The organism is Parasphingorhabdus sp., assembly GCF_048269915.1.
Lineage (GTDB): Bacteria > Pseudomonadota > Alphaproteobacteria > Sphingomonadales > Sphingomonadaceae > Parasphingorhabdus.
Genome location: NZ_JBLWTY010000008.1, coordinates 1 through 56,448 on the forward strand (window position 1 = coordinate 1; position 56,448 = coordinate 56,448).

Consider the following 56,448-nt stretch of genomic DNA (forward strand, 5'->3'; position numbering starts at 1 on the left):
CGCGTCGTCAAAGGCACCGTAACCGGCATCGAAAATGACATGGCTGTCATCGATGTGGGATTGAAATCAGAAGGCCGCGTGGCGCTGCGCGAATTCGCCGCTCCCGGTCAAAAAGCCGACATTTCCATTGGTGACGAAGTCGAAGTCTATGTCGACCGCATCGAAAATGTAAATGGCGAAGCCATGCTGTCCCGCGACCGCGCCCGCCGCGAAGCAAGCTGGGACAAGCTCGAAAAAGAATATGACGAAGGCAATCGCGTCGAAGGCGTTATCTTCGGCCGCGTCAAGGGCGGCTTTACGGTCGATCTTGATGGCGCTGTCGCTTTCCTGCCCGGTAGTCAGGTCGATGTCCGGCCCGTCCGCGACGTTACTCCGCTGATGGACATTCCGCAGCCCTTCCAGATTCTCAAGATGGATCGCAAGCGCGGCAATATCGTGGTCTCGCGTCGCGCCATCCTCGAAGAAACCCGCGCCGAACAGCGCAGCGGTCTCATTGAATCGCTGGCCGAGGGTCAGATTACCGAAGGCGTGGTCAAGAACATCACCGATTATGGTGCTTTCGTGGATCTCGGCGGTATTGACGGTCTGCTTCATGTTACCGACCTCAGCTACAAGCGGGTCAATCACCCGAACGAGATGATCAACATCGGCGACACGCTGAAAGTCCAGATCATCAAGATCAACAAGGATACGCAGCGGATCTCGCTTGGCATGAAGCAGCTCGAGAGCGATCCGTGGGACAGCGCAACCGAAAAATATGCGGTTGGCACGAAGCTCAACGGTTCGGTTACCAACATCACCGAATATGGTGCATTTGTCGAACTGGAACCGGGCATCGAAGGCCTTGTTCACGTATCGGAAATGAGCTGGACCAAGAAGAACGTCCACCCGGGCAAGATCGTTTCCACCTCGCAGGAAGTGGAAGTCATCGTTCTCGAAGTCGACACCGAGAAGCGCCGTATTTCGCTTGGCCTCAAACAGGCTCAATCCAACCCATGGACCGACTTTGCCGACGCGCATCCGGTCGGCAGCACGGTTGAAGGCGAAGTCAAGAATGCAACCGAATTCGGTCTGTTCATCGGCCTTGAAGGCGACGTCGACGGCATGGTGCACATGTCCGACATCGCATGGGGAATTTCCGGCGAAGACGCGCTCAACCTCCACCACAAGGGTGAACAGGTGAAAGCCATCGTTCTTGATATCGACGTCGAGAAAGAACGCATCTCGCTCGGCATGAAGCAGCTTGAAAAGGGTGCACCTGCCATGGGCGGCGCTGATACCGGCGGTCTCAAGAAGGGTTCGGTCGCAACCGTTACCGTTCTCGAAGTGCGCGACGGCGGCCTCGAAGTCCAGATGGGCGACGATGGCGCAACCGGCTTCATCAAGCGCAGCGATCTGGGCCGCGACCGCGACGAACAGCGTCCGGACCGTTTCCAGGTCGGTCAGAAGCTCGATGCGATGATCATCGGTTTCGACCGTTCGAAGAAACCGAATTTCTCGATCAAAGCGCATCAGCTGGCAGAAGAGAAGCAGGCTGTGGAACAATTTGGTTCAACCGATTCCGGAGCGAGCCTGGGTGATATTCTCGGTGAAGCGCTCAAGAAGAAAGAAGAATAGCCCTTCCACCACGGAAACAACTTGCGAAAAAAGCCCGCCCCTTCAACAGGGTGGGCTTTTTCTTTGCGATGTCCCATTTCACTCCAGTTTTTCGCACATCTGCTAAGACCATTGAAAACAGGCAGAATTTCTGTCATCTATGGAACATAAAAAATAAAAGACTCCAAGATCCACACGGTGTCTGCACAATGAGTCCGCTGGATCACCCGAGAATCGGAAAGGCACACCGATGATACGTTCTGAACTGCTCGAGAAACTTGCTGAAGATAATCCAGAACTAAAACCGGACGAGATTGAAAAAATCGTCGACCTGTTTTTTAATCAGATTAGCCAGAAACTGGCCGAAGGTGGCCGCGTGGAACTGCGCGGATTTGGCGCTTTCTCGACACGCCAGAGAAAACCACGCATTGGTCGCAACCCGCGAACAGGGGAATCTGTGGAGGTTCCGGCCAAACGAGTGCCGTATTTCAAGCCCGGAAAAGAAATTCGCGAGCGGTTGAATAAAGACTGACCTCCAAAGTTTTCTGATATTATTCGTCTATGCACTTGACCGGGCCCGCGCAATAATGCTTGTCGCTGGAGTCCGACGAAAGTTGGATCTACCGGTGCGGACGTGGCGAAATGGTAGACGCAGCAGACTTAAAATCTGCTATCCGAAATGGGTGTGCGGGTTCGAGTCCCGCCGTCCGCACCAGTTTAAGAAAACAAGATTGTCTGCATCAAGAAAATGAGCAAGATAGTTGAACGACAGCGACCGGCTATTCCACCCCAAAACATCATTGAGATCGATCCATGCTCACCCCTATCATCATCGCCGCAACGCTCTGGGCGATCATCCTTGCGGGTGCAGGCGGCATACTAACCGATATTGGCCCCTGGTATCGCGAGCTCAAAAAACCTTCATGGCAGCCGCCCGACTGGTTGTTCGGGCCCGCGTGGATGATCATTCTCGGGCTGGCGGCCTGGGCAGCCATCCTGTCATGGGATCAGGCCAGCAGCCCATCAGAACAAGCCATGCTGATCGCCATCTATGGCACCAACTTTCTGTTCCACCTGCTGTGGTCGCCATTATTCTTCAAATATCAGCGTCCTGATTGGGCTCTGGTCGAAGTCGTATTTCTGTGGCTGTCCGTCACCGCCATGCTGGCCATCACGTGGAGCCTCTCCCCGCAAGCCGGCATGATGACCCTGCCCTATTTCCTTTGGGTCTCGTTCGCCGCTCTGCTCAATGCGAAAATCGTGCAATTAAACCGCCCATTTGGCTGATCACTAGAGCATCGCCATATCCACCGGTTGATCCAATAATATCCGTCCCGCCAGTTCGAACACTGCCGGTGCGGTGGCGATGTGCTGTGTAGCCACGTGGGCGTCACGGAAACGGCGTTGCAGACTATGGTTCGAATAAACCGCCGCACCGCCGCCCAGCGTATAAGCCGTCTTGCATATTTCTGCGGAAACCTCGGTAGCATGGGCGCAGGCAAGGCGCAGATTGGCACGGCCTTTTGCCGAAATTTCGGCACCCTCTTGCGCCTCTGCCCAACATTCGCTGATCGCGTTTTCCAGATAGGAGAAGGCACCGCACAGCTGGGCCGTTGCCCGCGCCAGGTCGACCTGCACAGTCGCTCGTTGTGCCATGGAACGACCACCGCCTGGCGTCTTCTTGTGGATCGCTATATCCTGGATTTCTGCCAAGGCCGCCCGGGCATTGCCAAGCGCCACCGAGGACACGCCCAGAGCAAGCAGGCCAAATAACGGGAACTTGTACAATGCCCCGGTATCGCGAGGCGTGTCACCAACGAAGGACACGCTGCGTTCCTTGGGCACCTTCAACCGTTCAACAGAGAAGTCGCCAGACCCCGTGCCTTTAAGACCCGCGACATGCCAGCTGTCGACAAAGGAAACCTCTGCCGCCGGGAAAAACAGCATTCGGTGATATGGCGCGCCATTGTCGAATTTCTGCAACTCGCCATCCTTGAAGATCATCGCCCCGCCGCCAAGCCAGGCACAATTGGCAGAGCCCGACCCCCATTGCCACTGCCCGCTGAGCAGATAATGATCGCCCTTGTCCTCGGCCCTGCCCATGGGCGCAAAAACGCCACCGGTGATGACATCGTCCCGACCAAATATTTCACGCGCCACAGGTTCCGCCATATAGGCTGCACCCAGGGTGGAGGTGACTGCGATCATCACGCACCAGCCGGTGCTGGCATCCGCCTCCGAGACCGTCGCGACAATCTTCATAAAGTCGAGCGGTGCAAGCTCCAACCCGCCGAGTACAGCTGGCTTCGACAGATTAAAAGCACCGGCCCGAGCCAGTTTCGCAGCCAGATCGGCCGGCAATTGGCGCGCCTGCTCGATATCTTCCGCGCGAGCCGCAATTTCAGGAAGCAAGGTCAGAATATCGGGACCGACGCTGCCAATACCGGAAATATCATAGTGCAAACCAGTCATGCGACCATTCTCCTCTCCACGCTTTGGAGCACAAGAGTTCCGCTTTGTCGATTCAGCAAAAACTTCTAGACAAAGGACATGCGCTATATCGCCCTGCTCTGCACACTCCTGTGCCTGATATCCTGCAACCGCAGTCCAGAGCCCGACATCACGCCGGGTCCGGCACGGATAGTCCGCTTGTCCGATTCGGAAATCAAGGGGCTCGACCCGCAAAAAATCTCTGACCTGTCATCACTCCGTGTTGCTGCCGACCAGTTTGAGGGTTTGACCCGGCTGAATGCAAATGGCGAAGCGGAACCGGGACTGGCCAAAGATTGGACAATATCGTCAGACGGGCTGAGCTGGACATTCCGGTTGCGAGAGAATTTACGGTTTTCCGATGGCACAAGCTTTGATGCGCTGCTTTTTCCAGCCTTGCTGAAACGCCTTCGGGCAGAAAAAACCGCTGCAGCGGCAAAGGCACTTTTCGGCAATATTCTCTCGGTGCGTTCAGACAGAGCGAATGTCGTAACCGTCACTCTGGCGTCTCCCGACCCCGCCCTGCCTGCCCTGCTGGCGCATCCCGCAATGTCAGCGATTCCGCTTCACCGAATTCGTAAAACCGGAGACAAATGGACATCCGATCGACCGATGGTCACGAGCGGCCCCTATCGCCTGACCGGATGGAAACTGAACGACCACGCCCGTCTGGAACGCAATCCCGAATGGCATGACGCAGCGGCACCCACTGCTACCATCATCTGGAAACCGATGGATGACAGCCTTTCGGCGATGCGCCTGTTTCTTTCCGGCGGCGCAGACATTGCCGCAGATTATCCGGCTAGTCGTCATCAATGGCTGAAAGACAATCATCCCGCCATCGCCCACAGCATGCCCTATCTCGGCAGCTATTATTTCGCATTCAACACCCGCAACCCGCCTTTTGATGACCACCGGGTCCGGACGGCGCTTTCGATGGCGGTCGAACGCGAATGGATTGCAGACAAGGTGATAGGCATCGGCAATATCCCGGCTTGGGGATTGCTTCCACCAGGACTGATCGGCAATGCCCCTGTAAAGCCCGAATGGGCGGATTGGCCGCGCGAACAGCGTGTACAAAAGGCACGCACTTTACTCGCCGCAGCGGGATATGGTCCAAACAATCCCCTTCGCTTTGAAATACGGTTCAACAGCTCCGCCGAACATCGTCGGGTGTCGGTAGCGATGGCAGCAATGTGGCAACCGCTGGGAGTTGAGGCCAGCTTGTTCAACAGCGAGGCTGCTTTGCACTTTGCCGCACTCCGTCGCCACGAATTTGCGCTCTCCCGGTCGGGATGGATCGCTGACCTGCCAACGCCGGAAAATTTCCTGCTGGTCCACCAGAACGCCAATGGTGCGGGCAATTATTCCGGCTATGACAACACCGATTATAATCGAATTCTGGCGATGGCGATTGCCGAACCGGACCCTCGTAAACGCCAGCACCTGATGCGCCAGGCGGAAGCACAACTTATCGCCGACATGCCGGTCCTGCCGCTCTATTTTTACGTGACGCGCAGTCTGGTTGCAAAGCGTATAGCGGGATGGAAAGATAATATTTCCAATGTGCATCCAAGCCGTACTCTGCGTATAAGGCTCCAATGATTTCCCGTTCCACATTCTGGCTGCAATGGTTCTCGATTGGCCTTCTGGCCATACTGCTGGGCGCCTGCAGCTTTGCGGGCGATGAGGATCAGGTTAGAGTCACCGTGGTGGAGGATGGCGAGGCGCGCATCAACCCGATTGGCACCCGACTCAATTTCACCTCTTCGACCATGCGGGCAGCGATAGCCAAAGGGCTCGTCGGACTGGATGAAGAAGGACGGGTGGTACCAGCTCTGGCCGCCCGCTGGATCGTAACCGATGACGGGCTCAGCTATATTTTCCGACTGTTCGATGCCAAATGGGACGACGGTCGGCAGATCACCGCCGAACGGGTCGCCCGCCTGCTTCGCGAACGTTTTACGGAATTACGCAAGAGCCGCCTGCGATATGACATCACCGTGGTTGATGAAGTGGTTTCGATGACCGGACGGGTCATTGAAATCAGGCTGGATTCTCCCCACCCCAATTTTCTTCAGCTGCTTGCCCAGCCGGAACTGGGTCTGTTTCGTGCCGGCCATGGGGCCGGGCCAATGCGCGTGCTGGACGAAGACAATGGCATCAAATTGAAACAGTTTGATGAACCATCTGAGGAGGAAGGTGAAGCAACGGAAGAGGACGACCGCTGGGTCTCCCTGCGCAGCGAACCCGCCGCCAACGCGATCGCCCGCTATCAGGCAGGCGGCGTGCAGGTCGTATTGAACGGAAAATATCATCATCTGCCCCTGGTTGATGCCGCTGGGGTCAGCAGCAACGATCTGCGCCTGGACCCGGTTGCCGGGCTTTTCGGATTGCGATTCATCCGCGCCAATGGCTTCTGGGCCGTGCCCGACAACCGGGAAATACTGTCGATGGCGATCAATCGTCCTGCACTGCTCACGTCCTTCCCCGGGGTCAGCGCCTGGCAGAGCCGGCTCAAGATCATCCCCGAAGCGCTCGATGTCGAAGGACTCAACACCTATCCGGACTGGGCCAGCATGACGATGGAAGCGCGGATTGCCTTTGCCAGAAATCATGTCCGCCAATGGAAGGCGTCCGAAGGGCCAATCATACCACTCACCATCGCACTGCCGGATGCGGCGGGTGCTGATATTCTGTTCAAGCGCATCCAGTCGGATCTGCGCCGCGTAGGCCTGGACGCCAGAAAAGTCAGCCTGACCGAAGACGCCGACGTCCGGTTGATGGACGAGATTGCGCCCTATGACAGCGCGCAATGGTTCCTGAAGCAGTTTACCTGCGTCAAAACCCCCATTTGTTTGAACGATGCCGATACAAAAATCGAGGAAGCGGATGCCGCGACCAATCTGGAAATCAAAGCCCGGCTATATGCCGAAGTGGAAGACATGCTGGTCGATCATTATAATTTCATTCCGATCGCCGTTCCCATCCGCTGGTCAATCGCCCGGCAGGCGCAGCGCGGCTTTGCGGTCAATCCGCGCGGTTGGCACCCATTGAATACGCTGGTCGGCATACCCATATCCTGACTGTATGAGTAGTCTAAGACAGGGAGGTCCCATGGCCATTTCCGAAGAACAGTTAAAGCGTCTGGCCGAACAATTGCCCGACGTCAGTCGCGATCCGCAGGCGGTCCGGAACCGCGTGGAAGCGATGGAGAAAATACTCGAACGGGCCTTTGTGATACCCGGCATCAACCGGCCCATCGGCCTGGATTCCCTTGTCGGCCTGATCCCCGTTGTCGGCGATATCGCGACTGCGCTCATGGGCGCCTATATCGTTTGGGAAGCGCGCAATCTGGGCATGTCCAAGCTGCAGCTGACCCGCATGGCGGCCAATGTCGGCATCGATACCGCGCTCGGCGCCATCCCGCTGGCCGGCGACCTGTTCGACTTTATCTGGCGCTCGAACAGCAAGAATCTGAAGATCATCCGCAAGCATCTCGACAAGCATCATCCGGGCACGCGGACGCTGGAAGGTTAAACTTATACCCCGGCGCAGGCAGGGGCACTAACCGCCCCGCCAGATTTTCAACGGCACATCCGCCTTCGTCGCCCGCCGGAACACCGGACAGCGACGCGGCCGAAAATTCTGCCCCAGGCACAGCCGCACCTCCTGCAGCCAGCCACGCGGATTGATCTTGAGCCGGATCATGTCGGGCATCACGCCATCATTGACCGCCGCGAACGCATTGCGGAACTGCCCAGCCGTTAGCGGCTGGCGCGACAAGCGGTCCATGTCGGGGAAGCGCACCGCATCGAACATGATCCGCGAGACCTTGAAATAAGTCTCCGGACGCTGGGTCATGCAACTGCCATGCTTCGCCCATTGCCGCGCCATCAGCCGGGCCGTCGGCATCATGCAGAAATTGCGCTTTACCTCGGCGGGCGGCAACGGCCGGGTCACCGCGCACCATTGCGGATAGGCCGGGCCACGCGTTTCCGGCCACAAACCATGCAGAATGAACCCGAAACTGCCGTCATCACCCCTGCACTGCGTCTTGTCACGGCGGCTGTTCTTGCGGGTCCGGCAAAATTCCGGCGACCAGCTGAGCGCCAGACTATAGCCGGTTACGGGTTTGATGCGGCGCGGTTCGGAGGCCGGCTTGCGTTCGGCGGGGGCGCTGAGGCCAGATGGGGGGCTGCATTGGTAGGATTGGGCGTGGGCGGATGTTGCAGCCATAGCCAATAATAGGAATAGCGCCACTGGTCGCCCCAGCGAAGGCTGGGGCCGAACCCACATGTCACGTGCTTCAGACGATAGGTCTGGATCCCGGCCTGCACCGGGACGACGGATGCTAAACCTGCTCAAAATCCAGCCCGATATCTGCAGCAGGTGCACTCTGCGTGAGCCTCCCCACGGAAATAAAGTCCACCCCGGTCTCCGCCTTGTCGCGGATCGTCTCCAGCGTCACACCGCCGCTCGCTTCGGTCGCAACCCGGCCGCCGATCAAAGTCACCGCGCCGCGCAGGGTCGCCGGTTCCATATTGTCGAGCAGCAGGTGCGTCGCCCCTGCCGCCAGCGCCGGTTCGATCTGGTCGACCCGGTCGACTTCGCAGATGATATTTTCGACGCCCGCTTCCTTCGCGCGCCGGACCGCCTCGCCGACAGAACCGGCCACCGCCACATGATTATCCTTGATCATCGCCGCGTCCCACAGGCCCATGCGGTGATTCTGCGCCCCGCCCATCCGCGTTGCATATTTTTCCAGCACCCGCAGCCCCGGTATCGTCTTGCGCGTGTCGAGCAAGGTACAGCCGGTCCCGGCGATCCGCCGGACATATGCATTGGTCATGGTGGCGATGCCGGTCAGATGCTGCACCGTGTTGAGCGCGCTGCGCTCGGCGGTCAGCATCGCGCGGCCCTTGCCTTTCAGCCGCATGATATCGGTGCCAGCCGCCACCGCCTCGCCTTCCGCGACCAGTATTTCAATCTCCACATCCGGATCGAGATAGCGGAAAAAAGCCTCGGCAATCGGCAGTCCCGCGATCACCGCATCATGGCGGCTGTCCATGGCGCCGGAGAATATCGCATCGGCGGGAATGACCGCTTCGGACGTAACATCGCGACCCCCTGCCCCATAAGGCGCACCGAGGTCTTCGGTGAGGGTGGCAGCGACGAAAGCGTCGAGATCGAAACGGTCGAGGGTGAAGGTCATGAATATTATCTAGCGGCAAGTAGTGACGTTCGAAAGTGGATAATCAACGAACAAGAGAGAACATGGCCGCAACTGTCATATCTCACCGTCCATTTGTCATTCCCGCGAAGGCGGGAACCCAGTTTGCACAATTTATGGTCGCCGGGCTGCTCGTTCCGAAGCTAGTGGTAAGGAAACCGCGAAAACATCTTCCGTGGCCCCATTGATCCGCTGAATCGCGACCTTGAATTTTATCCCCTACCCCTCATGCGCCAGATCGGTCGGCCCCAGGTCCCCCTGCCCGACCGTGGCACTGGCCATTTCCAGCATCCGGTCGAGCGACTTTTTCGCCGCCAGACGCAGTTCCTCGTCCATCTCGATGCGCGGCTCAAGGTCACGCAGAGCCACATAGAGCTTCTCCATCGTGTTGAGCGCCATATAGGGGCAGATATTGCAATTGCAGTTCCCGTCCGCGCCAGGCGCGCCGATGAAATTCTTCTCGGGCACCGCCTTTTCCATCTGGTGGATGATATGGGGTTCGGTGGCGATGATGATCGTGTCGCCGTCAAACTCCTTGGCATATTTCAGGATCGCACTGGTCGAGCCGACCATGTCCGCATGATCGACAATATAGGACGGGCATTCGGGATGGGCGGCGACGGGCGCATTGGGATGCTGCGCCTTGAGCTTGAGCAGCTCGGTCTCGCTAAACGCCTCGTGGACGATGCAGACACCGGGCCATAGCAACATGTCGCGGCCGGTTTGCCGCGCGATATAGCCGCCGAGATGCTTGTCGGGACCGAATATGACTTTCTGATCCATCGGAATTTGCTTGAGAATATGCTCCGCCGATGAGCTGGTGACGATGATGTCGCTGAGCGCCTTCACCTCGGCCGAGCAGTTGATATAGGTTAGCGCGATATGATCGGGATGTTCCTCGCGAAACGCCTTGAACTTGTCGGGCGGACAGCTGTCTTCCAGTGAACAACCCGCATCAAGATCAGGTAACACAACGATCTTTTCGGGCGACAGGATTTTTGCCGTCTCGGCCATGAACTTCACGCCGCAAAAGGCAATGACATCAGCATCGGTTTCCGCAGCTTTCCGCGACAACTCAAGGCTATCACCGACGAAATCGGCAATATCCTGAATTTCCGGCTTCTGGTAATAATGGGCCAGGATGATCGCATTGCGCTCCTTGCGCAGCTTGTTGATTTCCTCAACAATATCCACTCCGGCCAGGCTGCCGCCAATTCCACCACGTGCGTCCATTTTTTATTCCTTTTGAAAAACTTGGCTCCACTATGCCACTGGAATGCGGGTTAGATCAATTGCTGATACGGAATTTGACAATCCGGTCCGTCACATTCTGGTTTTCATCCATGCCGCCCAAGATATAATATTCTCGCCCCGCCTTCGCGAGGCCGCGGTGATCCATGCTCGGTTCTGCCAGCCGCCCGAACTCCTGCCACTGGTCCGTTTTCAGATCATAGGCGAAAAAGCCGCCCGACGGTTTGGCGGGTACGCCATCATAGCCAATGCCATCATAATTATAAGGATTGTCACCACCACCGGCGAAAATAATCCGCTGACCTGCCTCGTCGCCGATGGCCGCCATCCGGTAGCGGGCGGGACCGGCATGGGCATCGACCCCGCGCCAGGTGATCTGCGTCGGATTTTTCGGGTCTATATCGCCGCGCCAGGTCAGCTTCGCCGCCACAAATTTCCGTTTGCGATCGGCGAATATGACCGCAACGCCGTCAGTAACGATGATGCTGTTGCCCGCTATCCCGCCCGCATGGCCGAACACGGGCGTACCGGGAAATTCGGTCGCCTCGGTCCAGGTTCCGGTCTGGGTATCGAACATCTGGACACTGCTGACATTGCCTTCGTCATGCCAGCCGGAGATCAGATAGATGAAGCGGTCCTGATAGGGCACAGCCAGCATGTCATCGACCGGTGTCGGCATATCGGCTTGTTGCTCATAGCGGCCGGTGCCGGGATCAAAGGCAAAGACGTCCGGGGTCGAAACCTCGTCACCATTGGCCGCGACAGTATAGCCGCCGAAAATATAGATTTTGCCAGCCACGGTCACCGCAGCGCTGGCCAGTCGCCCTTCCGGCACGGGAACCGGTGCAATGGACTTGCAGCTTTCCGTCGCGATCACGCAGGCATAGGCGGCGTTGCTGGTATCTTTCCAGCTTTTACCGGCTTTCAGTCCGTTGAAACTGTACAGGGTCGGCCCCTCCGGACCATCGGCAACGGCGACTGCATTATTGGCAATCGCTTCGGGCAGGGCAAATGCGGCCGTCTGCGATACCGGTTCCGGTTCGGCACGCTGCTCGCATCCCGCCAGAGTCAATCCGGCCAGAAGCATGGCCATCGCAGCATTGACCGCATGTTTCACTGCGCTTGCTCCCGCTTCTGCTGCTGCTCGGCCAAGACTTCCCTGATCGGCCGGGAATAGTCCCAGCGCTCCTGGTAGCGGCTCTGTTCATAGGGGAAAAAGGCATCAATCTTTGCCTCGACGCCCGCGGCTTGCAGCGGAATGGCGAAATTATGCCGCACTGCCCGCCGCGCGGCTTCGCGCGCCAGCCGCATCTGCACCGGGTTTTGCGCCTGCTTGGTCAGTTGCTCGACCGCCTTCTTCCGGTTGGCCTGATCGAGAATCATTTCGGCATCGGTCAATGCCATCAGAAGCCCGCCGTCGTCATAAGTCTGTATCTGCTCGACATGCACTTCGGGCCGGGCGGTTTCGATAGCCGGCATCTCTACATAGAATATATTGTCGCGCGCGTCCCAGCGGACATCGTCGGCCTCGAGCTTGGCCATATCCAGCTCGTAGCGCACCGTGCCGGGCATGATCAGGGTCTTGCGCGCCGAAAGGCCCAGCTTGTTGAGCGTCGTGGTAACGGTGGCATTATAGCTCGCCGAAAATACCGTCAGACGGTTTTGCTCCTGCAAATTGGTCAGACTGGCATTGGCGATCGATACCGGGTCGGGACTGATGCTCTTTTCAACCCGCGAGAAGAGCAACCAGGCAAGCGCGCCAAGCAGGATCAATATGACGCCGCTGACGGCAAAAGGAACCCACAGGCGCCGAGATGATGGACGATTCATCCGGCCATGGCCCAGAGGTCACCCGATTGCGTGACGATGCCCCGCTTCTGCAAGTCGATCAGATGCGCCCGTACCGATTGGCCGGCAGCGCCGGTCAGACGGGGATCAAGCCCCTTGTACATTTGCGTCACCAGATCGGGGATCACCGCCTCGCCCTGCTCGAGATTTTTCAATATCTGCCGCTCGCGCTGCTTGCGGTGCCCCATCATGCCCCGCACCAGCTGGCGCGGATTGGACACTTTTTTTCCATGAGCAGGGTAATAGACCTTGTCCTCACGCTCGTAGAGCTTCTGCAGGCTCGCCATATAGTCCGCCATGTCGCCGTCGGGCGGGACGATGACGCTGGTCGACCAGGCCATGACATGATCGCCGGTAAACAGCGCGCCCGATTCCCGGACCGCAAGACACAGATGGTTGGACGTGTGCCCGGGCGTGGCCACCGCTTCGATCGTCCAGCCGTCGCCCGACACTGTTTCACCATCGGCGAGCACCCGGTCGGGCTTGTAATCCTTGTCAAAGCTCTCGTCGGCCCGCGGTCCGTCGTCGTCGAGCACCAGCGGTGCGCAGCCGATGATCGGTGCGCCGGTGCGTTCGGCCAGCGGCGCGGCAGCGGGGCTGTGATCGCGGTGGGTATGGGTGCACATGATGGCGCTGATCCTGGCATCACCGACCGCAGCGATGATCGCGTCGATATGCTCGTCAATCGCCGGCCCCGGATCGATCACCGCGCGATCCGACTTGTTGCCGACAATATAAGTCTGGGTCCCGGTATAGGTATAGGGGCTCGGGTTGCCCGCCAATACTCGCGCAACAAGAGGTTCCATCTGTTCGCACAGGCCGGTGGGATATTGCGAGGGATCAAATTCCATGGTCCTGATGTGACATATTCCGCCCATAAAACAACCACGAAAAAGGGCGATCCGCAGAACGAACCGCCCCCATGCCCCATTATTAAAGGAGATCGCGGGATCAGGTCATCGACAGTTGTGCTTTCACAGTGTCGATAGAAAGATCGAATTGCCGGATCTTTCTAGCGCTATCCGCCGTACCATCCTTGCATTTTACCGCTTCTGCACGGCCTTTTTCAAGCCCGGCCAGCGCTGCCTTCAGCGCAGCCACCTTATCGACCTTGACTTTAAATCCCCCACACCCGGCTACTACCGCCCAGGCCTGTCCAACCAGGCCGTTATCACCTGCCATAGCAATCTGGCGGTTCATCGCCACGCAATCCGGGCCGGAAACCTTGTCATGGGTAGAATAGAATATGGAGGATATGTGGGCAGCAGCCTCGGCTTCGGCTTGGGCCTCGCGCTCAGCCTGCCAGGCTTCTTGCCGGGCTTGCTGGGCCTCTGCCATGGCTTCACGCTGGGCTTGACGGGCGTCGCGCAGCGCTTCCCTGACTTGCTGATCAGCCTCCCGTAATTCCCGTTCCATTTCACGTCTCGCCGCAGCCAGTTCCCGCTCGACCTCACGCATGGTTGTGCGCATTTCCTTGCTGTCGAAATTGCTTTTGCGCAGCGCCCGATCTGCCTCAACGCGGGATTTTTCGGCTTCAGCGACCAGTTTGCGAATTTCCTTTTCGCTCAGCTCCTTGTTCGTGCGCAGTACCACTGTTCTGCCATTATGCTGGATCTTGTGGACATAGTCATTTGTCAGGTCGGCATTTTTGCGACCATTCAGCATCGTGATATGAGTCTCATCGCCCCCGATAGCCGGTGCAGAAGGGGCCAGCGGTGCTTGCGGGGCTGCCGGCGCTATGGCAGCTGTGGGCTCAACCGGTGCGGAAGGAGCCAGAGGTGCAAGCGGTGCTTGCGGCACCGAGAGGTCTATCTGATCAACCGCCTCGGCATAGGTGACCGTAGCGGTGAGCGGTAAAGCGACGACCGTACCGACGGCAACCAGGCCAGCACCCATTCGGCGACGGAGAGTAGATTTTTCCGATCGCCCGAGCATTTTGAGACGACCCTTGATCTTGTCTTTCTGGTTCAGCGGGCTTGCAAGTCCCAGCCGGTGACCGGAGGCAGATTTGGCTATGGTCCGGCCATATACCGCGCGCACTTCACGACCACTTTGCGCCAGTATCCGCGCGTCGCAAGCGGTTTCCTGATCCTGCCGAAACGCAATCCAAGAGAACCAGGCCACGGGATTGAACCAGTGAAGCGACAATATAGTTAGCCCGACGAAATTGGCCGCCAGATCCCCCGATTCATGGTGGGCAATTTCATGCTCCAGTGCCAGTTCCCGTTCACGCGGCGCATAGTCGCGGAAGAAATTGGTTGGCACGGCGATATATTTTTCGAACAATCCAAAAGCCAATGGGCCCCCAACGGCGGCCGTTTCGAGAATTTTAATATTCCCGTGACGACCGATCAACTGGCCATCTGCGACAATATCTTCCCGGAATTGCAGATAGGAGGCAAGTTTGCTTATGAACAGCAGACCCGCTCCGCCAAGCCATAGAATCAACCCTATCATCATCCAGTCAAGCGAAGCCAGCGCGCTGAATGTGGTTGATTGGTCGGGCGCAACGGCGACAAAGTCCGATCCCATGACTGCTGGCACCAAAGTGGCGACGGGCTCTACTTCGGCCGGGGCTTCGAGGGTGAGCGTAGGCATGAACAGACGTGCCAACGGTACAATCCACAACAGATAGGCAATGCGCGCTCCAAAGAAATGACTCACCGGTTTGCGGATCAATAACACCAAGAGCATCAACAGGGTCATCGACAGCATGGTATCCCAGATCCATTGATTCAATTCGCCGGTCATTTTTTCAACTCCCTCAAAAGCTCTTCGATTTCCCGGATGTCATCGGCGCTCAATTCATCGGCTTCCGCCAGATGAGCGACCAATGGCGTGACTTTCCCCCCGAAAAGTCGATCCACAAAATTGCGCGACGCACCGGTGAGATAGGTATCCCGTTCCACCAGCGGAGAATAAAGAAAACGACGACCGTCGCGCTCTGTACCGACAATCGCTTTTGCGGCCAGCCGGGACAACAGGGTTTTGACGGTCTGAAGCGACCAGTCCTTTTGCTGTACGACCTGATCCGCTACTTCGGTGGCGGTCAACGGAGCACGTTTCCAGAGGACTTCCATGACGACATGTTCGGCATCACTGATGCGTTCGGTCATGTGACAGGTTCCTTCATCAAGAGTCGCTAATGACTACATCTGTAGTTTCATTATTTGCAAATGTAAACTCTCATTCAGGCCGGCGATGTTGTTGGTGGATGACAAAATGCCGTTCGTCGAAAAATGCCCGCTGGAGTTGGCCCTTGTCGAAATTTCTTACACAGCCGTAGATATTAACGGCGCTGAAACCATTCAGGTATTTGTAATATAGTGTTATTTCTAAACTGGCACGACCGATGCAAGGCTGTGAGCGACTTTCAAGGTTCACCCAAATCCTCCTTTCAGGCGGTACCGAATGAGAGGGAAAACAGACTGGTCTCCGTTCTCCCTTACCACTTTAGTTCGACGAACCTTACCCAAAGAAAAACGGCTCGGTCCTCCTAGACCGAGCCGTTTTTTAATTCTATTTTCGGTGGCGGAGACCGAGGAATATCAGGCCTGTGCCGGAGCGACCTTTTTCTCGGCCATCAATTCACCGAGCTCACCGGCCTCATACATTTCCATCATGATGTCGCTACCGCCAACGAATTCGCCTTTGACATATAGCTGCGGAATGGTTGGCCAATCGGAAAATTCCTTGATGCCCTGTCGCACGTCCATGTCCTGCAGCACGTCGAAGGATTCAAATCCGACCCCCAGATGTTCCAAAATGGCAACCGCACGGCTCGAGAAGCCGCACTGTGGAAAAAGTGGGGTACCCTTCATGAACAGCACCACATCATTGCTGTTTACGACATTTTCGATTTTTGCGTTTACATCGCTCATATATATTCTCCTATTCGGGAGCCGCCGTGGTGAGTTGCAGAGCGTGCAGTTCACCGCCCATTTTTCCCTTCAGCGCAGCATAGACTGCCTGATGTTGTTTGACCCGGTTCATCCCCGCAAAGGCTGCAGAAATTACTTTCGCGGCATAATGATCGCCGTCGCCGGCGAGATCGGTAATCTCGACCGATGCATCCGGAAAGGCGGCCAGAAGCATAGCCTCGATATCTGCACTCGCCATTGGCATCTGGTTTAGCTGGCCTCTTCGATAAACTGACGGCGGGCTTCCACCATCTTTTCGGTGAGTGCCGTGCGGATGCCCGAATCGTCCATCTCGACGCCCGCCGAGGTCAGGTCGCCGAGAAGCTTGCGAATGACATCTTCGTCACCCGCCTCTTCAAAATCAGCCGCCACAACTTCTTTCGCATAAGCGTCGGTTTCTTCAGGGGTCAGTCCCATTTTTTCGGCAGCCCATTGGCCTACCAGGCGATTGCGCCGCGCGGTGACCCTGAACTGCATTTCTTCGTCGCGCGCAAACTTCGTTTCAAATGCGCGTTCGCGATCTTTAAAATCTGTCATGATCTTCCCTTGATATATATTGATATGGAAATAGGCATCCGAGGCGTCTCCCGCAAGTGGGGCCAGACAATCAATCGGCGACCTTGACGACCAATTTGCCGATTGCGCCACGGTCCGCCATTTTCTGAATGGCTTGACCCGCATCGGCAAAGGCAAAAACCTCGGATACACGTGGCTGGATTAGTCCCTGCTCCCACAGCTGGAACAACCGGTTGATATGGGCACGATTGCCTTTTGGATCGCGCATTGCATAAGCACCCCAGAAGACACCGCAAACATCACAAGATTTGAGCAGCGTCAGATTGAGCGGCAACTTGGCAATGCCGGCCGGGAAACCGACCACCAGAAAGCGGCCTTCCCAGGCAATCGAGCGTACCGCCGGTTCGCTATAGTCGCCACCAACCGCATCATAGATAATATCGGCACCGTTCGGACCAACGGCTGCCTTGAACTGCGCCGCCAATGCCTTGGACTGATCCTTGTCAAAGGGGGCACGGTCATAGACCACGGTTTCATCGGCACCCGCGGCTTTTGCAAATGCGGCCTTTTCTTCGGAAGAAACCGCCGCAACCACACGGGCACCAAAGGCCTTGCCCAGTTCGACAGCTGCAATACCCACGCCACCGGAAGCGCCCAGTACCAGCAGAGTTTCCCCTTGCTTGATATGGCCGCGATCGACCAGCGCATGGATTGACGTGCCATAGGTCAGCAGCAGCGCCGATGCGTCTTCAAAGCTCACACTATCGGGAATTTTGAAAACGCTATTCTGATCAACAGCGATTTTCTCAACCAGACCCCCATGGCCGGTGGTGGACGCGACCCGGTCACCGACCTTCAGGTCGGTCACACCGTCGCCGACCGCTGCGATGACGCCGGAAACTTCTCCGCCCGGCGCAAATGGCCGCGGTGGCTTGAACTGGTACATGTCCTGGATAATCAAGACATCAGGATAGTTGATCGAACAGGCTTTGACATTGATAACAACCTGCCCCTTGCCCGCAACCGGCTCATCTACTTCGAGCATCTCCAGCGTGTCCGGTCCGCCTATTTTGGTTGACATCAAAGCCTTCATATCATTGCCTTCCCTGCAATATTTTCCAGATATTATGCCGCAACCGGCTTGAGCCAGGGCCGCGAAGAATCGTTATTTTTCTCGTGCCGTTCTATGGCATCCGACTGCGCCATTGTCAGGTCTATTTCGTCGAGCCCCTGGATCAGACACTGATGCCGGAACGGGTCCATCTCGAAGGGAAATCGGTCCTGAAAGGGCGTTGTCACGCTCATGCTTTCCATGTCGATCGTGATCGGGTCGGTTTTGGCAACCTCCATCAACCGGTCAATCGCTTCCTGCGGCACGGCGATGGCAAGCAATCCGTTTTTAAACGCATTGCCGGAAAAAATATCCGAAAAACTCGGGGCAATAACGGCGGTGATACCCAAATCGGCCAGCGCCCAGGCAGCATGTTCGCGGCTCGACCCGCAGCCGAAATTGTCGCCGGCGATAAGGATATTCGCCCCGGCATATTCCGGATCATCGAAAACATTGCCCTCTTGCGCGCGGATCGTTTCAAAAGCGCCCTCGCCCAGCCCTTCGCGCGAAATGGTTTTCAGCCATTTCGCCGGGATGATGACGTCGGTGTCGACATTTTTCTGGCCAAAGGGAATGGCGCGCCCTTCAACGCGATTGACGGGTTTCATCTCTATTCTTCTTCATTATTGTCGAAAGGATCATCGCCATCATCGTCGCCGTCATCATAATCCGGTTCATTTTCATATTTCGGCAATGGCTTGTTCTTGATCGCCTTGAAATCATCATGCTTTTTCATCTGATGCCGCCCGGCATAGATCAGCGCCGCAGCGACTGCAGCTGATCCTACAGCGGCACCGACCTTGGCCCCGGTCGACCATTTTCCGGATGGCTTTGCTGCGGGAGTATCGGCCGTGCCGGTCTGTTCACCGGATCGTTTGTCATTTTTCCTGTCGTCGCTCATTTCAGTTCCTCATCCTGTCAGCTCACGCACGTCGGTGAGCCTGCCTGTTACCGCTGCCGCCGCAGCCATGGCCGGTGACATCAGATGCGTTCTAGCACCCGGTCCCTGCCGTCCAACAAAATTGCGATTGGAAGTGGATGCGCAGCGTTCACCCGCTGGCACCTTGTCCGGATTCATGCCGAGGCAGGCCGAACAGCCCGGCTCGCGCCATTCAAATCCGGCATCGGTAAAAATCCGGTCGAGCCCCTCGGCTTCGGCCTGCGCCTTGACCAGCCCCGAGCCCGGAACGACAATCGCCCATTTGACATTATCGGCTTTCTTGCGCCCGGACAGTATCGCTGCCGCTGCCCGCAGATCCTCGATCCGGCTGTTGGTGCAGCTGCCGATAAAAATATTCTCGACCGACACATCGCGCAAGGCCTGTCCGCTTTCCAGCCCCATATAATCCAGCGACTTGCGCGCGGCATCCTGCTTCGACGGATCGGCAAAACTTTCCGGTGCCGGCACCACGCCATTGACGGCGACAACATCCTCGGGACTGGTCCCCCAGGTTACGGTCGGCGCAACATCGGCGGCGTTGATCGTTACGCTCTTGTCGAATTTTGCGCCTTCGTCGGTCGGCAGCGTCTTCCAATAGGCCACCGCCGCATCCCAGTCGGCCCCCTTCGGCGCCATCGGACGGCCCTTCAGATAGGCAAATGTCTTTTCATCCGGCGCGATCAGGCCCGCGCGCGCGCCGCCCTCGATCGACATGTTGGAAACGGTCAGGCGTCCCTCGATCGACATTTCCTCAAACACCTTGCCGCGATATTCGATGACGTGGCCGGTGCCGCCCGCCGTGCCGATCACGCCGATGATATGGAGGATCAGGTCTTTCGGGCTGATGCCGGGACCAAGATCGCCCTCGACCCGGATTTCCATCGATTTCGAACGGGTCAGCTGCAGCGTCTGCGTCGCCAGCACATGCTCGACTTCGCTGGTGCCGATGCCAAAGGCCAGCGCCCCCAGAGCGCCATGCGCCGCAGTATGACTGTCGCCGCAGACCAATGTCGTGCCCGGCAGGGTAAAGCCCTGCTCAGGCCCGATGACATGGACAATGCCCTGATTGATATCGCTGGCACCGATATATTTGATGCCGAAAGCCGGCGCATTGGCTTCCAGCGCTTCCAGCTGCGCCGCGCTCTGCGGGTCGGCGATCGGGATCTTGTTGCCCTGCGCATCGAGCCGCGCCGTGGTCGGCAGATTGTGATCGGGAACCGCCAAGGTCAGATCGGGGCGTCGCACCTTGCGGCCCGCATTGCGCAGCCCTTCAAAGGCTTGCGGGCTGGTCACTTCATGCACCAGATGCCGGTCGATATAGATCAGCGCCGTGCCGTCGTCGCGCTGATCGACGACATGCGCGTCCCAGATTTTCTCGTAGAGGGTTCTTGCTGTGGTCATAAGTTCCTGTTTCCCCGATATGGGGTTTCGTTTAACCAGATCAATTGTCGGCGCAAGTCAGAACTGGCTTCAAAAGCCCGTCGATAACGCCTATCTTCGCACTATGAGCATATTTGCGATCCTGGCCACTATCATTGCATCCGTCATCGCGATGGAATTCATCGCCTGGGCGAGCCACAAATATATCATGCACGGCTTTGGCTGGGGCTGGCACCGCGACCATCACGAGCCGCATGACAAGGCTCTGGAGAAAAACGATCTTTTCGGGATCGTCGGCGCAGCGATGAGCATTTCGATGTTCGCCATCGGCAGCCCGCTGATCATGGGCAGTGCGGCGTGGAAGCCGGGCACATGGATCGGTCTCGGCATCCTGCTTTACGGCATCATCTACACCCTGATCCACGACGGCCTGGTGCACCAGCGCTACTTCAAATATGTCCCCAGGGGCGGCTATGCCAAACGGCTGGTGCAGGCGCACAAGCTCCACCATGCGACGATCGGCAAGAAAGGCGGGGTGAGCTTCGGCTTCGTCTTTGCGCGCGATCCGGCGAAGCTGAAGGCGGAATTGAAGGGGCAGCGGGAGGCCGGGGCTGCGGTTGTGCGGGATGCGGTCGGTTAAGTTTTATCAGTCTATCGAAAGCGGCCTGAAGTTATCTTTATCCAAACGATCCCAAAAATCGATAACTTCAAACCACCACTTTTTGGACTGAGGCCCCAACCATTGTAAAAAACGCTCCGGTTTGGCCTTTTTGTAGCGATGTTCCGCAGTTAAATCTTCAACTAACCCAACCACAGCCGCTTCGCTCTCATAATGGTTGCCATTCACGACCCACTCTTCAACTACTTGAAAAACAGATTGAAAATTATCCGTATCATTGTTCTCCAATCGCGCGATCAGATGGTCGGCCAATTCACTAAATGCCAAATAGAGTGGCAAGCCGCCCTCATCTTTCGTACCAGATTCCTCTAGATTGTCCTTCCAGTCCTCTAGAAACAAATCCCAATCAGCTTGGAATGATGGACATGCGGCGAGCATTGGTGCCATCAATCGCTTGTCGTCTTCGAGCGTTCTTGCGGACATTGTCAGAATTAGTTAGCTCGGCCGCGGCATCAACACCGGCCCGCCCAGTTCCACCGTCTTCTTGTACCCCGGTCGCGCGACCAGCGCCTCGAAATAGCGTTTGCAATTGGGGCGGTCGTCGAGCTGGCCCAGCGCCGCGCGCCCTTCGAGCATATAATGCAGATTGATATCCGCGCCGGTAAATTTGTCGGCGACGAGGAAATCCTTGCCCTCCAGCTCGATCTCCAGATGGTCGAGCAGCTTGGCCACTTCGGCGTTCAGAAATCCGGCCATGATGTCGGGCAGCCCGCCGAGCATCGGCGCGATGCCGGTGATGATGAAGCTCATCCCCATCGTGCCCTCGGCGAAATGCAGCCATTCGAGATATTTGGCCCGCTCCGGATGATCGACCGCCACGCCAAGCGCACCATCGCTGTGCCGCTCGACCAGATATTCGATGATCGCGGAGGATTCGACCATCACATGGCCATCCACCTCGACCGTCGGCGCCTTGGCCAGACGGTGCGCTTCGCCCAGTTCCGGCGGCGACCGTCTGGTCACCGGATCGCGGTCATATTGCACCATGTCATATTCGATCCCGCCCTCTTCGCAGAGCCAGATGATGCGCGACGAACGGGAAAATTTGAGATGATGCAGCTTGATCATGGGGGCGCTCCTTTATGTTTGGTCCAGATGTGCGGCAAAGGCGGCATGCCGTCAACTGGACAATGTGCTCCGCACCTGTTCCCCGGCGGAGGCCGGGGTCCATCTCCAGAAGTTGCCGCATGCGGACTGGCTAGTTTGCGCCCAGACCCGAGTTTAGCGTTCCATAATCCCCTGCCCTCTGACCGCAATAGCAGAGATGGGCCCCTGCCTGCGCAGGGGCACAATGCACTAATGCCCGACGACGCCCAGGCTCTCGAACGGCCGGTCATTCTCGCTATATTTCTCGACAATCGTCGCGCTGGCTTCGTTGAGGCCGATCAGCTCGACCTGCTTGCCCTCATTCTTCAGCCGCTCGACAATCTTGTCGAGCATGCCGGTCGCGCTGATGTCCCAGAAATGGGCGTCATGAACGTCGATGATCACCTTGTCGATGCCATCCTCGTTAAACTCCATCGCCTCGTAGAGCAGGTCGACCGAGCCGAAGAAAATCTGGCCGGCGAAGACATAGCGGTGGGTGGTAACCTCGACAAAATCCTGGATGGTGACCAGTTGCCGAACTTTCCACGCGAAGAAAATGCCGGACAGCAATACGCCGGTCAGCACGCCGATCGACAGATCATGGGTGGCGACAACCATCACCACGGTGGCGATCATCACGACATTGGACGGCCACGGATGGTGGGTGATTTCAGTGAAGCTTTTCCAGCGGAAGGTGCTGATCGAGACAAAGATCATCACCGCGACCAGTGCCGGCATCGGAATCTGCGCGACCCACTGGCCAAGCCCGACGATCAGGATCAGCAACATCACACCGGCGACAAAAGTCGACAGCCGCCGCCGGCCGCCGGACTTGATATTGATTACCGACTGGCCGATCATCGCGCAGCCGCCCATGCCGCCGATCCAGCCGGTGACAAAATTGGCAAGGCCCTGGCCATAGGTCTCGCGCTTCTTGTCGCTGCGGGTCTCCGTCATGTCGTCAACGATAGACGCTGTCAGGAGAGACTCCAGCAAGCCCACGGCGGCCATCGCCAGCGAATAAGGCGCGATGATCTGCAAGGTTTCCCAGGTGATCGGAACTTGCGGAATATGCAGCCACGGCAGGCTGTCGGGCAATTCACCCATGTCGCCGACGGTGAACACGTCGGCGCGGAAATACATGCTGATCCCGGCCAGCACAATGATTGCCGCGAGCGGCGACGGCACCAGGGTGGTGATCTTCGGAAGTCCGTAGATAATCGCCAGTCCGGCCGCGATCATCGCATAGGTCTGCCAGGTGAAGGCTTCGCCGGTCATCTGCGGAATCTGCGCCATGAAGATCAGGATCGCCAGCGCGTTGACAAAGCCGGTGATCACCGAGCGCGAGACAAAGCGCATCAGCATGTCCAGCCGCAGCAGCGCCGCTATCCCCTGGAAAATTCCCATCAGGATCGTCGCGGCAAACAGATATTCGACGCCATGGTCGCGCACCAGCGGCACCACCAGTACCGCCACGGCAGCAGTCGCCGCGCTGATCATCCCCGGTCGGCCACCGACCATCGAGATGATCACGGCGATCGAAAAACTGGCATAAAGCCCGACCCGCGGATCGACCCCGGCGATGATCGCGAAACCAATGGCTTCCGGAATCAGCGCCAGCGCGACCACCAGACCGGCGAGAAATTCGGCTTTGGGATTGGACAACCAGTCGCGCTGAAAATCGCTGTGAATCGCCATGAAAAATCCTTTGTCCGAATCTGAAAATCTCTCGATGCTGCGATGCAGCAAGACGGTCGGGCCAATGGACTATTGACTTGGGGCAGTCAAGCATGGCCCCACTCGCGAGCTGCTAGCCGGTAAACCGGTAATCCTCCGTTACCGTCGCCACTGCGGCAATCTCTTCTTCATGATTAATATCCCGCTGCGGTTCGGCAAGCGCCTGACGTTCCCAGTCCTGCATGGCCGGATGGGCGATGATATGATCCACCCACGCTTGGCCAACTGCTCCGATATCAAGATCAAAACTGCGCACCCGATAGGCAACCGGCGCATAAAAGGCGTCGACAATCGTGAACCGGTCGCCGGCCAGCCATGGCCCGCCGAAATCATCCAGCCCCTGCGCAAACAGTTCGCCGATCCGGTCAATATTCCGCTGCAAACCGGGCTCGACCGCGTGCAATGTCGCCCGCACGCCGACATTCATCGGACAGATATTCCGCAGCGGCGCAAACCCGCCATGCATCTCCGCCGCCGCGCAGCGCGCCCATGTCCGCGCCTTTTCGTCGTCCGGCCAGCATCCCGGATGCCGCTCGGCCAGATATTCCATGATAGCCAGCGAATCCCAGATGGTTCGGCCATCATCCTTCAGACAGGGCACCTGCCCGTTGGGCGCGAACGCGCGAAACCGCTCATAATTATCTTCTTCGAAATAGATAATCTCGTCGGCAAACGGGATGTCCAGCGCCTTCATCAATATCCACGGGCGCAGCGACCAGCTGGAATAGTTGCGATTGGCGGTAATCAATGTGTAGGTCATAAAACTCTATCCGTTAGTTTCGTGTGCATGCCCTTTCCCACCGCTGCGAGACAAGCATATTTGTCTAACTGGTGCGGCCGTTGGTCGAATATCGCTTTCTCTCCGTGCGCCTGTCATTTTCTGGTAGTGAAGCAGAGCTATCCGGTTTTTTTGGGGAGACTATATCAATGTCGCTAACTCGCAGAGAATTTGTTCGCAACGCCCAGATCGCCGGGCTGTTCTATGCTTCTTTCGCCTTCACCGGATGCGCCGAAGCCCGCAGCGCCAACAAGCGCATGCCGCTGGTCACCGATCCGGATCAGCGCCTCGATTTGCCCGCAGGATTTACCTATAGTTTGATCAGCGAAACCGGAGGAACCATGGCGGACGGTTTTTTCCGTCCCGGCCGGCCCGATGGCATGGCCTGCTTCCCGCACCCGGATAGCGTCGACAAGTGCATATTGATGCGCAACCATGAAAACTGGCTGGATTCCCCTACCGGCAGCCCGTTCGGCAAGGGCAACGAGCTGCTCGACCGGGTGAGCGAAAGCCAGCTTTACGACCGCAAGGGTGACGGTTCACCCTTTTTTGGCGGCGTCACCAGGGTCGTCTATGATCTGAAAAACAAGCGCCTCGAAAGCGATCATCTGGTGCTGACCGGGACCGCGGCCAATTGCGCTGGCGGCAAAACCCCATGGGGCAGCTGGCTGAGCTGCGAGGAACAGATGCTGAAGCCGGAAGAAGGGCCGGGCAAATATCATGGTTTCGTGTTCGAGACACCGGCCGACGCGACCGGGCTGATTGATGCCGTGCCGCTGAAGGCCATGGGCCGCTTCGCGCATGAGGCCGCCGCCGTCGATCCGGCCACCGGCATTGTCTACATGACCGAAGATGACCGCAGTGCCCTGTTCTACCGCTTCATCCCCAATGTGCCGGGCGATCTGGCCAGGGGCGGAAAGCTGCAGGCACTGGCGATCAGGGGCTGGAAATCGGCGGTCACCACCAACTGGCCGGAGGACTGGGGCGGCGGTGGCGCCGGACGGGTCAAGCCGGGGCAGGAATTTGCCATCGAATGGATTGATCTCGACGATGTGGAATCCCCCGAAGCCGATCTCGCCGAACGCGGCCACGCAGCAGGCGCCGCCTATTTCTGTCGCGGTGAGGGCATGGACTACGGCATTCGCCCCGGAAGCGACGTTGGCGAGATATTCTTCAACTGCACCCAGGGCGGCACACAGCGCGCCGGTCAGGTCTGGCGCTATACGCCGGAAGGTCCGGCAGGCGAAAGCGGCAAGCTGACCATGCTCTATGAATCACCCGGTGCCGACACCATGGACATGTGCGACAATCTGGCGCTGGCGCCCTGGGGGGACCTGATCCTGTGCGAGGATGGGATGGGCGACCAATATCTGCGCGGCCTGACCCCCGATGGCCAGATCTACGACCTCGCCCGCAACGCCCACAAGGACCGCAGCGAATTTTGCGGCGCCTGCTTCTCGCCCGATGGCCAGACCTTGTTCGTCAATGTGCAGGAACCGGGATTTACTTATGCGATCACCGGCCCTTGGGAGACTTTGCGGGCCTAGCTATATTTAGACTTGCTGATTTCCACGCAGATATTTGCAATCGGACGACTAAGGTTAGGGTTCATTGGAGCATTCCACCTTCTTCTGATTCCTTCATTCGAGCCAAGTCTTCGAGGCTTCGGGCTTCGAAAGCTCCGGCAAATTCCTCATCGCTCCATTCTCCCTCTCCATAGTCAGGATAGTCAATAACCTTCCAACCATTATCTCCATACGCCATGCTAAAATGCGGGCCAACAAAAGGGCAATTGGGCAAATAATACGTTTGAACAAACGGATTTTCTTCATAATCCCTTGCAATAAAGAGATGGCCTTTGGTGCCTTTAAGGAACCAAGGCTGGGGACCGTGTGATCCAAATTGCTTCTCGATAACGGCCCGCATGCACAAGATCGCTGCCAACGCATCATCTTTGAGGCTTTGATAAGTGCTCATATTAAAATGGATCGAACGGTGCCTAATATTTTTCAGCGCGAGAAACTCTTCAACAACCTCCGGAAGCAAGACGCCCCAAGCATCAAGGGTATTGATCGGTAAATCCCAATTTGCGAAGGAATCTTTGCGATAAATTTTTTTGTATTCCGGGCTGGTTTTATAGAATTTTCGGAGATCGATTATCAGGTGATTGAGTATTCTTTCGCCTAACGCGCAGGCCGCGACAAGTGCAGGATAATAAGCGCCTATAACATAGGACTGGCGAACTTGATGAAACATTCTGTTGTGATAGCCGAGCGTGGAAAAAGGCTTTGTATCTATTGCAATGAAATTCTCTATCTTACCGTCAATTCCCAACTCTCCAAATTCAGCGACTAATCCTTCACGCGCCTTAATCTTGTTGTTCTGATGTAATTCTTTGACCCGGTCTTCCCAATGATCGGCAATTTCTTGGTCGAGCGTCAAGCTCCGTGTGTCAAAATCCATTCCCCAACTCAAATGCCGCCGCCTACCGCGGTCCGGAATTTCCGACTTTTGCGCGTTAATCTGCTCCCCTTTCGAGACTAGCGTCTCATTGGACCGGTCATCACCGCCCCGTTGCTCATTCATCAAGCCGCCCCGATCAGTTCCCGCCCGATCAGCATCCGGCGGATTTCGTTGGTGCCCGCGCCAATATCGAGCAGCTTGCTGTCCCGCCAATAGCGTTCGACCGGCCAGTCGGTGGTATAGCCGGCGCCGCCGAGCGCCTGCACCGATTCCTCGGCCACTCGGACGCTGCTTTCTGAAGCGTACATGACCGCGCCCGCCGCATCGAAGCGGGTCGTCTGCCCGGCGTCGCAGGCCTTGTTGACATTATAGACATAGCTGCGCGCACTGTTGAGGCGGACATACATGTCGGCGATCTTGCCCTGCATCAGCTGGAACGTGCCGATCGGCTTGCCGAACTGCTTGCGCTCACGGACATAGGGAATGACCGTGTCGAGACAGGCCTGCATCAGGCCGAGCGGGATCGCGGCGAGCACCGCGCGTTCGTAATCGAGGCCAGACATCAATACGCCAACGCCGCCATTCAGCGGGCCCATCACATTTTCCTCCGGCACTTCGCAGTCATCAAACACCAGTTCCGCCGTCGGGCTGCCTTTCATGCCGACCTTCTCGATCTTCTGGCCGATGGAGAAGCCCTTCATGCCCTTTTCGATCAGAAAAGCGGTGATCCCGCCCGACCCCGCGTCAGGACGAGTCTTCGCATAAACGACCAGCGTGTCGGCGTCGGTTGAATTGGTAATCCAGAATTTGGTGCCATTGAGCACATAGCCGCCCTGCACTGCTTCGGCCTTGAGCTTCATCGACACTACGTCAGACCCGGCCCCGGCTTCGGACATCGCTAGCGCACCGACATGTTCGCCGGAGATCAGCTTGGGCAGATATTTGGCTTTCTGTTCCGGACTGGCCCAGCGGCGGATCTGGTTGACGCACAGGTTGCTGTGCGCGCCATAGCTGAGGCCGAGCGCCGCGCTGCCACGGCTAACTTCCTCGACCGCAATCGCATGTTCCAGATAGCCGAGGCCAAGGCCACCATCCGCTTCCTCGACGGTAATACCGTGCAGGCCGAGATCGCCCATCTGCTCCCAAAGCTCGCGCGGGAACCAGTCTTCGCGGTCCATTTTCTGGGCCAGCGGCATGATCTTCTCTTCGGCAAAGCGCCGGGTGGTGTCGCGAATCTGGTCCGCCATTTCACCGAGCTGGAAATCAAATTGTGGAGTAGCAATCATGGTTATGTTCCTCGAAATTTTTTCTCTCCTCTAGCAGATTGGAAAGTGGTTTCCAGTGCGGAGGACCATTGCGCACAACAATCGCCGATGCCATAGGCCCAGCGATGCTCTACCAACTCGCCAAACCCCTGATCTTCGCGCTGGAAGCGGAACGCGCCCATGGCCTGACCATCGCCGGCCTGAAAGCCCTTCCGCTGGGTCCCGCACCCAAATCCGATCCGGTGCTCGCGACCCATGTCGCCGGTCTCGACTTCGTCAATCCGATCGGCATGGCCCCGGGCTTCGACAAAAATGGCGAGGTTCCCGATGCCCTGATCCGCATGGGATTCGGCTTTGCCGAGGTCGGCACACTGACGCCGCTGCCGCAACCGGGCAACCCCAGGCCCCGCATATTCCGGCTCGTCGAGGACAAGGCGGTAATCAACCGCCTGGGCTTCAACAATCAGGGCCAGGAAAAAGCCATCCCGCGCCTGAAACGCATGCGCGGGCGGATGGGCAAGGGCGTGCTTGGCATCAATATCGGTGCCAACAAGGACAGCGATGACCGGATCGCCGACTATGTCACCGGCGCGCAAAATATGGCACCGCTGGCGGACTATCTCACCGTCAACATCAGTTCGCCCAACACCCCCGGCCTGCGCGCCCTGCAAGATAAGGGTGCGCTGGCGGAACTGCTGGCCGCTGTCATGGACGCCTTGGGGAAATCCGGAACTCCGGTCTTCCTGAAAGTGGCACCCGATCTGGAACCGGCAGATATTGACGATATTGTCGCCGTCGCGACGGACCGGAAAATCGCGGCGCTGATCATTTCCAACACCACGATCACCCGCCCCTCCTTGCGTTCCGCCAATCAATCGGAAACGGGTGGTCTGTCCGGAGCGCCCCTGAAAGAACTTGCGCTCCAGCGGCTGAAGGATTTTCGCAAAGCGAGTGGAGGGACAATCCCGCTGATCGGGGTCGGCGGCATTGCCAATGCAGAAGATGCCTATGAACGTATCTGCGCCGGTGCTTCGCTGGTCCAGCTTTACACAGCGATGATCTATGAGGGACCGACCATCGCCGCCGCAATGAATTGCCGACTGGCAAAATTGCTGAAAGCAGATGGCTTTTCATCGGTGAGCGAGGCCGTGGGATCTTCGGCTGACAAATGATTTGCCAAAATCGGGGGTCATCCATAAAACCCGGTGGATGAAAAAAATCCATAGCATTTTCGCCTTGTTCCTTTGTGTTGCCCTGACCTTTCCGGTCCAGGCCAAACATCCTCAAAACACAAATATAGGCACTGCCGCCTCTGCCCATCCCGAAGCCACCAAGGCGGGCTTCGAGATGTTACAGGCTGGCGGCTCCGCGACCGATGCAGCCATGGCGATGATGCTCGCCCTGACCGTCGTAGAACCGCAATCCAGCGGCATCGGCGGCGGCGGATTTTTTCTGCACCATGATGCGAAACAGGGTTGGATGCAGACAATCGACGGCCGCGAAATGGCGCCAGCTGCAGCAAAGGCAACGCGTTTTCTTGGCGAGGATGGCAAGCCGCTTCCCTTCGGTCAGGCGATGCCCGGCGGAAAATCCGTCGGCGTCCCCGGTAATATGCGGCTGATGGAAATGGCCCATAAAAAATGGGGAAAACTGCCCTGGGCAAAGATTTTTGAACCGGCGATCCGGCTGGCGGAAACTGGCTATGCGGTCAGCGCGCCGCAAGCGGACTGGCTCCGGCGCCTGGCCCCTCTCTGGGCCGATTTTCCCGAAGCGCGGGCAATCTACTGGAAAGACGGAGCCCCTGCCAAGGCAGGTACGATTATCAAGAACCCTGAGCTGGGTGCATTGCTCCGGGAATTGCAGGCGGGCGGTGCCGATGCCTTTTACACCGGCCAAACCGTGACCGCGATTTCCAATGCTGTAGCCAATACATCGCGCAATCCGACCGAAATCACACCGGAAGATTTTGCCAATTATCGCGCGATTTTGAGGCAACCGGTGTGCACCAGCTACCGGGTGTACAAGATTTGCGGCATGGGCCCGCCATCATCCGGCGCGACCACCGTGCTCGGCATATTGGGCACGATCGAGCGGTTCGATATGGCCAAGATTCACGAGCAGCAGCCCGCACAAGCATGGCATTTGATCGCCGAAGCAATGCGACTGGCTTATGCGGATCGTGAAAAATATCTCGGCGACAGGGATTTTGTAGCGGTCCCGGTCGATGGCCTGATCGACAAGGATTATCTTGCCAGCCGGTCACAGATGATCGCTTTGCAACGCGCACGACCAGACATGCCGGGTGTTGAAACCTATCCCGCCGGCAATCCACCGGGAAGCGTTGCCCGTACCGAAGCAATGTCTTCCGAAGTCGCCGGAACAACCCATTTTACCGCCGTCGACAGCCAAGGCAATATTGCGAACATGACCTCCACCGTGGAAGGGCCCTTCGGCAGCCAGCTCATCGCCCGCGGGATGGTGCTCAACAATCAACTGACCGATTTTACCTTCGCGCCGGAAAAAGACGGTGCGCCGGTGGCCAATCGTGTCGAAGCTGGCAAGCGCCCTCTGTCATCCATGTCGCCGACAATCGTCTATGACGCCGACGGCAAGCCGATATTGGCGCTGGGATCCGCTGGTGGCAAAAGGATAATCATGCATGTCACGAAAACCTTGATCGGCGTGCTTGATTATGGACTGTCGCTGGAACAGGCGATGGCCCTCCCCAATATTTTCTATGGCGGATCAGGCGTTTTGATAGAAAAGGGTAGCGATTTGGAAGCCTTGCAGGCGGACCTGTCGCGCTTCGGCCATATTGTCGTCACCTCCGGCCTGCCGTCCAAACTCGCCGGTGCACAAAAAACCGACCAGGGATGGGTTGGCGCTGTCGATCCTCGCAGCACCGGTCAAGCGGTCAGCCAATTGCCTTAAGCAATATATTGCCGAGCGGTTTCAACCGCGCTAGTCCTTTTCGCAATGATCAAAGCCCGGCGCATGTCCGGCGCATGAGAGGGGAATAACCGCGTGGCCCGGAAAAAGGCAAAAAATCGTTATCTTGAAATCGACCAATATTCCAATCTGGTATCGATGTTCTTCGATCGCGCCAGACAAGGCGGAGACAAGCCGTTTCTCAGCGCCAAGATCGACGGCAAGTGGCAGGCGACCAGTTGGAACGAAGCGGCCCGGCAAGTGGCCGCGCTGGCGAAATCGCTGAAGCGCATGGGCCTGAAAAAAGGCGACCGCGTTATGCTAGTCTCCGAAAACCGGCCCGAATGGTGTATCGCCGACCTCGGAATCATGGCTGCAGGTTGTATCACGGTGCCAACCTACACTACCAACACCCCGTCCGATCACCAACATATATTGGACAATAGCGGCGCGCATGCGGTTATCGTTTCGGACAGCAAACTGGCGAAAAACCTGCTGCCGTCTGTGATCAGCTCTTCGGATGCCAATATTATCATTGGCATATCCGATCTGCGGATCGGCCAGTCCGGCGACTTCGATCTGTACAGCTGGGACAAGCTTGTTCAGGGCAGCGACGAAGATGTTGCCGAAGTCACCGAACAGGTCGCCAGCATTACCCGCGATGAAACCGCCTGCATCATCTATACCAGCGGAACCGGCGGAAAGCCCCGCGGCGTGATGCAGCATCATGGTGCCATTTTGCACAATACCAAGGGTCCGGCCGAGATCATCGAAAATGATTTTGGCTGGGATGACGAGGTATTTCTTTCCTTCCTTCCGCTCAGCCACGCCTATGAACATAGCGCGGGCCAGTTTTTCCCGATCGGGCTGGGCGCACAAATTTTCTATTGTGAAGGTCTGGAAAAGCTGGCGTCCAACATAGAAGAAGTCCGCCCGACGATCATGGTCGTCGTCCCGCGCTTGTTCGAAGTGCTCCGCGCCCGATTGATCAAAACCGTAGAAAAGCAAGGCAGGATGCCAAGCTATTTGCTGGGCAAGGCGCTCTCCATCGGGGAACGCGAAGCCGAGGGCAAAGGACGCAAGCGCGACAAGCTGATGGATATGTTTCTCAACAAGACCTTGCGGCCCAAAGTGCAGCAGCGGTTCGGCGGTCGCATGAAGGCCATGGTATCCGGCGGCGCGCCGCTCAACCCGGAAATCGGTACCTTCTTTCAGTCGCTCGGCCTCACCATGTTGCAAGGCTACGGCCAGACGGAATCGGGACCTATTATTGCCTGCAACCGGCCCCGCACGGGTCTAAAGATGGACACGGTCGGCCCGCCGATGATCGACACTGAAGTCAGGATTGCCGAAGATGGTGAAATTCTGGTGCGTGGCCAGCTGGTGATGCATGGCTATTGGCGCAATCAGGAAGAGACCGACAAGGTCCTGAAAGACGGCTGGCTCCATACTGGTGATATCGGCCATATCGACGAAGCCGGACGGATCGCGATCACTGACCGCAAGAAGGACCTGATCGTCAACGACAAGGGCGACAATATCGCGCCGCAGAAAGTCGAAGGCATGCTCACCATCCAGCCGGAAATCTTGCAGGCGATGATCGCCGGGGACAAGAAACCCTATATGGTCAGCCTGGTCGTACCCGATCCCGAATGGGCGCTCGAATGGGCGCGCAAAGAGGACATGAAATATGATTTCATCAAACTGCAGGACAACCCGGCATTCAAATCCGCCGTGCGGGAAGCGGTAGACCGGGTCAACGAGAGCCTTTCGGTCATCGAAAAAGTCCGCCGCTTCGAATTTGCCGACGAACCCTTTTCGATCGAAAATGAAGAACTGACGCCCAGCATGAAAATTCGGCGGCATGTGATCCGCGAGCGCTATCAGGAGCGTCTGGACAAGCTTTATAAGAAGTGAGCGCGGTTTTTCGTCAGTCTGCATCCTTGGTATAGGGCACAAACTCGCCAAAGGCACAGCTGCCCGTCGACATTCCCGTGCTATTGTCGATCAGCTGGATGATTTCACCCTTGCACAGCGAGGACGTCGGCCGACTGTAGGACAATATATTGCGGTCGGCGTTGCGGCAGCCGCCATAGGGTTTGTTGACATAGATAGTATTGGCATTGCGCCGCGATCCGAAAATCAGGATGTCATCACTGATCACCGTCATTTCGCGCTGATCTTGAGCACTGATGCATGACTGGGCTTTGCCTGCGGTCCGTCCCTCGAGACGTTTATCGAGCTTCGCCTGCTGTTTTTCAGTGAGTGTAATTTTTTCTTCACTCATCGCCGGTGCAGCGAGCAGCATCGCCGCAGGAATCGCCAAAAGCAGTTTATTCATCGCCAGTCTCCTGTTTCCAGCCCCCGCCAGCATTTCTTATATCACGAACCGAACTGAACAGGGAATGTATGAACTAATGGCTTCAGAAATTGTCCTTCGCTATCCTCCGCGCGGCCAATTGCTCTGCCGAAGCCGCGCGCATGAACGGGTTGGTTGCACGCTCCAGCTTGATCGTCGTCGGAACTGTCGCCTCTCCCCTTTCGCGCAAGGTGAGAACTTCGGCCATACGCTCCTTCAAGGCGAGATTGTCCGGCTCCGCTACCAGCGCATATTCGCCATTGCTCTTTGTATATTCATGGGCGCAATAGATTTTCGTGGCGTCCGGTAATTTTTCCAGCTTGCGCATATTGTCATACATCTGCTCGGCCGTGCCTTCGAACAGGCGTCCGCAGCCCATGGCGAACAAGGTGTCGCCAACAAACGCCGCTTTTTCCGTCGGAAAATAAAAAGCGATATGTCCGGCGGTGTGGGCCGGCACGTCGATGACATCAGCAACCACGTCACCAAGCCTTGCCGTGTCGCCTTCTTTCACAAATCTATCGAGTGTAGGAATCCGCTCCCGCTCCGCTTCCGGACCAATGATCTGGCAGCCGGTTGCCTCCTTGATCGCAGCATTTCCACCGGTATGATCAGGATGCCAGTGGGTGTTCCAGATCTGGGTGATCTTCCAGCCCCTTTTGTCGGCCTCGGCCAGCACCGGCTCGGCTACCGCGGGATCGACCACCATTGTCTCGAGAGATTCGGGTTCATGGACGAGCCAGACATAATTGTCGGACAATACGGGAATTCGGATGATTTCTAGCATAAGGATTAAATTACTCCGCAAATTTAAAGCTGTCGATATTTAACCGCAAAATAAGAATTTTACCTTATTTGACATCGTGTTGCATCATTGGATTTAGGAAAGGAGCGTGATTTGCGCTTGTTTGTCGCATTTTGGGCCTTTTGCTGCCTCTGTTCTCCGGCACTTGCCGAGGTTCCTATGTCCGACAGGCTGTGCACCCAAAGCAGCGCAAAAAATGTGAGCGCGTCAGCGTTACTGACAACGGGCAAGGCTTTTGATTGCTCGGAAAATAAATATGACGTCGATGGTCCCAGGGTCTGGGTCAAAATTCCTTTTCTGGCGGAAACGCTCCCCGGTGGCACGATAGAGGTGCAGGGCGACAATAACGGTCTGACGACGATAGAAGTGCATGCCGTTCTGGACGATGGCAAGATTCTGTCTTCCACATTTTCGGAACAGGAAGTAGCGGGCCACTGGCGGCCCAAAGGCACTTATGGCCTGGCGATTCCCGGAACCGAAAACCCCGAACTGAGAAGTCGCATAAAACATGTCTATATCGCGATTGACGATCCGAAGGTGATTAGCTCCATCTCGGTAATTCAACTCGCATCGAAGCAGAAATGGGATGATCTGAAACTTCCTCTCTCGGCCATGTTTGCAGTGCTTTGCGGCATGGCAATCATGCCGCTGATCTATAATGCCTTTTTCTATGCGGCCCTGCGCTATAATTTCATGCTGTGGCATAGCGTGATGATCTGCATGATCGTTGCTTATACCTTCAGTTCGTCAGGGCTGATTTTCCTTATTTTTCCGGAAATCAGCCTGACCACCAAAATGCTGATCAACTATTGGACGATCGCGATCGGGGTTGCGGCCAGCGGCTGCTTTTTGTTGCGCTTTGTCGAACCGGGTAAAATCGCAACCTGGCTGCAAATCACCCTGTTCCTGGCTGCCATGTTACCGGTTTTTGTCTCGGCCTCTGTCCTCCAACTCGACGGCGGGTACAGCATGCATGCACGCAACTATTATCATGCATCCTTTCTGCCCGCCTTTTGTATCGTGTTCTACACAATGGGACATGCATTACGCCGGGGCAGCAAGGCGATCTGGTTTCAAATTGCCGGCTGGACCCCCATCGTCTTTTTCGGGCTGGACCGGGTCGCCCGGGGTATGGACCTCTATATTGGTTGGCCGATGCTCGACTATGGTCTCTATTTTGCGCTGGTAATGGAAACCATCATCCTCGCTCTCGGCGTCGCCCATCGAATACTCCGTTTGCGGCAAAAGCATGAAACCACTTTGAACAAACAGGTTGAACTGACACTGCTCGCCGACACGGATGGATTGACGAAGATGAGCAATCGCCGGTCGTTTGAACGAGAATTCCGGCGCAACCAGCGCGACCATCAATATAGTCATCTCGCGCTTTTCGACATTGATTTTTTCAAGCGGGTCAATGACCGCTATGGCCATGATGTTGGCGACGAAGTGTTGCGCGTTGTTGGCCGGCAGCTTGACGCTACCAGCCATTTCGCGGCCCGTATTGGCGGCGAGGAATTCACGCTGTTGATGCGCAAAGACAGCCGACAAAATCGCGAGAAATATCGCGCGACTGAACTGAACAAAATTTGCGAAACGCTGATCAAGACCGTGCACGATCAGGTGCCGGAAATACGGGAGCCGGTGACCTTTTCCGTCGGCGTCGCATCGATTTCCGGACACACGTCGTTACGCAACGTGATGGCGACGGCTGACCGGCGACTCTATGATGCCAAGAACAATGGCCGCAACCAGATTGTCTGGATCGATATATCGAGGGCAAAACCGGGAGAACCGACCGGGACAGCTGCAGCCTAGCAAATTCTGCAGGCTACCATTCGCCGATATTTTCCATGCTCGCCCACGGTTCCTGAACCGGCAGACTCTTTCCTGTTTGCAGCAGCTCCACGGAAATATTGTCCGGCGAGCGAATGAACGCCATGTGGCCATCGCGCGGCGGACGATTAATCGTCACACCCGCGTCCATCAGTTTCTGGCACAAGGCATAGATATCGTCGACGGCATAAGCGAGATGACCGAAATTGCGTCCACCGCCATATTGTTCGGCCGGGCTGCCATCTTCAGACGGCCAGTTATAGGTCAGCTCAACCTCGGCCACATCCTTCTGCCCCGGCGCGGCCAGAAAAATCAGCGTGAAACGCCCCTGTTCACTATCATAGCGACGCACTTCTTCGAGACCCAAAAGGCCGAAAAATGCGATGGTTGCATCCGGATCGCTAATTCTGAGCATCGTGTGCAGATATTTGATAGTCACGGAACCTCCATTCATCGCTATTCAGAAACGGTTCATCGCAGCCATCGCAAAGCCGAACCGGGTCACATGGAATAGCCTAAGCGGCTTTTGAACCGAGGGAAAGAGCGATGACCGAAAAATTTATCGAGAACAGAAATACGATCTGGCTGGCGAGCGCCGGCCTGTTGACGATCGGGTTGATTGTCGGGGGCTATCTGCTGGGTGACGGTTTGCTGCGCGCCAAGTTGGCAGATCGCAGCGTCACTGTCCGTGGCCTCGCCGAGCGCGAAGTGACCGCCGATCTGGCCACCTGGACCATCGCCTATAGCGCCCAATCAACCGATCTGCAAAGCGCCCAGACCGATATCGACCGCGACACCAATGCCATCACTGCCTTTTTCAAGGAACTCGGTTTCCAGGCCGATGCGCTCAAGCCGACCGGAGCCAATGTCAATCAATATAGTTCCAACGGCATCCCCCAATATACGATCCGCCAGCGGCTCAGCTTGCGCACGAATGATATCGACAAGGCCCAGGCTGCGGTCGCCCGCCAGTTTGATCTGGTTCGCCGCGGCGTCGTGCTCGAAGACGGTTCCGGGATGAGCTACACCTTCACCAAGCTGGACGAGATCAAGCCTGAAATGGTCGCCGAAGCCACCAAGGACGCGCGCAAGTCTGCCGAACAATTTGCCGAAGACAGCGGCACCGATGTTGGCGGCATCAAGTCGGCCACCCAGGGCTATTTCAGCATCGACAGCCGCGATGGCGATGCCGGCGGCTATGGTGTGACCGATACGCCCTATAAAAAGGTCCGCGTGGTAACGACGGTCAATTTTTATCTGGATTGAGGGGGCGGCTCTTGCACCGCCATGCTGTCGGGAATCGGCTTCGCGGACATAAATCACTCCGCGACACTGGTCACCAGCTGCGCGAGATAGCGGGATGCGGCCTGGCCCGCGGGACTGCCGGGATCAAATTTGACCGCTTGCTCCCAATTGCTCTTGGCATTCACCATATCGCCGCCTTCATAGGCGATATTCCCGGCTTCCAGCGCGATGGCGGGATCGGTGACGACCAGTTTCGCGGCTATCGCAATATCCGATTTCGCCTGGGCAAGATCCCCCATACGCCGCGCCAATGTCGCCGACAGCAACCAGCCGAGCGGATCCTCCGGGACAAGATCGTGGACCAGCGCAAATTGTCTCTTTGCTTCATCATAGCGGTCCGATGCCACCAGGACGCGCGCCATATCAAGATGCACTTCACCTTTTAACAGTCCATCCACTATGTTTTGCGCGAGAGCAGCCTCCAAATATTTCAGGGCGGCCGGATAATTGCCACCAGCAAAGGCCGCATTGCCGGCCTGCGCCCAGAAATTCGCGCTGCGTTCGTCGCCCGCAGCTTCCGCTCCCTCTGCCGACTGGACAAATTCTGGAATCGCCTTCGCCCAGTCCTCTCGCGTCGCATAGGCAAAGCCAAGGCAATTTCGCGCGAGATATCCGCCGCCCTCAATTTGCCACTTATTGGCGACGAGCAATCCATTGGCGGGATCGCTCTCTGCCTGGTCGATGCATTGATTGAACCGGATTTCCACCGGGTCCTTCGCTTGCTTTACCGGGGGATTGGCTTGCGCCTCGGGCCTGGCCTTCGAAGGGCGCAGCACCGGATCAATCGGGGAACCATAAGGGGTGGCCGACTGGATCAACAAGGACAGGAACAGAGATGAAATCATGGGCGCAATGTCCGTTCAAGGCTTAAGTATAGGAAGCCAGGGATCAGCCCAGCCGCGCGATCACATCAATCAGCAAGCCAATATCCTGATCCCGCGACAGGCGGTGGTCTCCATCCTTTACCAGATGGACCTGCACATCATCTGAACGGATTTTCTTCGCCGTCTCCAGACTATATTCCCACGGCACATCGGCATCTTTCTGTCCGTGCAGCAAGCGCACCGCACCATCAAAGGCAATTTCCTTGTGCAGCAACCGGCTGCTATCGCCCGACTGCCAGAAAATCCGGGTCGTCACATAGGGCTCGTCAGAATATTCGCTGTCTTCCTCGAGCTTGCCGTCGCGCAAGATGGTCATTTTCTGTTCCTGGGTAAAACCCCAGTCGGTAAAGTCCGGTGCCGCGGCAATACCGACCAGATTTTTTACCCGCATCGGTCGCGACAATGCGACGAGCAGCATCAGCCAGCCGCCCATGGACGACCCGATCAGCGTAATCGAACCGGACGTTACCTTGTCAATCAGGAACAGCACATCATCGCGCCAGTCGATCAGGCTCTGCTCTGCAAACTCGCCGCCACTGGCCCCGCAACCGGCATAGTCAAACCGCAGCATCGCCCGACCCTGTTGCTTCGCCCAGGCATCGACAGCCAGCGCCTTGCCGCCTTCCATATCCGACATATAGCCCGGGAGGAAAACCAGGGTTGTTCCCTTCACGCCAGCCTTGGGCTGTGTGTAGCAATAAGCGAGTGAGGCACCGCCGGGGCGGTCGCAGTATAAAATTTCATCTTCCATATCCTGCGCTCTATGCCGCCGCGGCAAAATAGACAATTGCCAAACAGAGAAAGGCGATGATCAGCATACCGATATTGGATAGCAGCGGCGGTTTCGCCTCGGGCAGCAACCGCGCCAGTTCGGCAGGAATTTCACCCCTGAACCCCAGCTTCCACTTCGGACGATCCTTGATACCATCCTCCAGGCCAAAGACATGGGAATCGCCTTCCTTGCCGCGGTAGACCAGATCCCCGAAAAAATAGGCTTCGCTGCGTCGCTGCTGTTCGTAAAGCGCGAATGTCCCGCCAATCACCTCGATCCTGACCGGCCGTTTCCGTGCGCCGTCGCTATCGACAAGCCAGATGTTCGCAGATTCAGACATAGGCCAAGCCTAAAACAAGATCCGGTCGGGCGCACCATAATTTTCCTGTGGATTCAGTCGCGTTGAAATATCTCCTCGATCGCCATATCGAACAGGTCGGCGATGCGGAACGCGACCGGCAGGGACGGATCATATTTTCCGGTTTCGATGGCATTAACCGACTGGCGCGAAAGCTTGAGCCGTTCGGCGAGATCCGCTTGCGACCAGTCGCGTTCAGCACGAAGCACTTTCAGGCGATTCCTCATGCATTAAGCCCGCGCAGGCGACAGAAAAAATATCCGAAGCCCCAACTTGTTATCAATATTGCGACGAGATTTTCCGCGCTCATCGTGCCCAGGTGGCTTTCAAATATCAGCCAGATCAAATGCGTGAATATCGCAGTAATAACGGCAACAATGGCGCCATTTGCCATCATCTGAAAAAAATAATCTTCGATTTTTCTGCGATCCAGTGCAGCGGCATGGGTCGCAACATAGGACAGCGCCAGAACGAGAAGCAACGAACCGATTATTTTGATCAGCGGAGTAATATTCCCCGTGACGACTTCGTTCGGATCAATCACAGAAACCGTCAACATACCGATGCCCACGAGCAGGATAAAACCGAACATCCAGTCAGGCTTGATCAGACTGCAAAGCCGTTGCGCCATGTTCGCTGACGATTTTCCAGCCATCACATTGCGGCCAGAAACAGGATCGCGAGCGCAGCCCAGATGGCAATATTTTCATTGGGCGTCATCGCCCGGCCAGAACAGCGTTTCAGTTTCATGGTCATTCTCCATCAAGCTACAATGACATTATGTCATGCTTCCTTGACTTGTATGTCCGAGTCGCCAGAAAATGTCAAGCCAACATGACATAATGTCGCCATTGCTTTGCCATCACCGCCCGCGCGTCACCTGATTAGGTTGACTTGAAACCGCAAAAGACTAAGTCCAATCCACCCTAGCGAAGGCCTGCCTAAAGCCTTCCTTGGCTCCAACTTTGACAAACTTTGAGATGACCAGAGCCCATGACCGAGATGATTAAAATCACCCTTCCCGACGGCAGTTCGCGCGAAGTGGCCATGGGCACTACTCCGGCCCAGATCGCCGCCGATATCGGCCCCGGCCTCGCCAAGGCCGCGCTCGCCGCGAAGATCGACGGCGAGCTGCGCGATATCATGCGGCCGCTGGAGGAAGACACCGAGCTGGCTCTGGTCACCTCCCGCGACGAGGAAGATGCGCTGGAGCTGGCACGGCACGACTATGCCCATGTGCTGGCAGAAGCGGTGCAGAACCTGTTCCCGGGAACCCAGATTACCTTCGGTCCGTCGACCGATGACGGCTTTTATTATGACTTCGCGCCCGCCGGTGATCCGTTCACCGACGAAGACCTGCCGAAGATCGAGGAGGAGATGAAACGGATCATCGCCGCCGACAAGCCGCTCCGCCGGGAAGTCTGGGAACGTGATGACCTGATTGCCCGCTGGCAGAAAGACGGCGAAACGTTCAAGGCCGAATGGGCCGCCGAACTGCCCGAAGGCGATGAGATCACGGTCTACTGGTCCGGCGACGACTGGATGGACATGTGCCGCGGGCCGCATCTGGCCTCGACCGGCAAGCTTGATCCCAAGGCGTTCAAGCTGATGCGCGTGTCCGGCGCCTATTGGCGCGGCGACCAGCGCAATCCGCAATTGTCACGTATCTACGGCACCGGCTGGCTCAACAAGAAACAGCTTAACGCGCATCTCGTCCGGCTGGAAGAAGCGGCCAAGCGGGATCATCGCAAACTCGGCCAGGAGATGGACCTGTTCCACTTCCAGTCCGAGGCGCAGGGTTCGTGCTTCTGGCATCCCAAGGGCTATTTCATCTGGCGCGAGCTGGAACAATATATGCGCCGCCAGCTCGACGCCGCCCGCTATGAGGAAATCAAGACGCCGCAGTTGATGGACGTCAACCAGTGGGAGAAATCCGGCCATTGGGGAAAATATTCGGAGAATATGTTCGCGGTTCCGGACGAAGTGCCCGATGCCGAAGGCGAAGGTCCGGTGATCAGCGGCACCGCCGGCATGATGGCGATGAAGCCGATGAACTGCCCGGCCCATGTGCTGGTCTTCAAACAGGGCATCAAGTCCTATCGCGACCTGCCGATCCGCATGGCCGAATTTGGCTGCTGTCACCGCAACGAGCCGCATGGCGCGCTGCACGGCCTGCTGCGCGTGCGTCAGTTCACCCAGGACGATGCCCATATCTTCTGCCGGGAAGACCAGCTGATCGACGAGATTGTCGAATTTTGCGATCTCCTCGATGCCATTTATTGCGACCTTGGCTTTGCCAATTATCAGATCAAGCTCGCGCTGCGACCCGAGCAACGCTTCGGCACAGACGCCGAATGGGACAAGTCGGAGCAGATCTTGCGCGACGCAGTCGAAAAGGCCGGCCGGGCCACGGAAAAATATGGCTGGGAAGAATTGCCGGGTGAAGGCGCGTTCTATGCACCGAAACTGGAGTTTCACCTCACAGACGCCATTGGCCGGACCTGGCAGGTCGGCACGATCCAGGCCGATACCGTCCTGCCCGAACGGCTCGACGCGACCTATGTCGGCGAAGACGGCAACCGGCATCGCCCGGTGATGCTGCATCGCGCCATTCTGGGTACGTTCGAACGGTTTATCGGCATTCTCATCGAGCATTATGCGGGCAAGCTGCCGCTCTGGCTCGCTCCCACCCAGGCGGTGGTTGCCACGATCGTTACCGATGCCAATGACTATGCCGGACAGGTGGTAAAGAAACTGAAAGCCGCTGGCATCCGGGTCGAGGCCGATCTGCGCAACGAGAAGATCAACTACAAAGTGCGCGAACATTCGGTTGGCAAAGTACCCAATATCCTGGTGGTTGGCATGCGCGAGGCCGAAGAAGGCAAGGTTGCGCTGCGCCGGCTCGGCCAGAAGGAACAGGAATTTCTGACGCTCGACGCGGCCGTCGCATTGCTGAAAAATGAAGCATTGCCGCCGGACTTGAAACCGTCATCATGATGACGATATTCAGATCAGGCTGTTGCCCGTGTACAACGGGGTATAGGGCTAAAATGGCACAAGCGATCAACAAGGCTTTATTCGCGAGCGCTTTGCCGCTAATGAGCCTGCATAAACAAACACTCAGGAGTATTTAACATAGCTGCCCCACCTCGCCGCCCCATGCCGCCCGTCAAAGGCGGTCCGCGTTTCAACAATCTCATAATCTCCGATACCGTCAGGGTCATCGACGACAAGGGCGAGAACCTTGGCGTGATGAATACCGGCGAAGCGATTGAGCGGGCAGCAGAAGTCGGCCTCGACCTTGTAGAGGTTTCTCCCAATGCGCAGCCGCCGGTTGCAAAGTTTCTCGACGTCGGCAAATTCAAATATGAAGCGCAGAAAAAGGCCAATGCCGCGCGCAAGACGCAGAAGGTGCAGGACGTCAAGGAAATCAAGATGCGTCCGAATATCGACGATCATGATTATGACGTGAAAATGCGCAACGTGAACAAGTTCATCGACAATGGCGACAAGGTGAAGGTCACCCTGCGCTTCCGTGGTCGTGAAATGTCGCACCAGCAACTCGGCATGCAATTGCTGCAGCGGGTTCAGGACGACATGAAGGAAACCGCCAAGGTCGAAGCCTATCCCAAGCTGGAAGGCCGTCAGATGTTGATGGTGCTCAGTCCGAAATAGTTCAGGTCGCGCGTTTGAATTGCGCGTCGATGAATTCTGCCACCAGATCGAAACTTTTCAGAGCGTCTTTGGATCCAAAGCGCTCCAGATGGTGGCGCGGGCTGTCCCAATAGTTCATCCGCACCGGTACATCGGCATCATGCGCTTTTTCGGCAAGCTGTACGGCATCGTCAAAATGCATGTCATGTCGGCTGCAATGGATGGCCAGCGGGGGAAACTCGCGTAAGTCGGCGTAGACGGGCGATGCGCGCGGATCGGTCGGCAATGTGTCACCCAGATAGAGCTTAGCACTGAAAGCCGCCGTTTCCATGCGAAACGGGCTGCTGCCACTCATGCTTTTGGATATATAGGACCAGCCTCGCATCGCCAGATCACCCCATGGCGAAAACAGAATAGCCGCGCCCGGCATCGGCAATCTGCGTTCTCGCAACTCCAGCATCATCGCCAGCACCAGTGTTGCTCCGGCACTGTCGCCGGACAGGATTATCCGGCCAGGCGACTTTCCGGATTTCAGAATCGCTTCATATTGATCGGCCAGATCCCTTGCCGGCAGGGGAAACGGATATTCGGGGGCCAGCCGGTGCTTGCCGATCACCGCTTCGCAACCGCAATGTTCGGCCAGCCGGAACGCGAGCCCCACCTGTTTCGGCGATGGCGGCAATATGAAACCGCCCCCGGGCACATAGAATAATATCGGCTCCTCCGCTTCTTCGTCCGGCCAGTCGGCGTCTGCATAGTCCTCGACAAGCGGCGAAGCGGGATCGAACAGCAATTGGGTATCGGGCGGGGACTGCATGACCGGATTGAATATCGCAAATTTCCCGCGCGCCGTCGCGGTCCGGTAAGCCGACAGCAATCGATCACGCTCACCCGGATCAGCGCCTTTTTCAAGAGCGGGCTTGAGGCTGCGGAGCAGAAAGGCCTTGATGATGCGGTTTTCGATTTTTGCACCAAAGTCCGAGATTGTCTTCGCCACCGGTGCCATTTGTGAACGGACGGCATGGGCGATTTTTTCGGCTTCCAGCCGGACCAGCCGAAGCTCAATATCGCTATCTGCAATCGCAGGATATCCTGTGACAGAGGCTTCCATGGCCTTGCTTCTATTCCAGCCGCGCAAAAAATGATAGAGGGGGCCCAGGATGGCGGACGATAAGAAGCAACCGAAGCACAAGGATGGTCAGGTTGACTATATACGTCCCTTCCTGAACCAGTTTCGCGGCGATGGCGTAAAAATCAGCTCCGAACCCGTATGGGCAGAACGCGTAGAAGAGATCATGGCCAATCTCCCCGACGATACTCTTGATGATATCGTCAGCCGTCTCCGGCAATCCAGTGAAAATCAGTTTATCGATTTCGCAGCCTTCGGCGAAGCGCACGGCCTGACACCCGCCGAAACCAGGCTGGTCGACAGTATTGCCGGTGGCCTCTCGGTTCCGGAACATGCCGAAGCCAACGACATTTCGGTCAACACCGCCCGTGTGCACATGCAACGGGTTCTCGAGAAAACCGGGTCGAAACGGCAGACCGATCTGCTGCGCAAAGTCTTCGGCCACTAGGTCCCCGAACAGCACCACAGTAGCGCCATGTAATATAAATGCATGATGCGCGGTTTTGATCGCGCCCATATCCCGGCTTGCAAGGGTCAACTTTGTTCAACCAGGGAGTGAATCATGAAGCGGGTGCAAATAGTAATAGCAACATTGTTGGCCGGAACCGCGATGCAGACGCACGCTCGGGAGAAGCTTGATGCCAAATCGGCAGCTCCTGTTGCGGTGATCGGGACGGAAAGCTTAGATGAAAATGTCGACAGGCTGGTCGATATCGGTACCCTGTGCGGCCAGAACAGAGGTAATCCGGCCTATGGCGTCAACGCAACGCCCGGCCAGATGCCCGAAGTGCACATCCGCGGATTCAAATCGGAATATGGCAGCCGCTATGGCGCGGTATTGAACGGTGTTGTGGTGAGGGGATCCAGCGCGGTTACCCCGGATGGCAGGCCGCTTCTGCCCTCGAAGTTGCAACAGATCGAAATTTTGCAATCGCCGCAGGAACTGAAATGCGAAGTCCTTCCCGACCGGAATATAGCTTATGCCGGCGGCGGGTTGCCATCGCTCCCGCCGCCACCCGACCCTTCGCTGGAAGTCCAGGCTTTGCCGCCGGACGTCAAGTCCGGGCGCTCCGTTCCAACCGCTGCGGATATCAGAGCGGAGCTGGATGGCCTGGTGGCACTGTGCCGAAATGGCGCCGACGCAGAAACCAACGCTTCCAGGATCAAGCGCTATGAAAGACTGTTTGGCCAATGGCGGGAGCTCAGGGCAATCAGGGACGACCTGCGCGAGCGGTTGCTGACCAATGACCCGGACTTGAATCGGGAAGATGCGATCAACCAGCTCCGCAAGCTCGACCCGGCAATCGATGGCGTGATATTTCCGAGTCAGCTGAAATGCCCGCCAACGCCAGCGGAACTGGCCCAATCCGCATCAGATCCGGCCATTTTATACAAAGAATATTCGATGTCGGCGGGTGCGATATATATCAACGAGCGGGCCAATCTTCTGTCGGATTTCAGGCAACCGCCTTCCGGCAAACAGAGCGAAATAACATTGAGACCGGGACTGACGGCAGACAATGGTCTTCGTCCTGTGTCCGACGAACAAACGGGCTCCTACGGGCAGACCAATACTAAAGCGGGCTATGATGATGCCGAGGTCACCCTCTATATCGGCGGGAGCTTGGGCCATCTCGACTTGGGCGGCCAGGAAACCGGCATCGGCTTTCAGCGCACAGGTCCCGGAACGGAAACCTTCGCCGACACGGCAACAACAGAATTTGACAGCGTCACACTGGCTGCCAGGCTGACCTACAGGCTGAACGACGCGCTCAATCTGTACGGCGGCTATGCTTATAGCGAAGGCGATGCGCGGACGGAATTTGCGATACCGGCGGGCGGGGCAACGGATGTCGGCTTCGTCTATGGCGAAACCTCACCCAGCGGGTCTACGGGTCTTGCCATCGGAAATCGCGGTCTGACGGGATTCAACGAATCCGACTTCAGTTTTCACGAATTCAAAATCGGTCTATCCACGCCGATTGCCAGCAAGGACGGATTCAGCGCCTTCGCATCGGCTTTCGCCAATGTCCTGCTGTTCGACATGGACTTTGACAGCAAGGCCGAGTCGACGGTTTTCGGTTCCGTTCTCGAACAGAGCCGCGACCAGAGCGTTTCCAGCACATATCTGGGTATCGGAGGCGCGCTGGGCGTCAAACAGCAGATCGCTCCCGGTGTCGCGCTGACCGGCTCTGCCGCTGGCGGTATCTACTATCGCGACAGCGACCTCTATTCGATGGAGCGGAACAGCTGCGCCCTATGTCCTCCGGCCGACCAGGATTTCACGCTGACCTTCGATGAATCGGATTCCGGTGCAGCCTTTGCCGGCAGCGTGTCGGCGGGGCTGGAATTTGATGTCACACCTGAGGTCAAATTCGCGGTCGGTGCGGACGCCAGCTATCTCTCGGACACGGGGAAAATCATCAATCCCAGCTCCGGTGATCAGGTGCTGCAGGGAGAGACGACGCGGCTCGGGACAACCGATGCATGGCGCTGGCGGGCCACGGCAGGGTTCAAGCTGAGATTCTGACAGAAACTCAGTCTGCGCCGGTGGGGCGGGAGCAGCGCGCTTTTAGTCGGGCTGGCTCCTTGCCATCCACAACATGCCGAAGCCCACGGCCAAGGCCGCAAAAGAAAGGAATATTTCAAATTCGTGATTGGTCATGAATCCCGGTTTAGCAGGCAACGGCTAACAGCCGGTTAAGTCTGCGACGCTCTTTATCGAACCGGTTTTGACCGATAGCGGCTCGGGAAATGCCGCTTCAGATTGGCTATTTTCGGCTTATCCCAGCGCACGATATAGCCCTGGCGCGGATTTTTCTGGATGAAATCCTGATGATAGGTTTCGGCGGGGTAAAAAGCCTGATAGGCCTCGATTTTGGTCACGATCGGTCGTTTCCAGTAACGCCCCTTTTCGAGCTGCGCGAGATAGGCACGGGCGGCTCTGGCCTGCCCCGCATTCATCGGCACCAGCGCGCTGCGATATTGTTTGCCGCGATCCGGCCCCTGGGCGTTTAGCATGGTCGGGTCGGCAATCACCGAGAAGAAAATCTGCATCAACTGGCCATAGCTGATCGTGCGGGGGTCATAGACCACCCGCACCGCTTCGGCATGATCGGTCAGGCCGGCGCTGACCAGCTTGTAGGACGCGCTGCTTTTGCTGCCGCCATGATAGCCGGAGGTAACACTGATCACCCCCTTGCTATGTTCGAAAACGCCTTCCACGCCCCAGAAACAGCCGCCTGCAAAAATCGCGACGGCACGCTTGCCGGTCTCGCCTGCTCTGACCCGCGGCATCGGTATGATCGTGGCCTTCTCTGCGGCATGCGCCGTTCCAACAAAAGGCGCAGTCCCGCCGCGCTCGTCGGGAAGCGATGTGTGTAATCCGGCCCAAATTGCGCCAAAACAGGCGAAGGCGGCACCAAAAAGAAGCGTTCTGGAGAGAAACGGCCCCATTGGCGATTAACTCAGGAGCTGGGAAGCGGCGCTGATCGTGGTCGACAGATTCTGGCCGAAGTCGGCACGTTGATCCGCAGGTTGCATGATAAACAGCATCAGAGCACCCGCGATAAAGCCGCCGCCGAGGCTGTAGGTCAAATCGGATTTGAATAATTTCATCATGGTCGATTCCTTGGGGATAATATGCTGTTCGCAGCATCCCGCCTGTTGGTTACGACCATTAATATAATATTCCTGTCGCCGCTGTGAATAGGATCACAGAGGCAAATTCAGTTTGCCGGAGAAAAGATTTTCTATTGGCGGGGGTTTTTAGAACCTCAGGCGCCGGGAAGGTTTACCGTGTCTCGCGGCAATTCGCTTCGCTCACGCCTCCGACGGGGCGGGCTATCATCCGACGCGCAGTCGCGCTTGCCTCGCTCTGCTCGGTTAGACATCAGCCAATAGCGGAAGTGCCAAAGCGACGCGAAGCGGAGGCAAGCGCGACCGCGCGTCCGAGCTTATGCGAGGATAGCCAAGCAGGCGGATGCCTGCGCCCGGCGCTTGAGGTTTATTTCAAAGCCGCACAGGCCCGCTGGATCCGTTCACAGGCCTCGGTCAATATCTCTTCCGATGTCGCGTAGCTGATCCGGAAGGCTGGCGAGAGACCGAAGGCCGCGCCGTGCACCGCCGCAACCTGCGCCTCTTCCAGAAAATAGGTGATCAAATCCTCGTCCGTCGCAATGACCGCACCTTTTGGCGTCGCCTTGCCGATCAGGCCGCTGGCATCGGGATAGACATAAAAGGCCCCTTCGGGAACCGGGCATTCGAGCCCCGGCGTGTCGTTGATCATCGACACTACGAGATCGCGGCGTTTCTCGAAAGCGGCGTTGCGCTCGACCAGAAAATCCTGCGGACCATTAAGCGCCGCCACTGCCGCCGCCTGTGAAATCGAACAGGGATTGGAGGTCGACTGCGATTGCAACTTGCCCATCGCCTTGATCAGCCATTCCGGACCACCGGCATAGCCGATCCGCCAGCCGGTCATCGCATAGGCCTTGGACACCCCGTTCACCGTCAATGTCCGGTCAAACAGCTCCGGACAGACCTGCGCGATCGTCGCGAAAGGAAAGTCGGCATACCAGATATGCTCGTACATATCGTCGGTCATCACCAGCACATTTTCATGCGGCAAAACCACTTCGCCCAGTGCCTTGAGCTCTTCTCCGCTATAAGCAGCACCAGTCGGGTTGGATGGCGAGTTGAGCAGCAGCCATTTGGTTTTCGGCGTGATCGCCGCTGCCAGCTGCTCCGGTGTGATCTTGTAATCCTGGTCCGCACCGGCCTCGATGATCACCGGTGTACCGCCCGCGAAATTCACGATATCGGGATAGCTGACCCAGTAAGGCGCGGGGATGATCACCTCGTCACCCTCGTCCAGCGTCGCCACCAGCGCGTTGAACAAGGTGTGCTTGCCGCCGCTGTTGGCCGAAATCTGCTTCGGCGTGTAGGTCAGGCCATTGTCGCGCGCGAACTTGCCGATAATCGCCTGTTTCAGCGCTGCGGTGCCGTCGACCACGGTATAATTGGTCTCGCCGTCGCGGATCGCCTGGATAGCCGCTTCCTTGACGAAATCCGGCGTATCGAAATCCGGTTCGCCCGCCGACAGACCGATTACGTCAACGCCCTGCGCTTTCAGTTCTGTGACCTTGGCGGACATCGCCAATGTTGCTGATGGTTGAATACGTCCGAGAGCTTTGGAAATGCGGGTCATGGGAATCCTGTCGAAAGGAATGAACACGACTGCCTAATATCATTGGTGCTGCACTGCAACAGGGAGAATGGCTCAGCTGCGTTTTTTCACAAATTCGGCGCGCAGCACCAGGCCCTTGATCCCCTCGTGCTTGCAGTCAATCTCCTGCGCGTCGCCGGTCAGACGGATCGACTTGATCAGGGTCCCGCGCTTCAGCGTCTGGCCCGCGCCCTTGACCTTGAGGTCCTTGATCAGCGTCACCGCATCGCCGTCAGCCAGCAGATTGCCTACGGCGTCGACCACTTCCGGCCCCGCGGATCGGGCCGCCGCATCTTCGGGACTCAGCCATTCGCCGGTCTCTTCATCATAGATATAATCGCCGCCGTCATCCCCGGCACCATCGCTCATCACAGCGACTCCAGCGCCTGTGCGATATCGGCAATGATATCGTCGATATGTTCGATCCCGACCGACAGGCGGACCACATCGGGACCGGCACCGGCGGCGACAAGCTCGTCTTCCGACAGCTGGCTGTGGGTGGTCGAGGCGGGGTGGATGATCAGCGATCTTGTGTCGCCGATATTCGCGAGATGGCTGAACAGCTTGACCGCGCTGACCAGCTTCACACCCGCATCATAGCCGCCCTTCAGACCAAAGGTGAACACCGCGCCGCCCTTGCCGCCGAGATATTTCTGCGCCAGCGCGTGATAGTCGCTGTCGGGCAGCCCGGCATAGGAGACCCAGCTGACCTCCTCGCGCCCCTGCAGCCATTTCGCCAGCGCCAGCGCATTGTCGCAATGGCGCTCCATCCGCAGCGCCAGCGTCTCCATGCCGGTCAGGATATAGAAGGCATTTTGCGGCGCCAGCGCCGGCCCGAGATCGCGCAGCGACAGCGCCCGCGCCGCGAGGATGAAGGCCAGCTCGCCAAAGGCATCGGTGAAGACCTTGCCGTGATAGCTGGGGTTGGGCTGGTTGAGAAAGGCGAATTTGTCGCTCTTGGTCCAGTCGAACTTGCCGCTGTCGACGATCAGACCGGCGATGCTGTTGCCATGACCGCCGAGAAATTTGGTGCCGCTCTCGACAACAATATCCGCGCCATGTTCGATCGGGCGGCAGAGCACCGGCGAGGCCATGGTATTGTCGACCACCAAAGGAATACCCGCCGCGTGGGCGATATCGGCAATGGCGGCAATATCCTGCACCACGCCGCCGGGATTGGCGAGGCTCTCGATAAACACGCAGCGCGTGTTATCGGTGATCGCGCCCCTGACCTCGTCCATATTGTCGGCGTCGACAAAGCTGACGTTCCAGCCGAATTTCTTCACCGAATGGGCCAGCTGGTTGAGCGAGCCGCCATAGAGCTTCTTCGCCGCGACAATATGCGCGCCGGGGTCCATCAGCACATGAAAGACGATCAGCTGCGCCGCGTGGCCCGAAGCCACTGCCAGCGCCGCCACGCCGCCCTCCATCGCCGCAATCTTGCCCTCCAGCGCGCCATTGGTCGGGTTCATGATGCGGGTGTAAATATTGCCGAACGCATCGAGATTGAACAGATCGGCGGCATGATCGACATCATCGAAAACATAGGAGGCCGTCTGGTAAATCGGCGTGATCCGCGCGTTGGTCGTCGGGTCCGGTTCGGTACCGGCATGTACGGCCATGGTTTCCAGACGGGGGGTCTCAAGCTGATCGGTCATGATGCGTCCTTGTGCAAAGAAGTAAGCCGTGTGCCTAATATCAATGCGCCGTCACCGCAACCAAGCTTGTGATTGCCCGGGTGCATGTTTGTGCCGTCACCAGGGTTCCCACAGTCGACTGCACCAAAAGCCAACCGTCATCCCGGCGCAGGCCGGGATCGAAACCGTCAGCAATGCATCTCAGGTGACCCGGTTCAACATAATCAGATATACCGCCGACAGCACAATCCACATCCCGTCCAGCGTCTTGAGCCTTCTTGCGCCCAGCCACAGCGCAATCGGACGGGCAAGAAAGGCGCCCAGCACCGCGCCCGGTGCGGCCAGCAGCACGATCTCCCACGGCATCGTCCCCGCCTGAATATGCCAGACACTGCCAACCAGCGCGCTGACCGAGGAAATGACGCAGGCCGTGCCGGTACACAGCAGCACCGGATAGTGGCGGATGAACAGATAGAGCGCGACCAGTTCGCCGATGCCAACCGAAAACAGCGCGTTCAGCGCGCCGCCGGGAATGGCGATCAGCATCAGGATCAACAGGTCGATCTTTTCCAGCCGTGCCCGCTCCGGCCGGTCATGATTGATCGTCCAGGTGGTGATGATCAGCGCAAGGCCCAGAAAAATGGAAAAGATCTTGTAGCCGAGCAGGATCAGATGCCCGTCGACCATGGCCAGGCGCTGCATCGCCAGCATTGCTGGCAGCGCCAGGGCGAGCACGGCCAGTATCACCAAAGCAAAATCGCGCGGACGGACATGCGCTTCGCGTGAGCAAGCCGCCGGAACCGGCTGATGCAGCAGACGGTCGGTCCAGCGCAGACCGCCGATGGTCATGCCAAAGCTCTGGATCGCCATCGACGCCGCGGTGACCCGCAGCGGATCCAGCGTCATCACGCCATGCTCGCGCAGCCCGTTGAACACCGGCACAAAAACCACCCCGCCCCCGGTCCCCGACGTATTGGCAATAACCGCCGCCAGCGCCCCGATGCCGGGGAGAAACCACAGCTGGACGATCAGAGCAGGATCATAAGAGGTAAACAGCAATATACCGGCATAAAGCGCGAGCAGCACAACACCTCCCCATAATACGAGTCGGCCTTGCGCCGGTGTTGGGAATTTACGGTGGGGATCGGTCATGCGGCGGCTGCAATTGCTGAAGAGAAATACATTATTCGGGCAAGCGTTTATCGGATGCTCGCTTAGGCAAGCTCAAGCTTAAGTCGATCAGTCAAAGCGCAATCGTCTCTTAGATGCATAAAAAACTGCGGTGGTTGAAAGTTGATTTTAATAGAGCGAATTGCATCAAGATGAAGCGGGTTGCGCAATAACTCCACGTCTTGAATGACTAGGGCCGTAGCACTTTCCCGACCGCACAAATATTCATCAAATTCAGGTTTTGAGATAGCAAGAGAGTGCCAGTGCCGTTCCCAAATCTCTTCAATCGGTAGGGTTTCTATTCGTTGTAATTTGCAAACTGCTGCAACGGTCGCGATTGGCGATTTACAGTAAAGCCAAATTCTTGAGCCGTGTGAAATTTTCGGCGCTCGTCTACGAAGTTCAACAGATTTTTTGCCTGACACAATACTTTCAAAATATCGTTTCTGCACCGAAATAAGAATGTCAGCTTTATCCAATGTAGGGCGCTCCTGCTCGAATGAGAGCCATGCACTGGTCTGGGTTGATTGGCGTGGATGTAATAAAGTTGGTCCCATTATCGCAACCTAATTGACCAAGTTCTCTGTAACCAATCGGATTTGCGAAAAGCATGATGCTGTCGATGTCCGTCACCGTCGTAAGTTTTTTGTAATCGGTGATACCATCAATAGCTTGATCTGGTAACACGCCTCGATCAACGCTAATCGATTTGGCTTGTTCCTTAGTCAAAGAGTAACGCTTGAGAATTCTAGCAACAGCAATAATTGCGCTTCGCCCATTTTGCTTTGAAGATTCATAGAAGAACGCCAGTCCTCCTTCAGGCACTGAACCATAATTTCCACCTATATACGCTTTTGTTGGTTTTAGGATTGCTGATTGCTGATCGAGGAATGACGGCTGCTGCCCACCATGAAACAAGTCTTCAGCGTAAGAAGGCCAGATGGGGAATATGACACCAGGTCTATCTTGTGCGCTGAGAACAGCTGGGCTTAACAATTCCTCTAACTCTAAAAGACTTACGGCAATCTGGTTGCCTTTGGCATCCTGAATCTTAATGGGGTTTGAGCCGTGGGAGCTCAAAGAGCCAGATACCTTTATCCCAATTGCCTCTTCTACATCATCCTTTAACTTGTTCCAGTGTTCGGGCACAATTGCACGACCAAGACATGCTTTACGGAGCATAGAATTCTTCGGTCTATCTGCTATTTCTGAATGAAACCCAAAAGAGATGGCGGTTGAACGGACTAGATGTTGATGAACTAAGGTTTTGAGTGAAAAAATCGCAACATTCTGATGCCCAATATCGCGACACGCAGATTCAAGTAGGTTATTAATTCCCAGTGACGCATCCGGATGCCCTTCGTCTGCGTACACATAGAGTTGGCGTTCACCGGACGCAGCAGAAGGCGCATCCCAAGATGCAAAGCAAATCAAGGCACCATTAGATCGTACCAATTCTCGCCGTCTCGGGGCACTCGCCGTACCTGCCGCAGTGACAGTACGCACGACCTGCTCGGGAAGATGAAACTTTGACAGAAGTAAATTTAAGCATGTTTTGTCAGTCTCTGAAAAGTGACAGCGTTCGATAGTAGCATTTTTGGTAGAAGCGAAGGTGCTTGGGGCACCGCCATACTCTACAGCAAAGCCTTGGCCGAATGCACTGGGCGACAAAATTGCTAACCCGAAAACAGCTTCTAATTCTGTACTCGCTCTCAGAATTGGAGTGTCTGAGGTGATGAAGCCCTTCGCATTTTCCAAGATTGCGGTCGTTAAATGGCGCAAATCGGCTTCATCGTTTGCTTTCAAGGTTCCCGCATTCGCCTTCTCTGGGAAGACAACCGGCAACAGCTTTTCGCGATATTCTCTGAGCTGATCGCTGGAAGGCAGCCTTAGACGAGGAAGAGCTCGACAAAGGCCGAGAATAGGGTCCGGTTTGTCGGGCAACGTGTGCTTCTCAAGTTCAGCAATCAGCTCATCTGTAATCGCAATTCTCGCACCATTTTCCATTCCCGCTGCGATAACACCTTGCGCGACTTTCGACCTTGGTCGTTTCTTCGTGACGTCAAAGATTACGTTCAAATCCAAAATGTAGAGTGGCGAACTGCTCTGGTAAGGTGACCGGAATGCAATCGAATGAACCGGGCTAGAAGGTCGTTCAAGAGAATCTAGAAGGCTGGGTGTCGACAAATCTCGTGCGCGAACATTGATGAGCCGTTGCGTCGTCTTCCCACCGGGCTTTGTGGTGACAATATCAAAACCCATGCTGTCATAAAAACTATTGGCATCGGTTAGGTCGGAAGCGACGTTTGCGACTACGCTCAAGAAGCCCTTGTCTTCCAAGCGCTGAAACACTGCGGCAAGCAGTTTTTCACCAACCTTCTGACCTCTTCGGTCCGGTAATACGTATGTTTGAAATATTTTTGCCTGCGGGAACGCTCCACCGTACAGTACATAACCTGCCAACGAATGATCGTCGTCGGATATCGCAATGACCGCTCTTTCTTGATATACAAATTCTTTATAAGCGCCAGGCACTAAAAACCCGAATGCGTTCCGTTCAGAGTCACCAGCTGCCTGAATTTCGTCGATATACGATTCGATCGTCTCGCGGCTGGTCACAATATTAATCGACATTCAAGAATCGCTAGCTTGAAACGAACAAAATTTCCACAGTTATCAATAGAGCTACATCCGATGCTACAGAGCCAAAGAACAATGCTCATACATTTCAATTTTTTAGAAAAATGGTGCCACTCGCGAGAATTGAACTCGCGACCTCGTCATTGCCAATGACGGCCTCTACCTCTTGGTTAATGCAAACGAACCATTTTCATCCGCTCGGGTTCTTGGTGACAGCACACTAACCCGCCACCGCACCCCCAACCAACCCCCGCACACTATTCCCCACCAGAAACCCGCCAGCCAAATCCTCCGCGCGCAAATCCGCCTCGACCGCCTGCCCGCTCTCCAGCAGTTCCGCCCTCAGCACGCCCGGCAATACGCCCCGGCCCAGAGGCGGCGTCAACAGCACCCCGTCGCGCTCGACAAACACATTCCAGATAGCGCCTTCGGTGACGAAACCGTCCGCATCGACAAAGACCGGGTGCACGCCGTCTGCCAGTCCGTCGACCGTGTAAACCCGCCGGTCGCTGGTCTTGTGGTGCAGGCGGAAGTCCGCCCTGTCGGCCTGCATCGGTACCAGCCGGCATGGGACCGGTCCGTCCTGCGGGGCGGGCATTGGCTTCAGCTCGATCGCCAGCGCGCCGGACTGGCCGAGGTGCAGCCGGACCATCGCCGGGTTGTCCTGGTGAAAGGTGATCGCCTGGATCGCGTTGCGCGCGGCGTGGCGGTCGAATTCGAACTCCAGCGCCGCGGCGCTTTGCTTCATCCGTTCCAGATGCGCCTCCAGCCGCTTGATGCCGCTGGCGGGTTCAAAGGCCATGGTTTCGATCAGGTCGACCCGATGGCCATCCTGTGCATTGGCATCCACTTTCGCAAATCTCCCCTTGGCGAGACATTCCCGCCATTCGTCATCCCCGTTTGAGTCCGCCACTATGCCAGAGCCGAGGCCGATGGAAAGCGTTTCTTTGCCATCTTCCTTTTTGCCATCTTCCTTTTTGCCATCTTCCTTTTTGGCGGTGTCCTTTTCGGCGGTGTCCGGCCCGGGCGGAATGAACAGGGTACGGATCGCGACATTGAAGGCGGCGTCGGAGCCGCCCTTGTCATCCGGCGGATCGATCCGGCCGATCGAGCCGCAATAGATGCCGCGGGCGTCGGGCTCCAGCTCGTCGATAACCTCCATCGCCCGGATTTTCGGGGCGCCGGTGATCGATCCGCAGGGGAAAATCTGCCGGATCACGTCGACCGCGTCGAGCCCGTCCTGCAGCTGCGCGGTGACCGTTGAGGTCATCTGGTGGATGGTCGGATAGCTTTCGACATGGAAGAGTTCGGGCACCTTGACGCTGCCCGGTGCCGCCACCCGCGACAGGTCGTTGCGCAGCAGGTCGACGATCATCAGATTTTCCGCCCGCTGCTTGGGGTCGCTCTGCAATTGCGCCTGCACCGCCGCATCGGCCTGCGGTTCGGCGACC

57 protein-coding genes and 1 tRNA gene (1 of these 58 only partly in view) are annotated in these 56,448 nt (G+C 57.0%); 18 read left to right on the top strand and 40 right to left on the bottom strand.

The features are described 5' to 3' along the window. The 4 genes from rpsA to ACN0WX_RS14090 form a co-directional block, all read left to right on the top strand. On the top strand, positions 1-1,617 hold a 1,617-nt coding region (gene rpsA, locus ACN0WX_RS14075; protein ID WP_417622979.1), incomplete at its 5' end, for a 30S ribosomal protein S1. A 229-nt stretch (positions 1,618-1,846) separates the two neighbouring features. Then, complete coding sequence (locus ACN0WX_RS14080) at positions 1,847-2,128, top strand: integration host factor subunit beta (protein WP_417622980.1); 282 nt, start codon at positions 1,847-1,849, stop codon at positions 2,126-2,128. A 96-nt stretch (positions 2,129-2,224) separates the two neighbouring features. Continuing rightward, positions 2,225-2,311 (top strand) — tRNA-Leu (locus tag ACN0WX_RS14085). 98 nt (positions 2,312-2,409) lie between these two features. Next, entirely contained in the window at positions 2,410-2,883 is a 474-nt protein-coding gene (locus ACN0WX_RS14090; RefSeq protein ID WP_417622981.1) for a TspO/MBR family protein, read from the top strand. A gap of 3 nt (positions 2,884-2,886) precedes the next feature. On the opposite strand, the gene ACN0WX_RS14095 is transcribed toward ACN0WX_RS14090, so the two are convergent. Then, entirely contained in the window at positions 2,887-4,068 is a 1,182-nt protein-coding gene (locus ACN0WX_RS14095) for an acyl-CoA dehydrogenase family protein (RefSeq protein WP_417622982.1), read from the bottom strand. Positions 4,069-4,146: 78 nt separating this feature from the next. On the opposite strand from ACN0WX_RS14095, the gene ACN0WX_RS14100 reads away from it, so the two are divergent. Genes ACN0WX_RS14100 through ACN0WX_RS14110 form a run of 3 tightly spaced genes read left to right on the top strand, consistent with a single transcriptional unit; the run spans position 4,147 to position 7,626 of the window. After that, on the top strand, positions 4,147-5,691 hold the full coding sequence (locus ACN0WX_RS14100; protein WP_417622983.1) for a peptide ABC transporter substrate-binding protein: 1,545 nt from the start codon (positions 4,147-4,149) through the stop codon (positions 5,689-5,691). Then, complete coding sequence (locus ACN0WX_RS14105) at positions 5,688-7,172, top strand: ABC transporter substrate-binding protein (RefSeq protein ID WP_417622984.1); 1,485 nt, start codon at positions 5,688-5,690, stop codon at positions 7,170-7,172. The genes ACN0WX_RS14100 and ACN0WX_RS14105 overlap by 4 nt, the downstream gene beginning before the upstream one ends. A gap of 31 nt (positions 7,173-7,203) precedes the next feature. After that, positions 7,204-7,626: a DUF4112 domain-containing protein gene (locus tag ACN0WX_RS14110; RefSeq protein ID WP_417622985.1), complete on the top strand. Its 423-nt coding sequence runs from the start codon at positions 7,204-7,206 to the stop codon at positions 7,624-7,626. 27 nt (positions 7,627-7,653) lie between these two features. Here ACN0WX_RS14110 and ACN0WX_RS14115 read toward each other — a convergent pair whose 3' ends face one another. From ACN0WX_RS14115 to leuC, 15 genes are all read right to left on the bottom strand, one after another. Then, positions 7,654-8,325, bottom strand: coding sequence for a ribonuclease T2 family protein (locus tag ACN0WX_RS14115; RefSeq protein WP_417622986.1), 672 nt, complete (start codon positions 8,323-8,325; stop codon positions 7,654-7,656). 115 nt (positions 8,326-8,440) lie between these two features. After that, positions 8,441-9,301: a carboxylating nicotinate-nucleotide diphosphorylase gene (nadC, locus tag ACN0WX_RS14120; protein WP_417622987.1), complete on the bottom strand. Its 861-nt coding sequence runs from the start codon at positions 9,299-9,301 to the stop codon at positions 8,441-8,443. 237 nt (positions 9,302-9,538) lie between these two features. Next, positions 9,539-10,552 (bottom strand): quinolinate synthase NadA, encoded by a 1,014-nt coding sequence (gene nadA, locus ACN0WX_RS14125; protein ID WP_417622988.1) that lies wholly within the window; start codon positions 10,550-10,552, stop codon positions 9,539-9,541. A gap of 55 nt (positions 10,553-10,607) precedes the next feature. After that, complete coding sequence (locus tag ACN0WX_RS14130; RefSeq protein WP_417622989.1) at positions 10,608-11,687, bottom strand: Kelch repeat-containing protein; 1,080 nt, start codon at positions 11,685-11,687, stop codon at positions 10,608-10,610. Beyond that, on the bottom strand, positions 11,684-12,400 hold the full coding sequence (locus ACN0WX_RS14135) for a DUF4230 domain-containing protein (protein WP_417622990.1): 717 nt from the start codon (positions 12,398-12,400) through the stop codon (positions 11,684-11,686). Before ACN0WX_RS14135 ends, ACN0WX_RS14130 begins: the two co-directional genes overlap by 4 nt. Next, a complete protein-coding gene (locus ACN0WX_RS14140) occupies positions 12,397-13,269 on the bottom strand; it encodes an MBL fold metallo-hydrolase (RefSeq protein WP_417622991.1) in 873 nt (290 codons plus the stop codon). Before ACN0WX_RS14140 ends, ACN0WX_RS14135 begins: the two co-directional genes overlap by 4 nt. A gap of 100 nt (positions 13,270-13,369) precedes the next feature. Then, a complete protein-coding gene (locus ACN0WX_RS14145; RefSeq protein WP_417622992.1) occupies positions 13,370-15,169 on the bottom strand; it encodes a M56 family metallopeptidase in 1,800 nt (599 codons plus the stop codon). Next, a complete protein-coding gene (locus ACN0WX_RS14150) occupies positions 15,166-15,534 on the bottom strand; it encodes a BlaI/MecI/CopY family transcriptional regulator (RefSeq protein WP_417622993.1) in 369 nt (122 codons plus the stop codon). The genes ACN0WX_RS14145 and ACN0WX_RS14150 overlap by 4 nt, the downstream gene beginning before the upstream one ends. A 432-nt stretch (positions 15,535-15,966) precedes the next feature. Further along, complete coding sequence (gene grxD / locus ACN0WX_RS14155; protein WP_417622994.1) at positions 15,967-16,299, bottom strand: Grx4 family monothiol glutaredoxin; 333 nt, start codon at positions 16,297-16,299, stop codon at positions 15,967-15,969. A 10-nt stretch (positions 16,300-16,309) separates the two neighbouring features. Next, a complete protein-coding gene (locus tag ACN0WX_RS14160; RefSeq protein WP_417622995.1) occupies positions 16,310-16,543 on the bottom strand; it encodes a BolA family protein in 234 nt (77 codons plus the stop codon). Positions 16,544-16,548: 5 nt separating this feature from the next. After that, positions 16,549-16,875, bottom strand: a complete 327-nt coding sequence (locus ACN0WX_RS14165; protein ID WP_417622996.1) for a DUF1476 domain-containing protein — start codon at positions 16,873-16,875, stop codon at positions 16,549-16,551. A gap of 70 nt (positions 16,876-16,945) precedes the next feature. Continuing rightward, on the bottom strand, positions 16,946-17,947 hold the full coding sequence (locus ACN0WX_RS14170) for an NADPH:quinone oxidoreductase family protein (RefSeq protein WP_417622997.1): 1,002 nt from the start codon (positions 17,945-17,947) through the stop codon (positions 16,946-16,948). A gap of 32 nt (positions 17,948-17,979) precedes the next feature. Beyond that, on the bottom strand, positions 17,980-18,573 hold the full coding sequence (gene leuD / locus ACN0WX_RS14175; RefSeq protein ID WP_417622998.1) for a 3-isopropylmalate dehydratase small subunit: 594 nt from the start codon (positions 18,571-18,573) through the stop codon (positions 17,980-17,982). Positions 18,574-18,575: 2 nt separating this feature from the next. Then, the gene (locus tag ACN0WX_RS14180) at positions 18,576-18,866 is read right to left on the bottom strand and encodes a hypothetical protein (RefSeq protein ID WP_417622999.1); all 291 of its coding nucleotides are present in this window, start codon (positions 18,864-18,866) and stop codon (positions 18,576-18,578) included. Between the two features lie 9 nt (positions 18,867-18,875). Then, positions 18,876-20,306, bottom strand: coding sequence for a 3-isopropylmalate dehydratase large subunit (gene leuC / locus ACN0WX_RS14185; protein WP_417623000.1), 1,431 nt, complete (start codon positions 20,304-20,306; stop codon positions 18,876-18,878). Positions 20,307-20,409: 103 nt separating this feature from the next. On the opposite strand from leuC, the gene ACN0WX_RS14190 reads away from it, so the two are divergent. Further along, a complete protein-coding gene (locus ACN0WX_RS14190) occupies positions 20,410-20,925 on the top strand; it encodes a sterol desaturase family protein (protein WP_417623001.1) in 516 nt (171 codons plus the stop codon). Between the two features lie 6 nt (positions 20,926-20,931). On the opposite strand, the gene ACN0WX_RS14195 is transcribed toward ACN0WX_RS14190, so the two are convergent. The 4 genes from ACN0WX_RS14195 to ACN0WX_RS14210 form a co-directional block, all read right to left on the bottom strand. Next, positions 20,932-21,387, bottom strand: coding sequence for a hypothetical protein (locus tag ACN0WX_RS14195; RefSeq protein WP_417623002.1), 456 nt, complete (start codon positions 21,385-21,387; stop codon positions 20,932-20,934). Positions 21,388-21,399: 12 nt separating this feature from the next. Next, positions 21,400-22,032 (bottom strand): glutathione S-transferase family protein, encoded by a 633-nt coding sequence (locus tag ACN0WX_RS14200; RefSeq protein WP_417623003.1) that lies wholly within the window; start codon positions 22,030-22,032, stop codon positions 21,400-21,402. Between the two features lie 228 nt (positions 22,033-22,260). Next, positions 22,261-23,748, bottom strand: coding sequence for a SulP family inorganic anion transporter (locus tag ACN0WX_RS14205; protein ID WP_417623004.1), 1,488 nt, complete (start codon positions 23,746-23,748; stop codon positions 22,261-22,263). Between the two features lie 112 nt (positions 23,749-23,860). Further along, entirely contained in the window at positions 23,861-24,547 is a 687-nt protein-coding gene (locus ACN0WX_RS14210) for a glutathione S-transferase family protein (protein WP_417623005.1), read from the bottom strand. A gap of 167 nt (positions 24,548-24,714) precedes the next feature. Between ACN0WX_RS14210 and ACN0WX_RS14215 the strand changes: the two genes are divergently transcribed. Continuing rightward, positions 24,715-26,112, top strand: coding sequence for an alkaline phosphatase PhoX (locus tag ACN0WX_RS14215; RefSeq protein ID WP_417623006.1), 1,398 nt, complete (start codon positions 24,715-24,717; stop codon positions 26,110-26,112). A 61-nt stretch (positions 26,113-26,173) separates the two neighbouring features. On the opposite strand, the gene ACN0WX_RS14220 is transcribed toward ACN0WX_RS14215, so the two are convergent. Continuing rightward, a complete protein-coding gene (locus tag ACN0WX_RS14220) occupies positions 26,174-27,151 on the bottom strand; it encodes a hypothetical protein (protein WP_417623007.1) in 978 nt (325 codons plus the stop codon). After that, a complete protein-coding gene (locus ACN0WX_RS14225; RefSeq protein ID WP_417623008.1) occupies positions 27,151-28,314 on the bottom strand; it encodes an isovaleryl-CoA dehydrogenase in 1,164 nt (387 codons plus the stop codon). The genes ACN0WX_RS14220 and ACN0WX_RS14225 overlap by 1 nt, the downstream gene beginning before the upstream one ends. 104 nt (positions 28,315-28,418) lie before the next feature. Between ACN0WX_RS14225 and ACN0WX_RS14230 the strand changes: the two genes are divergently transcribed. From ACN0WX_RS14230 to ACN0WX_RS14240, 3 genes are all read left to right on the top strand, one after another. Next, on the top strand, positions 28,419-29,465 hold the full coding sequence (locus ACN0WX_RS14230) for a quinone-dependent dihydroorotate dehydrogenase (protein WP_417623038.1): 1,047 nt from the start codon (positions 28,419-28,421) through the stop codon (positions 29,463-29,465). A gap of 37 nt (positions 29,466-29,502) precedes the next feature. After that, complete coding sequence (gene ggt / locus ACN0WX_RS14235) at positions 29,503-31,224, top strand: gamma-glutamyltransferase (protein ID WP_417623009.1); 1,722 nt, start codon at positions 29,503-29,505, stop codon at positions 31,222-31,224. 156 nt (positions 31,225-31,380) lie between these two features. Then, positions 31,381-33,138 (top strand): AMP-dependent synthetase/ligase, encoded by a 1,758-nt coding sequence (locus ACN0WX_RS14240; RefSeq protein WP_417623039.1) that lies wholly within the window; start codon positions 31,381-31,383, stop codon positions 33,136-33,138. Between the two features lie 13 nt (positions 33,139-33,151). On the opposite strand, the gene ACN0WX_RS14245 is transcribed toward ACN0WX_RS14240, so the two are convergent. Together ACN0WX_RS14245 and gloB are read right to left on the bottom strand one after the other, a co-directional pair. Next, complete coding sequence (locus ACN0WX_RS14245) at positions 33,152-33,562, bottom strand: hypothetical protein (protein ID WP_417623010.1); 411 nt, start codon at positions 33,560-33,562, stop codon at positions 33,152-33,154. Between the two features lie 82 nt (positions 33,563-33,644). Continuing rightward, on the bottom strand, positions 33,645-34,367 hold the full coding sequence (gene gloB / locus ACN0WX_RS14250) for a hydroxyacylglutathione hydrolase (protein WP_417623011.1): 723 nt from the start codon (positions 34,365-34,367) through the stop codon (positions 33,645-33,647). A gap of 216 nt (positions 34,368-34,583) precedes the next feature. Between gloB and ACN0WX_RS14255 the strand changes: the two genes are divergently transcribed. Continuing rightward, positions 34,584-36,203, top strand: coding sequence for a diguanylate cyclase (locus ACN0WX_RS14255; protein ID WP_417623012.1), 1,620 nt, complete (start codon positions 34,584-34,586; stop codon positions 36,201-36,203). 13 nt (positions 36,204-36,216) lie between these two features. On the opposite strand, the gene ACN0WX_RS14260 is transcribed toward ACN0WX_RS14255, so the two are convergent. After that, positions 36,217-36,636 carry a VOC family protein gene (locus ACN0WX_RS14260; protein WP_417623040.1) on the bottom strand — a complete coding sequence of 140 codons (420 nt, stop codon included), beginning with the start codon at positions 36,634-36,636 and terminating at the stop codon, positions 36,217-36,219. Positions 36,637-36,767: 131 nt separating this feature from the next. Here ACN0WX_RS14260 and ACN0WX_RS14265 point away from each other — a divergent pair, with 131 nt between their 5' ends. After that, positions 36,768-37,487, top strand: coding sequence for an SIMPL domain-containing protein (locus ACN0WX_RS14265; RefSeq protein ID WP_417623013.1), 720 nt, complete (start codon positions 36,768-36,770; stop codon positions 37,485-37,487). Positions 37,488-37,540: 53 nt separating this feature from the next. On the opposite strand, the gene ACN0WX_RS14270 is transcribed toward ACN0WX_RS14265, so the two are convergent. Genes ACN0WX_RS14270 through ACN0WX_RS14290 form a run of 5 tightly spaced genes read right to left on the bottom strand, consistent with a single transcriptional unit; the run spans position 37,541 to position 40,195 of the window. Beyond that, positions 37,541-38,371, bottom strand: coding sequence for a tetratricopeptide repeat protein (locus ACN0WX_RS14270; protein ID WP_417623014.1), 831 nt, complete (start codon positions 38,369-38,371; stop codon positions 37,541-37,543). Positions 38,372-38,414: 43 nt separating this feature from the next. Then, entirely contained in the window at positions 38,415-39,161 is a 747-nt protein-coding gene (locus tag ACN0WX_RS14275) for an alpha/beta hydrolase (RefSeq protein WP_417623015.1), read from the bottom strand. 10 nt (positions 39,162-39,171) lie between these two features. Then, the gene (locus ACN0WX_RS14280) at positions 39,172-39,522 is read right to left on the bottom strand and encodes a hypothetical protein (protein WP_417623016.1); all 351 of its coding nucleotides are present in this window, start codon (positions 39,520-39,522) and stop codon (positions 39,172-39,174) included. A 53-nt stretch (positions 39,523-39,575) separates the two neighbouring features. Further along, a complete protein-coding gene (locus tag ACN0WX_RS14285) occupies positions 39,576-39,767 on the bottom strand; it encodes a helix-turn-helix transcriptional regulator (RefSeq protein ID WP_417623017.1) in 192 nt (63 codons plus the stop codon). After that, entirely contained in the window at positions 39,764-40,195 is a 432-nt protein-coding gene (locus ACN0WX_RS14290) for a hypothetical protein (protein WP_417623018.1), read from the bottom strand. Before ACN0WX_RS14290 ends, ACN0WX_RS14285 begins: the two co-directional genes overlap by 4 nt. A gap of 338 nt (positions 40,196-40,533) precedes the next feature. Between ACN0WX_RS14290 and thrS the strand changes: the two genes are divergently transcribed. Next, complete coding sequence (gene thrS / locus ACN0WX_RS14295) at positions 40,534-42,537, top strand: threonine--tRNA ligase (RefSeq protein WP_417623019.1); 2,004 nt, start codon at positions 40,534-40,536, stop codon at positions 42,535-42,537. A 162-nt stretch (positions 42,538-42,699) separates the two neighbouring features. Beyond that, positions 42,700-43,215 (top strand): translation initiation factor IF-3, encoded by a 516-nt coding sequence (gene infC, locus ACN0WX_RS14300; protein WP_417623020.1) that lies wholly within the window; start codon positions 42,700-42,702, stop codon positions 43,213-43,215. 1 nt (position 43,216) lies between these two features. On the opposite strand, the gene ACN0WX_RS14305 is transcribed toward infC, so the two are convergent. After that, the gene (locus ACN0WX_RS14305; protein WP_417623021.1) at positions 43,217-44,305 is read right to left on the bottom strand and encodes an alpha/beta hydrolase fold domain-containing protein; all 1,089 of its coding nucleotides are present in this window, start codon (positions 44,303-44,305) and stop codon (positions 43,217-43,219) included. 49 nt (positions 44,306-44,354) lie between these two features. Between ACN0WX_RS14305 and ACN0WX_RS14310 the strand changes: the two genes are divergently transcribed. Continuing rightward, positions 44,355-44,771 (top strand): helix-turn-helix transcriptional regulator, encoded by a 417-nt coding sequence (locus tag ACN0WX_RS14310; protein ID WP_417623022.1) that lies wholly within the window; start codon positions 44,355-44,357, stop codon positions 44,769-44,771. A 114-nt stretch (positions 44,772-44,885) separates the two neighbouring features. Beyond that, entirely contained in the window at positions 44,886-46,853 is a 1,968-nt protein-coding gene (locus tag ACN0WX_RS14315; protein ID WP_417623023.1) for an outer membrane protein, read from the top strand. A 188-nt stretch (positions 46,854-47,041) separates the two neighbouring features. Here the strand turns inward: ACN0WX_RS14315 and msrA are convergent, their stop codons facing one another. From msrA to pabB, 9 genes are all read right to left on the bottom strand, one after another. Next, positions 47,042-47,779: a peptide-methionine (S)-S-oxide reductase MsrA gene (gene msrA, locus ACN0WX_RS14320; protein WP_417623024.1), complete on the bottom strand. Its 738-nt coding sequence runs from the start codon at positions 47,777-47,779 to the stop codon at positions 47,042-47,044. Positions 47,780-47,785: 6 nt separating this feature from the next. Further along, positions 47,786-47,944 carry a hypothetical protein gene (locus tag ACN0WX_RS14325; RefSeq protein WP_417623025.1) on the bottom strand — a complete coding sequence of 53 codons (159 nt, stop codon included), beginning with the start codon at positions 47,942-47,944 and terminating at the stop codon, positions 47,786-47,788. 385 nt (positions 47,945-48,329) lie between these two features. Further along, complete coding sequence (locus ACN0WX_RS14330) at positions 48,330-49,532, bottom strand: pyridoxal phosphate-dependent aminotransferase (protein WP_417623026.1); 1,203 nt, start codon at positions 49,530-49,532, stop codon at positions 48,330-48,332. A 72-nt stretch (positions 49,533-49,604) separates the two neighbouring features. Further along, positions 49,605-49,919 carry an alkylphosphonate utilization protein gene (locus ACN0WX_RS14335; RefSeq protein WP_417623027.1) on the bottom strand — a complete coding sequence of 105 codons (315 nt, stop codon included), beginning with the start codon at positions 49,917-49,919 and terminating at the stop codon, positions 49,605-49,607. Continuing rightward, a complete protein-coding gene (locus ACN0WX_RS14340; protein WP_417623028.1) occupies positions 49,919-51,208 on the bottom strand; it encodes an O-acetylhomoserine aminocarboxypropyltransferase in 1,290 nt (429 codons plus the stop codon). Before ACN0WX_RS14340 ends, ACN0WX_RS14335 begins: the two co-directional genes overlap by 1 nt. Before the next feature lie 180 nt (positions 51,209-51,388). Next, complete coding sequence (locus tag ACN0WX_RS14345; protein ID WP_417623029.1) at positions 51,389-52,339, bottom strand: sulfite exporter TauE/SafE family protein; 951 nt, start codon at positions 52,337-52,339, stop codon at positions 51,389-51,391. A 62-nt stretch (positions 52,340-52,401) separates the two neighbouring features. Then, positions 52,402-52,836 (bottom strand): ASCH domain-containing protein, encoded by a 435-nt coding sequence (locus ACN0WX_RS14350; protein WP_417623030.1) that lies wholly within the window; start codon positions 52,834-52,836, stop codon positions 52,402-52,404. Then, positions 52,829-54,991, bottom strand: a complete 2,163-nt coding sequence (locus tag ACN0WX_RS14355) for a GNAT family N-acetyltransferase (RefSeq protein WP_417623031.1) — start codon at positions 54,989-54,991, stop codon at positions 52,829-52,831. The genes ACN0WX_RS14350 and ACN0WX_RS14355 overlap by 8 nt, the downstream gene beginning before the upstream one ends. Positions 54,992-55,217: 226 nt before the next feature. Further along, a protein-coding gene (gene pabB, locus ACN0WX_RS14360; protein WP_417623032.1) for an aminodeoxychorismate synthase component I crosses the window boundary here: on the bottom strand, positions 55,218-56,448 show its 3' portion. 635 nt of this gene lie beyond the right edge of the window; only the last 1,231 of its 1,866 coding nucleotides appear in the window; its start codon lies beyond the right edge, outside the window; its stop codon occupies positions 55,218-55,220.

Excerpts from the sequence above, each read along its gene's own strand:
- ACN0WX_RS14195 (WP_417623002.1), bottom strand. The coding sequence starts at position 21,387 with ATGTCCGCAAGAACGCTCGAAGACGACAAGCGATTGATGGCACCAATG.
- ACN0WX_RS14170 (WP_417622997.1), bottom strand. The coding sequence starts at position 17,947 with ATGAAGGCTTTGATGTCAACCAAAATAGGCGGACCGGACACGCTGGAG.
- ACN0WX_RS14160 (WP_417622995.1), bottom strand. The coding sequence starts at position 16,543 with ATGCCAATGGCGAGTGCAGATATCGAGGCTATGCTTCTGGCCGCCTTT.
- ACN0WX_RS14090 (WP_417622981.1), top strand. The coding sequence starts at position 2,410 with ATGCTCACCCCTATCATCATCGCCGCAACGCTCTGGGCGATCATCCTT.
- nadA (WP_417622988.1), bottom strand. The coding sequence starts at position 10,552 with ATGGACGCACGTGGTGGAATTGGCGGCAGCCTGGCCGGAGTGGATATT.
- ACN0WX_RS14310 (WP_417623022.1), top strand. The coding sequence starts at position 44,355 with ATGGCGGACGATAAGAAGCAACCGAAGCACAAGGATGGTCAGGTTGAC.
- infC (WP_417623020.1), top strand. The coding sequence starts at position 42,700 with ATGCCGCCCGTCAAAGGCGGTCCGCGTTTCAACAATCTCATAATCTCC.
- gloB (WP_417623011.1), bottom strand. The coding sequence starts at position 34,367 with ATGCTAGAAATCATCCGAATTCCCGTATTGTCCGACAATTATGTCTGG.
- ACN0WX_RS14165 (WP_417622996.1), bottom strand. The coding sequence starts at position 16,875 with ATGACAGATTTTAAAGATCGCGAACGCGCATTTGAAACGAAGTTTGCG.
- grxD (WP_417622994.1), bottom strand. The coding sequence starts at position 16,299 with ATGAGCGATGTAAACGCAAAAATCGAAAATGTCGTAAACAGCAATGAT.
- ACN0WX_RS14265 (WP_417623013.1), top strand. The coding sequence starts at position 36,768 with ATGACCGAAAAATTTATCGAGAACAGAAATACGATCTGGCTGGCGAGC.
- nadC (WP_417622987.1), bottom strand. The coding sequence starts at position 9,301 with ATGACCTTCACCCTCGACCGTTTCGATCTCGACGCTTTCGTCGCTGCC.
- ACN0WX_RS14330 (WP_417623026.1), bottom strand. The coding sequence starts at position 49,532 with ATGACCCGCATTTCCAAAGCTCTCGGACGTATTCAACCATCAGCAACA.
- ACN0WX_RS14110 (WP_417622985.1), top strand. The coding sequence starts at position 7,204 with ATGGCCATTTCCGAAGAACAGTTAAAGCGTCTGGCCGAACAATTGCCC.
- ACN0WX_RS14315 (WP_417623023.1), top strand. The coding sequence starts at position 44,886 with ATGAAGCGGGTGCAAATAGTAATAGCAACATTGTTGGCCGGAACCGCG.
- ggt (WP_417623009.1), top strand. The coding sequence starts at position 29,503 with ATGAAAAAAATCCATAGCATTTTCGCCTTGTTCCTTTGTGTTGCCCTG.
- ACN0WX_RS14340 (WP_417623028.1), bottom strand. The coding sequence starts at position 51,208 with ATGACCGATCAGCTTGAGACCCCCCGTCTGGAAACCATGGCCGTACAT.
- ACN0WX_RS14270 (WP_417623014.1), bottom strand. The coding sequence starts at position 38,371 with ATGATTTCATCTCTGTTCCTGTCCTTGTTGATCCAGTCGGCCACCCCT.
- ACN0WX_RS14305 (WP_417623021.1), bottom strand. The coding sequence starts at position 44,305 with ATGGAAGCCTCTGTCACAGGATATCCTGCGATTGCAGATAGCGATATT.
- ACN0WX_RS14215 (WP_417623006.1), top strand. The coding sequence starts at position 24,715 with ATGTCGCTAACTCGCAGAGAATTTGTTCGCAACGCCCAGATCGCCGGG.
- ACN0WX_RS14180 (WP_417622999.1), bottom strand. The coding sequence starts at position 18,866 with ATGAGCGACGACAGGAAAAATGACAAACGATCCGGTGAACAGACCGGC.
- ACN0WX_RS14325 (WP_417623025.1), bottom strand. The coding sequence starts at position 47,944 with ATGATGAAATTATTCAAATCCGATTTGACCTACAGCCTCGGCGGCGGC.
- ACN0WX_RS14150 (WP_417622993.1), bottom strand. The coding sequence starts at position 15,534 with ATGACCGAACGCATCAGTGATGCCGAACATGTCGTCATGGAAGTCCTC.
- ACN0WX_RS14100 (WP_417622983.1), top strand. The coding sequence starts at position 4,147 with ATGCGCTATATCGCCCTGCTCTGCACACTCCTGTGCCTGATATCCTGC.
- ACN0WX_RS14335 (WP_417623027.1), bottom strand. The coding sequence starts at position 49,919 with ATGAGCGATGGTGCCGGGGATGACGGCGGCGATTATATCTATGATGAA.
- ACN0WX_RS14115 (WP_417622986.1), bottom strand. The coding sequence starts at position 8,325 with ATGGCTGCAACATCCGCCCACGCCCAATCCTACCAATGCAGCCCCCCA.
- ACN0WX_RS14240 (WP_417623039.1), top strand. The coding sequence starts at position 31,381 with ATGTTCTTCGATCGCGCCAGACAAGGCGGAGACAAGCCGTTTCTCAGC.
- ACN0WX_RS14290 (WP_417623018.1), bottom strand. The coding sequence starts at position 40,195 with ATGGCTGGAAAATCGTCAGCGAACATGGCGCAACGGCTTTGCAGTCTG.
- ACN0WX_RS14220 (WP_417623007.1), bottom strand. The coding sequence starts at position 27,151 with ATGAATGAGCAACGGGGCGGTGATGACCGGTCCAATGAGACGCTAGTC.
- leuC (WP_417623000.1), bottom strand. The coding sequence starts at position 20,306 with ATGACCACAGCAAGAACCCTCTACGAGAAAATCTGGGACGCGCATGTC.
- ACN0WX_RS14105 (WP_417622984.1), top strand. The coding sequence starts at position 5,688 with ATGATTTCCCGTTCCACATTCTGGCTGCAATGGTTCTCGATTGGCCTT.
- ACN0WX_RS14080 (WP_417622980.1), top strand. The coding sequence starts at position 1,847 with ATGATACGTTCTGAACTGCTCGAGAAACTTGCTGAAGATAATCCAGAA.
- ACN0WX_RS14205 (WP_417623004.1), bottom strand. The coding sequence starts at position 23,748 with ATGGCGATTCACAGCGATTTTCAGCGCGACTGGTTGTCCAATCCCAAA.
- ACN0WX_RS14140 (WP_417622991.1), bottom strand. The coding sequence starts at position 13,269 with ATGGAATTTGATCCCTCGCAATATCCCACCGGCCTGTGCGAACAGATG.
- ACN0WX_RS14230 (WP_417623038.1), top strand. The coding sequence starts at position 28,419 with ATGCTCTACCAACTCGCCAAACCCCTGATCTTCGCGCTGGAAGCGGAA.
- leuD (WP_417622998.1), bottom strand. The coding sequence starts at position 18,573 with ATGAAACCCGTCAATCGCGTTGAAGGGCGCGCCATTCCCTTTGGCCAG.
- ACN0WX_RS14355 (WP_417623031.1), bottom strand. The coding sequence starts at position 54,991 with ATGTCGATTAATATTGTGACCAGCCGCGAGACGATCGAATCGTATATC.
- ACN0WX_RS14345 (WP_417623029.1), bottom strand. The coding sequence starts at position 52,339 with ATGACCGATCCCCACCGTAAATTCCCAACACCGGCGCAAGGCCGACTC.
- ACN0WX_RS14190 (WP_417623001.1), top strand. The coding sequence starts at position 20,410 with ATGAGCATATTTGCGATCCTGGCCACTATCATTGCATCCGTCATCGCG.
- ACN0WX_RS14285 (WP_417623017.1), bottom strand. The coding sequence starts at position 39,767 with ATGAGGAATCGCCTGAAAGTGCTTCGTGCTGAACGCGACTGGTCGCAA.
- ACN0WX_RS14260 (WP_417623040.1), bottom strand. The coding sequence starts at position 36,636 with ATGCTCAGAATTAGCGATCCGGATGCAACCATCGCATTTTTCGGCCTT.
- ACN0WX_RS14225 (WP_417623008.1), bottom strand. The coding sequence starts at position 28,314 with ATGATTGCTACTCCACAATTTGATTTCCAGCTCGGTGAAATGGCGGAC.
- ACN0WX_RS14135 (WP_417622990.1), bottom strand. The coding sequence starts at position 12,400 with ATGAATCGTCCATCATCTCGGCGCCTGTGGGTTCCTTTTGCCGTCAGC.
- ACN0WX_RS14280 (WP_417623016.1), bottom strand. The coding sequence starts at position 39,522 with ATGTCTGAATCTGCGAACATCTGGCTTGTCGATAGCGACGGCGCACGG.
- ACN0WX_RS14095 (WP_417622982.1), bottom strand. The coding sequence starts at position 4,068 with ATGACTGGTTTGCACTATGATATTTCCGGTATTGGCAGCGTCGGTCCC.
- ACN0WX_RS14245 (WP_417623010.1), bottom strand. The coding sequence starts at position 33,562 with ATGAATAAACTGCTTTTGGCGATTCCTGCGGCGATGCTGCTCGCTGCA.
- ACN0WX_RS14210 (WP_417623005.1), bottom strand. The coding sequence starts at position 24,547 with ATGACCTACACATTGATTACCGCCAATCGCAACTATTCCAGCTGGTCG.
- ACN0WX_RS14145 (WP_417622992.1), bottom strand. The coding sequence starts at position 15,169 with ATGACCGGCGAATTGAATCAATGGATCTGGGATACCATGCTGTCGATG.
- msrA (WP_417623024.1), bottom strand. The coding sequence starts at position 47,779 with ATGGGGCCGTTTCTCTCCAGAACGCTTCTTTTTGGTGCCGCCTTCGCC.
- ACN0WX_RS14200 (WP_417623003.1), bottom strand. The coding sequence starts at position 22,032 with ATGATCAAGCTGCATCATCTCAAATTTTCCCGTTCGTCGCGCATCATC.
- thrS (WP_417623019.1), top strand. The coding sequence starts at position 40,534 with ATGACCGAGATGATTAAAATCACCCTTCCCGACGGCAGTTCGCGCGAA.
- ACN0WX_RS14275 (WP_417623015.1), bottom strand. The coding sequence starts at position 39,161 with ATGGAAGATGAAATTTTATACTGCGACCGCCCCGGCGGTGCCTCACTC.